The organism is Candidatus Lokiarchaeum ossiferum (assembly GCA_025839675.1).
GTDB classification, from domain to species: Archaea; Asgardarchaeota; Lokiarchaeia; order Sigyniarchaeales; family Promethearchaeaceae; genus Lokiarchaeum; species Lokiarchaeum ossiferum.
Window position 1 is genome coordinate 2,537,547 of the sequence record CP104013.1, and the last position, 57,671, is coordinate 2,595,217.

The 57,671-nt window shown below is 34.2% G+C and carries 49 protein-coding genes and 1 tRNA gene (1 of these 50 only partly in view); 20 read left to right on the plus strand and 30 right to left on the minus strand.

The features are described 5' to 3' along the window. Positions 1-121 precede the first annotated feature (121 nt). Positions 122-784 (plus strand): hypothetical protein, encoded by a 663-nt coding sequence (locus tag NEF87_RS10575; RefSeq protein ID WP_457919774.1) that lies wholly within the window; start codon positions 122-124, stop codon positions 782-784. Between the two features lie 153 nt (positions 785-937). Here NEF87_RS10575 and NEF87_RS10580 read toward each other — a convergent pair whose 3' ends face one another. The 4 genes from NEF87_RS10580 to NEF87_RS10595 all read right to left on the minus strand — a co-directional run bounded on the left by NEF87_RS10580 (position 938) and on the right by NEF87_RS10595 (position 5,543). Further along, on the minus strand, positions 938-1,957 hold the full coding sequence (locus NEF87_RS10580; protein ID WP_457919775.1) for a 2TM domain-containing protein: 1,020 nt from the start codon (positions 1,955-1,957) through the stop codon (positions 938-940). A 140-nt stretch (positions 1,958-2,097) separates the two neighbouring features. After that, positions 2,098-3,690 (minus strand): hypothetical protein, encoded by a 1,593-nt coding sequence (locus NEF87_RS10585; RefSeq protein ID WP_457919776.1) that lies wholly within the window; start codon positions 3,688-3,690, stop codon positions 2,098-2,100. A 113-nt stretch (positions 3,691-3,803) separates the two neighbouring features. After that, a complete protein-coding gene (locus tag NEF87_RS10590) occupies positions 3,804-4,637 on the minus strand; it encodes an aminoglycoside N(3)-acetyltransferase (RefSeq protein ID WP_457919777.1) in 834 nt (277 codons plus the stop codon). 63 nt (positions 4,638-4,700) lie between these two features. Beyond that, positions 4,701-5,543: an RNA methyltransferase gene (locus NEF87_RS10595; RefSeq protein WP_457919778.1), complete on the minus strand. Its 843-nt coding sequence runs from the start codon at positions 5,541-5,543 to the stop codon at positions 4,701-4,703. A 262-nt stretch (positions 5,544-5,805) separates the two neighbouring features. Here NEF87_RS10595 and NEF87_RS10600 point away from each other — a divergent pair, with 262 nt between their 5' ends. Both NEF87_RS10600 and NEF87_RS10605 read left to right on the plus strand, forming a co-directional pair. Continuing rightward, positions 5,806-7,119, plus strand: coding sequence for an MFS transporter (locus NEF87_RS10600; protein WP_457919779.1), 1,314 nt, complete (start codon positions 5,806-5,808; stop codon positions 7,117-7,119). Positions 7,120-7,239: 120 nt separating this feature from the next. After that, entirely contained in the window at positions 7,240-7,674 is a 435-nt protein-coding gene (locus NEF87_RS10605) for a hypothetical protein (protein WP_457919780.1), read from the plus strand. A 60-nt stretch (positions 7,675-7,734) separates the two neighbouring features. On the opposite strand, the gene NEF87_RS10610 is transcribed toward NEF87_RS10605, so the two are convergent. After that, entirely contained in the window at positions 7,735-8,196 is a 462-nt protein-coding gene (locus tag NEF87_RS10610; RefSeq protein ID WP_457919781.1) for a hypothetical protein, read from the minus strand. A 124-nt stretch (positions 8,197-8,320) separates the two neighbouring features. Here NEF87_RS10610 and NEF87_RS10615 point away from each other — a divergent pair, with 124 nt between their 5' ends. After that, a complete protein-coding gene (locus NEF87_RS10615) occupies positions 8,321-8,560 on the plus strand; it encodes a hypothetical protein (protein ID WP_457919782.1) in 240 nt (79 codons plus the stop codon). Between the two features lie 27 nt (positions 8,561-8,587). On the opposite strand, the gene NEF87_RS10620 is transcribed toward NEF87_RS10615, so the two are convergent. Then, a complete protein-coding gene (locus NEF87_RS10620; protein ID WP_457919783.1) occupies positions 8,588-10,681 on the minus strand; it encodes a tetratricopeptide repeat protein in 2,094 nt (697 codons plus the stop codon). Between the two features lie 265 nt (positions 10,682-10,946). On the opposite strand from NEF87_RS10620, the gene NEF87_RS10625 reads away from it, so the two are divergent. After that, positions 10,947-12,176, plus strand: a complete 1,230-nt coding sequence (locus NEF87_RS10625; protein ID WP_457919784.1) for a glycoside hydrolase family 18 protein — start codon at positions 10,947-10,949, stop codon at positions 12,174-12,176. A 37-nt stretch (positions 12,177-12,213) separates the two neighbouring features. On the opposite strand, the gene NEF87_RS10630 is transcribed toward NEF87_RS10625, so the two are convergent. Together NEF87_RS10630 and NEF87_RS10635 are read right to left on the minus strand one after the other, a co-directional pair. After that, positions 12,214-13,209 (minus strand): hypothetical protein, encoded by a 996-nt coding sequence (locus NEF87_RS10630; protein WP_457919785.1) that lies wholly within the window; start codon positions 13,207-13,209, stop codon positions 12,214-12,216. A gap of 166 nt (positions 13,210-13,375) precedes the next feature. Then, entirely contained in the window at positions 13,376-14,035 is a 660-nt protein-coding gene (locus NEF87_RS10635; protein WP_457919786.1) for a hypothetical protein, read from the minus strand. A 147-nt stretch (positions 14,036-14,182) separates the two neighbouring features. Here NEF87_RS10635 and NEF87_RS10640 point away from each other — a divergent pair, with 147 nt between their 5' ends. Then, complete coding sequence (locus NEF87_RS10640) at positions 14,183-15,451, plus strand: MFS transporter (RefSeq protein ID WP_457919787.1); 1,269 nt, start codon at positions 14,183-14,185, stop codon at positions 15,449-15,451. Positions 15,452-15,504: 53 nt separating this feature from the next. Further along, positions 15,505-16,293, plus strand: coding sequence for a flavodoxin family protein (locus tag NEF87_RS10645; protein ID WP_457919788.1), 789 nt, complete (start codon positions 15,505-15,507; stop codon positions 16,291-16,293). Positions 16,294-16,544: 251 nt separating this feature from the next. Here NEF87_RS10645 and NEF87_RS10650 read toward each other — a convergent pair whose 3' ends face one another. After that, a complete protein-coding gene (locus NEF87_RS10650) occupies positions 16,545-16,766 on the minus strand; it encodes a hypothetical protein (RefSeq protein WP_457919789.1) in 222 nt (73 codons plus the stop codon). Between the two features lie 200 nt (positions 16,767-16,966). Here NEF87_RS10650 and NEF87_RS10655 point away from each other — a divergent pair, with 200 nt between their 5' ends. Beyond that, a complete protein-coding gene (locus NEF87_RS10655) occupies positions 16,967-20,776 on the plus strand; it encodes a right-handed parallel beta-helix repeat-containing protein (RefSeq protein ID WP_457919790.1) in 3,810 nt (1,269 codons plus the stop codon). A 144-nt stretch (positions 20,777-20,920) separates the two neighbouring features. On the opposite strand, the gene NEF87_RS10660 is transcribed toward NEF87_RS10655, so the two are convergent. From NEF87_RS10660 to NEF87_RS10680, 5 genes are all read right to left on the minus strand, one after another. Beyond that, positions 20,921-24,307 carry a DNA-directed RNA polymerase subunit B gene (locus tag NEF87_RS10660; protein WP_457919791.1) on the minus strand — a complete coding sequence of 1,129 codons (3,387 nt, stop codon included), beginning with the start codon at positions 24,305-24,307 and terminating at the stop codon, positions 20,921-20,923. A 51-nt stretch (positions 24,308-24,358) separates the two neighbouring features. Then, positions 24,359-24,622 (minus strand): DNA-directed RNA polymerase subunit H, encoded by a 264-nt coding sequence (locus tag NEF87_RS10665; RefSeq protein WP_371806531.1) that lies wholly within the window; start codon positions 24,620-24,622, stop codon positions 24,359-24,361. A 204-nt stretch (positions 24,623-24,826) separates the two neighbouring features. Further along, positions 24,827-25,540: a methyltransferase gene (locus NEF87_RS10670; protein WP_457919792.1), complete on the minus strand. Its 714-nt coding sequence runs from the start codon at positions 25,538-25,540 to the stop codon at positions 24,827-24,829. A 12-nt stretch (positions 25,541-25,552) separates the two neighbouring features. Next, complete coding sequence (locus NEF87_RS10675; RefSeq protein WP_457919793.1) at positions 25,553-26,572, minus strand: RNA-guided pseudouridylation complex pseudouridine synthase subunit Cbf5; 1,020 nt, start codon at positions 26,570-26,572, stop codon at positions 25,553-25,555. Between the two features lie 66 nt (positions 26,573-26,638). Beyond that, entirely contained in the window at positions 26,639-27,637 is a 999-nt protein-coding gene (locus tag NEF87_RS10680; RefSeq protein ID WP_457919794.1) for a GTP-binding protein, read from the minus strand. A 243-nt stretch (positions 27,638-27,880) separates the two neighbouring features. On the opposite strand from NEF87_RS10680, the gene NEF87_RS10685 reads away from it, so the two are divergent. Next, the gene (locus NEF87_RS10685; protein WP_457919795.1) at positions 27,881-28,987 is read left to right on the plus strand and encodes an aminopeptidase; all 1,107 of its coding nucleotides are present in this window, start codon (positions 27,881-27,883) and stop codon (positions 28,985-28,987) included. Between the two features lie 54 nt (positions 28,988-29,041). Here the strand turns inward: NEF87_RS10685 and NEF87_RS10690 are convergent, their stop codons facing one another. Genes NEF87_RS10690 through NEF87_RS10700 form a run of 3 tightly spaced genes read right to left on the minus strand, consistent with a single transcriptional unit; the run spans position 29,042 to position 34,412 of the window. Beyond that, the gene (locus NEF87_RS10690; RefSeq protein WP_457919796.1) at positions 29,042-30,181 is read right to left on the minus strand and encodes a hypothetical protein; all 1,140 of its coding nucleotides are present in this window, start codon (positions 30,179-30,181) and stop codon (positions 29,042-29,044) included. Positions 30,182-30,236: 55 nt separating this feature from the next. Next, the gene (locus NEF87_RS10695; RefSeq protein WP_457919797.1) at positions 30,237-31,667 is read right to left on the minus strand and encodes a PDC sensor domain-containing protein; all 1,431 of its coding nucleotides are present in this window, start codon (positions 31,665-31,667) and stop codon (positions 30,237-30,239) included. 12 nt (positions 31,668-31,679) lie between these two features. Then, complete coding sequence (locus NEF87_RS10700) at positions 31,680-34,412, minus strand: cache domain-containing protein (RefSeq protein WP_457919798.1); 2,733 nt, start codon at positions 34,410-34,412, stop codon at positions 31,680-31,682. 121 nt (positions 34,413-34,533) lie between these two features. On the opposite strand from NEF87_RS10700, the gene NEF87_RS10705 reads away from it, so the two are divergent. Continuing rightward, the gene (locus tag NEF87_RS10705; RefSeq protein WP_457919799.1) at positions 34,534-35,358 is read left to right on the plus strand and encodes a hypothetical protein; all 825 of its coding nucleotides are present in this window, start codon (positions 34,534-34,536) and stop codon (positions 35,356-35,358) included. 7 nt (positions 35,359-35,365) lie between these two features. On the opposite strand, the gene NEF87_RS10710 is transcribed toward NEF87_RS10705, so the two are convergent. The 3 genes from NEF87_RS10710 to NEF87_RS10720 form a co-directional block, all read right to left on the minus strand. Next, on the minus strand, positions 35,366-35,860 hold the full coding sequence (locus NEF87_RS10710) for a hypothetical protein (RefSeq protein WP_457919800.1): 495 nt from the start codon (positions 35,858-35,860) through the stop codon (positions 35,366-35,368). Between the two features lie 68 nt (positions 35,861-35,928). Then, positions 35,929-36,501, minus strand: coding sequence for a DJ-1/PfpI family protein (locus NEF87_RS10715; protein WP_457919801.1), 573 nt, complete (start codon positions 36,499-36,501; stop codon positions 35,929-35,931). A gap of 88 nt (positions 36,502-36,589) precedes the next feature. Beyond that, positions 36,590-38,818, minus strand: coding sequence for an Ig-like domain-containing protein (locus NEF87_RS10720; RefSeq protein WP_457919802.1), 2,229 nt, complete (start codon positions 38,816-38,818; stop codon positions 36,590-36,592). Between the two features lie 286 nt (positions 38,819-39,104). Here NEF87_RS10720 and NEF87_RS10725 point away from each other — a divergent pair, with 286 nt between their 5' ends. Beyond that, positions 39,105-39,320, plus strand: a complete 216-nt coding sequence (locus tag NEF87_RS10725) for a hypothetical protein (protein WP_457919803.1) — start codon at positions 39,105-39,107, stop codon at positions 39,318-39,320. Positions 39,321-39,342: 22 nt separating this feature from the next. On the opposite strand, the gene NEF87_RS10730 is transcribed toward NEF87_RS10725, so the two are convergent. Then, on the minus strand, positions 39,343-40,452 hold the full coding sequence (locus NEF87_RS10730; RefSeq protein WP_457919804.1) for a right-handed parallel beta-helix repeat-containing protein: 1,110 nt from the start codon (positions 40,450-40,452) through the stop codon (positions 39,343-39,345). Between the two features lie 577 nt (positions 40,453-41,029). Here NEF87_RS10730 and NEF87_RS10735 point away from each other — a divergent pair. Then, a tRNA-Lys gene (locus tag NEF87_RS10735) sits at positions 41,030-41,135 on the plus strand. Between the two features lie 485 nt (positions 41,136-41,620). Beyond that, positions 41,621-41,992 (plus strand): hypothetical protein, encoded by a 372-nt coding sequence (locus tag NEF87_RS10740; protein WP_457919805.1) that lies wholly within the window; start codon positions 41,621-41,623, stop codon positions 41,990-41,992. A gap of 43 nt (positions 41,993-42,035) precedes the next feature. Here the strand turns inward: NEF87_RS10740 and NEF87_RS10745 are convergent, their stop codons facing one another. After that, a complete protein-coding gene (locus tag NEF87_RS10745; RefSeq protein ID WP_457919806.1) occupies positions 42,036-42,185 on the minus strand; it encodes a hypothetical protein in 150 nt (49 codons plus the stop codon). Between the two features lie 182 nt (positions 42,186-42,367). Here NEF87_RS10745 and NEF87_RS10750 point away from each other — a divergent pair, with 182 nt between their 5' ends. After that, positions 42,368-42,544 carry a hypothetical protein gene (locus NEF87_RS10750; RefSeq protein WP_457919807.1) on the plus strand — a complete coding sequence of 59 codons (177 nt, stop codon included), beginning with the start codon at positions 42,368-42,370 and terminating at the stop codon, positions 42,542-42,544. An 88-nt stretch (positions 42,545-42,632) separates the two neighbouring features. On the opposite strand, the gene NEF87_RS10755 is transcribed toward NEF87_RS10750, so the two are convergent. The 3 genes from NEF87_RS10755 to NEF87_RS10765 form a co-directional block, all read right to left on the minus strand. Then, entirely contained in the window at positions 42,633-43,796 is a 1,164-nt protein-coding gene (locus NEF87_RS10755; protein ID WP_457919808.1) for a Kelch repeat-containing protein, read from the minus strand. A 139-nt stretch (positions 43,797-43,935) separates the two neighbouring features. Next, complete coding sequence (locus tag NEF87_RS10760) at positions 43,936-45,201, minus strand: alanine racemase (protein ID WP_457919809.1); 1,266 nt, start codon at positions 45,199-45,201, stop codon at positions 43,936-43,938. Between the two features lie 185 nt (positions 45,202-45,386). Continuing rightward, positions 45,387-45,818, minus strand: coding sequence for a hypothetical protein (locus NEF87_RS10765; protein ID WP_457919810.1), 432 nt, complete (start codon positions 45,816-45,818; stop codon positions 45,387-45,389). A 584-nt stretch (positions 45,819-46,402) separates the two neighbouring features. On the opposite strand from NEF87_RS10765, the gene NEF87_RS10770 reads away from it, so the two are divergent. Further along, a complete protein-coding gene (locus tag NEF87_RS10770; protein WP_457919811.1) occupies positions 46,403-48,352 on the plus strand; it encodes a B12-binding domain-containing radical SAM protein in 1,950 nt (649 codons plus the stop codon). Positions 48,353-48,411: 59 nt separating this feature from the next. On the opposite strand, the gene NEF87_RS10775 is transcribed toward NEF87_RS10770, so the two are convergent. From NEF87_RS10775 to NEF87_RS10785, 3 genes are all read right to left on the minus strand, one after another. Beyond that, positions 48,412-49,683: a PAS domain-containing protein gene (locus NEF87_RS10775; RefSeq protein WP_371806547.1), complete on the minus strand. Its 1,272-nt coding sequence runs from the start codon at positions 49,681-49,683 to the stop codon at positions 48,412-48,414. Between the two features lie 151 nt (positions 49,684-49,834). Then, complete coding sequence (locus tag NEF87_RS10780; RefSeq protein WP_457919812.1) at positions 49,835-50,680, minus strand: hypothetical protein; 846 nt, start codon at positions 50,678-50,680, stop codon at positions 49,835-49,837. Positions 50,681-50,733: 53 nt separating this feature from the next. Further along, the gene (locus NEF87_RS10785) at positions 50,734-51,603 is read right to left on the minus strand and encodes a metalloregulator ArsR/SmtB family transcription factor (RefSeq protein ID WP_457919813.1); all 870 of its coding nucleotides are present in this window, start codon (positions 51,601-51,603) and stop codon (positions 50,734-50,736) included. A gap of 257 nt (positions 51,604-51,860) precedes the next feature. Here NEF87_RS10785 and NEF87_RS10790 point away from each other — a divergent pair, with 257 nt between their 5' ends. Genes NEF87_RS10790 through NEF87_RS10800 form a run of 3 tightly spaced genes read left to right on the plus strand, consistent with a single transcriptional unit; the run spans position 51,861 to position 55,375 of the window. Beyond that, complete coding sequence (locus tag NEF87_RS10790) at positions 51,861-52,658, plus strand: ABC transporter ATP-binding protein (protein ID WP_371806550.1); 798 nt, start codon at positions 51,861-51,863, stop codon at positions 52,656-52,658. 2 nt (positions 52,659-52,660) lie between these two features. Continuing rightward, entirely contained in the window at positions 52,661-53,416 is a 756-nt protein-coding gene (locus tag NEF87_RS10795; RefSeq protein ID WP_371806551.1) for an ABC transporter permease, read from the plus strand. A 21-nt stretch (positions 53,417-53,437) separates the two neighbouring features. Further along, the gene (locus tag NEF87_RS10800; RefSeq protein ID WP_457919814.1) at positions 53,438-55,375 is read left to right on the plus strand and encodes an acyltransferase family protein; all 1,938 of its coding nucleotides are present in this window, start codon (positions 53,438-53,440) and stop codon (positions 55,373-55,375) included. 72 nt (positions 55,376-55,447) lie between these two features. Here the strand turns inward: NEF87_RS10800 and NEF87_RS10805 are convergent, their stop codons facing one another. Next, complete coding sequence (locus tag NEF87_RS10805; protein WP_371806553.1) at positions 55,448-55,969, minus strand: hypothetical protein; 522 nt, start codon at positions 55,967-55,969, stop codon at positions 55,448-55,450. A 119-nt stretch (positions 55,970-56,088) separates the two neighbouring features. On the opposite strand from NEF87_RS10805, the gene NEF87_RS10810 reads away from it, so the two are divergent. Then, positions 56,089-56,763: a hypothetical protein gene (locus tag NEF87_RS10810; RefSeq protein ID WP_457919815.1), complete on the plus strand. Its 675-nt coding sequence runs from the start codon at positions 56,089-56,091 to the stop codon at positions 56,761-56,763. Positions 56,764-56,798: 35 nt separating this feature from the next. On the opposite strand, the gene NEF87_RS10815 is transcribed toward NEF87_RS10810, so the two are convergent. Beyond that, positions 56,799-57,401, minus strand: coding sequence for a hypothetical protein (locus tag NEF87_RS10815; protein WP_371806555.1), 603 nt, complete (start codon positions 57,399-57,401; stop codon positions 56,799-56,801). Between the two features lie 124 nt (positions 57,402-57,525). Here NEF87_RS10815 and NEF87_RS10820 point away from each other — a divergent pair, with 124 nt between their 5' ends. Then, positions 57,526-57,671, plus strand: partial view of an acyltransferase family protein gene (locus NEF87_RS10820; protein WP_457919816.1) — the beginning only. It continues 1,087 nt past the right edge of the window; the window shows 146 of its 1,233 coding nt (coding positions 1-146); the start codon lies at positions 57,526-57,528; the stop codon falls past the right edge of the window.

Here is a 57,671-nt window from a genome sequence, read left to right on the forward strand (position 1 = left end):
ATTGAAAAATATGGATCAGTAAGAATACAGTGGATAATCAATTATTGAGATATAAGCTTAGATAAAAATAGATGCAGAATGAAACTTATTCTGCATATCTAATCCTGTAATGTAAACTACTATGAGTAAAATCCTATGTCATTATCACACAGATCAAGAAGCAGAAATCACTTGCGCAAAATGTAATAAGCCAATTTGTCCAGAGTGCAATCATAGCGGAAATTGTACAATTTGTCATTTGACTACATCTTCTTATGTCAAGACAACAATCGGTTTTATAGGCTCCACACTTTTTTTCTTACCCTTTTTTGGAGGCGCTGCTATGTTAATCGCCGCCATTATAAATTCTGGTTTTTTCTGGTTCCTTATTTTGTTTTCCATAGCTTGGATTGGAGGAGTTGCAGTTGGTTATGTTAGTATTCTCGCTTCATTCTTCAACAGTATTTTATCAATTCGAAAGGAGCGCCAAGCTCGTAAACATTTTGCGAATCAAGTGGGGGTCGATAAAAAGGGAAATCGTATTCATCCCTACTATCGATCTGCTCCTACAAGTGCAATTCCTAGCGAAATATGTTTTGAAAATTTTACAGAAAATCAGCAAAAATGCACCAATCTTACTATTAATTCAACAAGATCTGCGTCAATCGAGCCCCTTAAATCAATTTCACTGATTTTATCCAATGGGCAAGTCTTCTGTTACAAATGTGGAAAAATATTACCAAGTGATGCCCAATATTGTCTTCAATGTGGCGTTCCTTTGAATTATTCCCGGTTACTCAATTAATTTTTCTGGAATAATCTTTTTTTAACAAATTATTGTGTATAGCTGCATATAATTAAAAAAAGATGAGCTCATGTTTTTCAATCATTATCTTTTGACGTTTTTTTTCAATGAGGGCAAATCTATTTGATTTTTTGGTAAAAAATAGAAAAAATTTTAATTAATTTGAAATCCACAAAATTCACAAAATTTGTGACCCCTTTTTGTAGGTTTCCCACATTTAGCACAAAATTTACGTATAACCACATTCTGAACTTGAACACGGATTGGTTGTTGGTATTGATAACCAGGTTGCGATTTTTGTGTGGGTGTTATCACTTTTTGATTATTGTCTTTCATTTTTTTCTCTGATCGCCCTCTAACAATTAAAAGGGAAATCAATGCGATAGGAATCACAGCCCACCAGAACCAATTGAAGCGCCCATCGGAAAATCCATCGACAAAGACTAAATATAATGAAATTGAAGCGGGATACGCTAAAAAGATTTTAATAGACATCTTTTGTCCAAACGCTTTCTTTTTAGAAGCGAAATAGAAGATCGCATGGAAGAAAATATTAACACCCCATGACATAGCAGGCCACAGAAACCATGCATAATCCAATCCATTCAAAATATTGAGAATAAAGAGGAAGGAATTAACTGCGATGTAAATAATAACATGATTAACGAAGACTAATCGATTGAGCACAATTTTACGCGCAATTCGATTGGGTTCTTTTACTTCAGGGTCAATATTTTCCATTTCACGAAGAACCATGTGATTAAATCGGCTATCACTATTACCAAATTGAGGTTTCACAATTTTATTTATTCCATAATGATTAAGCCAAATTAAAGCGAGTGGTATAACTGCAAAAATGAACCATTGAATCTTTCTATCTTCAAACCAATCATTCCAAATCAAATAAGCAGATGTAATAATAGTTATGGAAGCATGAATTGCCAAACTTCTATCATACGTATTGTCAAAAATATTAATTAATATAATAATCGCTGCATGTAAAACAATTGCGATACCCCAAGACATCAGAGGCCACATGTGCCAGCGAACAGAATATCCAGTTAAAAAATTGATAATAAAAAGTAATATATTAACGCTAATATAGACGATAAAATGGATTTTTAAACCCAATAATCGTTTGTCATGTTCTTGATCTTTTTCATTTTCACTCAATTAATTCACCAAAATTTCCTATGATGCTATATTGGATTTAACAAAATAACATTGATTAATTAAATTAATGCCAATCCTTAGCAAATAAATTAAGTGAAAATAAGAGCAAAACAAAAAAGAACGAAAAAAAAATATCTTGTTTATGATTTCTTTGGTGTCGATTTCTTTGGTGTCGATTTTTTTATGGTTTTTTTTGATGATTTCTTGGAAGATTTTTTCGTTGGTTTCGCAGCGGCTGGTTTAGGGGCAGATTCAGTCTTTTTCACAGGTTTTTCTTCTGTTTTCTTAGGGGCAGGTGTTTTTTTCACAGGAGCAGGAACCTTCTTCTCAGGTTTAACAGTTTTTTCAACCGGTTTTGATCGCAAATCTACAGAATTAAATTCCTTTTTAATTTCAATGTCTTTGGCCAAAATTTCGGTATTTGCAATAATATTGAATGCTTGATCATGGAATTTCAAGTTTCGTTCTAATATCGAAGTGAGACTATTTTTACACGCTTCAATTTTGGAGACGGTGAATAAATGCGTATTCTGGGTCAAAATATTATGTTCATGATTCGTTATTTTATCTAACCGAGCAACATTTTCTTTGGCTTCTTCCAATTCTCCAGGTTTTAAATTGTTAGCTTCTTTTCCTCGGATTTTTTGCAGGATTCCTTCCCATTTTTTATGATCCTTATAGTTTTCCAGTGTTTTTTCAAGTTGCTCCAATAATGTTTCTTTTTCTTTGATTGTGTTATCAATTGGTTGAATAAATTCAAACCGCATTTGCTTAACAAATGCTTCTCGATTAGATTCGATAGTTTCCAGACCCTCAGCAAAGTTTTCAATTGCATTCTGAATTCCAGGAGTTTCTTCTTTCGCGAATTCCTTAAATAAAGTTATCGCTTTACGTGTTTCAACTTGTAGAAGCAGATGAGCATCCAACAATTGCACATTTTCTTTTCTCACTTTCTCCAATCTTGATCCAACATTTTTGACGGTATTTCGTAGAATTTTCATTCCCTCAACATAATCTTCGGTGTTTAAACGTGGAATAGGATACAAAATGGCAGAAGTAGACTCTTTCTGGATATTTATTTTATCTACAAAATCTTTTGTATCAGTTAGTGAATTAATTCCGATCGAGTGTAATTTCTTGTATTCTTGGACGAGTAAAGTCAATGTACGCTTCATATTTTCGAGTTTGTTCTTTGCAAGTTTTATTTTCAGCATAGACTCATTTTTCTTTCGTGTACTCAACAATTCTTCGGATTCTTTTACACCATCTTCGGCATTTTTTATGGATAAATCGAGTTTTTCTAATTTTGCTTCTTCTAACCCATCACGAGGTTTTTCTTTTTTTGCCTTGAGTTTTTCTTGACTCTTTTCCAAAGCGGTTTGAGCCGTACCAGTCAAAGTTTCTGCTTTATAAACTTCTCTTTGTAAATGAGCAAGTTCTTTAATAGGATCTACGAAAGATGTTTCAAGCATTGTCACCATAGCAGTTCGTGAAACTTCTATACTCTTTAAGGCATCTGACAAATTGATAAAAGCTTGTTTCAATCCAGGAGATTCATGTTCCCCAAAAATTTTGAGAGCAATGATTCCCTCATTACTTTCCTTGCATAATTTAAGATGGCTTTTTAGCATTTGATTATTGGCATCAACAATATCCTCTAATTTGAGATGGACATTAGAAAAACGGTCTTTGATGACTAAGAATTGTTCTTGTATTTTCTGTAGTATGTTCATTGATATGTTCCCCATTACATGTTTGATCGATGTTGAATAAAAAGGTTCCATTTAAACCAAAAATATAATAAAGCTTAGAGAGAAAAACGGGGAAAAAAAAACTTATTTAATATTTAATTCAGAAGATAGGATCGATGGGTTTTCATCCACTCTACAGCAAAATCGACTAGATCAACTTGCGAGAGCAAAATTGCTTCCGCATTTACAATTTTGTTTCGAATATACCCAATAGATTCTTCAAAAGCTTTCCCTATTTCAGGGAAGTCTTCATCTTCGTAAGAAAAATCATCCCATTCAACCCACTTTCTCTGTCCATTCTCAAGTACAGCTGCTCCTTGAGATTCCATAGGATTATTAGGAATATTGGCTTTAGATTCTGCAAGATGTAAAGATGAATTATTACTATGACCAACACCCAAAAGGAGAATTTTCCCTCCCATTTCATAAATCCGCCCAAGGGGAGAATTTTCTCCAAACGATGGAAAATAAGGCTGATTAGCAGTAATTATGGGGGCATTCTTTCCCCAAGCAGTGAATGAATTTTGAGGATGATTACTCCGTATCACTCCCGGGTATGTTCTAAATAGATCTGCAATCTTACCCATCATTCGATTAGGAGTAACGTCTGGTCTAAAAGGAGGAAGATTATCACGAATTGTAGGCCACCACATCTCTGGGACAGATGGATGTTGCCAAACACTTGGTTCAGAATTTCCACCAGAATGGGCAGGCATAATCAAAGTTCCTTCTTTTGTGACAACTTCCATCAAGGCTTCCACAACATCGATGGCACCACCCACAACCCAACCAATTTTGCTAAGGGAACTGTGCACAACCAATATATCACCTTTTTGGATTCCAATTTTCCTAAATTCTGTGATAAGAATATCTTTGGTGATTGGACGAGTAGTTTGGTCTATTATATTTTTTTCTCTTTGTTCGGCCATTTAAGAAATGAAAATTATTCTCAGCAAAAAAGTTTAAGAAAATCCAATGTGATTATTCAAAAACTATTCATTTTCTTTAGTGTTATTACTTAACTCCTTCAATATGTCGGGATTTTTAACAAGCACATCAGTTTTGTGGAAAAAGTTAAAAATGTAATTGAGTTCCTTTCTGGATGCGAAAGAACGCCCAATAATATTTTTGAACGCATGTAATGTTCGTTCGTAGCGATAGGATTGAAGAGGGATTTTCTTAAGAACTTTTTCCATTATCATAATTAGCCGATCCTTATCTTTTTTATTACCCGGAATGACTTGTGCATGTCTAACTTCATGCATGGATTGGTAAAGGAAATAAAGAACCACAGCTACAGCATGTGATAAATTTAAAGTAGGATATTCAGGATTCGCACCGATTTTTATTAGAAAATCAGTTTGTAAGATTTGTTCATTGGACAATCCAGTAGATTCGCGCCCAAATACAATGGCTACTTTTGAAGTGGCATGTAAGATTGAAAGATCCAAATCTTCCAAAAAAATTGGAATTCGTTTAATATTTTGATAAGAATACCCCTTTGCACTGGAACCGATAACTACATCAAATCGTTGAAATAGCACCTTCAGTTCAGTAAATTCATCATCTTTCTCACACGAAATCACTTCAGCATCATTTAGCACATCTTGAGCTTTCATTGCAAAGCCATGAGCATAAGTTTGAAAAGGATCATCTTGAGGATTGAATAAGATGAGTTTGAAAAATCCAAAATTCTTCATCACACGAGCCACAGAACCGATATTACCACTAGATTCCGTATTTATTAGAATAATAGTAATATCAACCGATTCAAATTCTTCCAAAAGGGGATTTTGTTGTTGAGAAGGCGGAGATGTGGCATCGATATTCTTCATTAAGTTTAGAAATGCAGAATAAAAAAATAAATTTTGGTTGAATAATTTTGAATTAAATTTTTAACCCTTAGAAAAACGATTTTGGATAATGAAGCTTAGATTACTTATCAGAAATAAAGATAGGTTTCCACAAGCATTGTATTCACAAAAAAGAAGAAAAAATTGTTTAGCAATTATAAAAATCTTTTAGAAAATCAGACAGCAAAATACGTGCATCCGTTGAAATCCGAGCCCTTATCTTGAAACCAAGCTTCAATTAATTATGAACGAGTTATCAAATCAACCTTCTGCCCAAACAGAACGAAACTTTATAATATTTTGGATAGGACAAATCTTTTCGATCCTTGGATCTTGGGTGGTTAATTTCACCGTAAATTGGTGGGTAGTTAGCACTTTTCAAGATGCCACGAAGATATCAATCTATTCTGCCTTAACCTACCTTCCTTTTGTCATTACAGTACCTTTTGCAGGAGTGTGGGTCGATCGTTGGAATAAAAAAAAAACAATATTAATCTTTGATACGATCATAGCTTTATCGACACTAACCTATTTAATTGCCTTTCAAGCTAATTTCACCCAAATCTGGTTTTTTATACTCATAGGAGCAATAAATACATCTTGCTCAGCATTTCATGAATCTGCAGTTGCAGCTATGGTACCTTTAATGGTGCGACGGGAAAATTTAAGTAGAATTAATGGTCTTCGAACATTTAGTGGTAGCGGGATAAGGATCATTGGCCCTATTATAACGGGTATTTTATTGCGATTTATGCCTTTAGAAAAATCCTTGTGGATAGATTTCATCACATTTGGAATCGCAGTATGTGCATTATTTTCAATGAAACTACCCGAACCACCTAAAAATCAAGAAAAATCTGAAATAAACTCTGATCATCCTGTTCAAGCCTACTTTACAGAATTCAAAGAAGGATTTAATGCAATAAAAAATACACCTGTGGTGAAATATTTAGTTATTCTTACACTTATCGCCAATTTTTTACACACACCATACAATACGCTCTATACTTTCTTCATTCAAACCACGCATGATGGAACAACAATAGATTATTCATATTTAGTCATGTTTAGCCAAATTGGTATCTTGGTAGGATCTTTTCTTATGACTTTGAAAATCAAGTGGAAAGATTTTACCCAATTGGTCATTTTAGGCAATATTGGACTCGGAATTTTTTCAATTATTTCAGCGATAACGCCTTATCGCGTGTTTTGGATAATGTATATATGTAACGCAGGCTCAGGAATAATGTTAGGGATAATTTTGGCTTCCTACTATAGCGTTCTCCAAACTAATGTTGCACCAGAACTTCAAGGACGAATCTATGCCTTTGATGCTTTCTTATCAGTTTCTATCATGCCAATAGCCATGAGTTTATCGGGATTGATGGCAGAAGCAATGGGAGTACAATTTTTATTTGTTATTTGTGATGGGATTTCCATTGTATTTAGTTGCTTGATGTTTCCAGTATATTTAAGAATTAAAAAAGAAACAAATCGGAACCTTGATGGCTTGGGAGATAAAAAATTGCACAATTACATGCCTAAAGTCCAAGATTAGACCCATTTTTTTTCATTTTTTAGAATTAGAGCATTTTTAAATATTTTTCAAAAACGAAATATCTATTTCACCGAACAAAATAAACAAATCTTTTTATAACTCTCCATATTTAAGCAAATCATGAGTCTTCTTACGATCATAACAATATTTTTTCTTGTAATGGAATTCACAAATGTGGGAGCACTATACTTCTTCCCCGGAACGAAATATGCAAACGCAGTTGGTGTGTTCAATGCTTGGGAGAAATCTAAACAAGATCCGGAAGTTCATCGTTTAGTAAAATACTTAACTTCTTGGGTTGCTGGAACAAAACTAATCTTTATCGGATTGTTAATTGTAATCCTCCTCACTGCAGATGCCACAACCCAATGGTGGGCTGCGGTTGTAATGGTTCTTTCAATTGCGAGCTTTTTCTGGAAACTGTTCCCTTTAATTCGAAAAATGGATAACGATGATCAGATTTCCCCGAAAAAATATTCACTCGCTCTGGGAATCATGATTGCGGTCTTTATTTCAATGTTTATTATCGCCGTAATCTTTGCATGGCCGTTTTAATCTATTCTTTGAGAAGATTAACTCATTTTAGGACAATTGTGATAAAAAAAAAATTTTTTATCATTTCAGATTTTTTTCAATGACTTTCTTTATAACATCTTTTGACCCATCAGTGGCGATTTTCTTGCCTTTTTGAATGAATGGAGAGACAACTGTTTCAACTTTTTCAACCACTTCTTCAAATTTCGCTTCGATTTTTTTTCCGCCTTTTTCATCAATCTTGTTTTCCAATTTTTCTACTGCAGTTTCAATGCGATCCCCGACGACACGATCCAAACCAGATTGGAGTTTATTAACAGCATTTTCAATATCTCCTTCGTGATCTTCTAACTTTCTTTGAACGGAATCCATTACATCATGCACTTTCTGACCCGCTTCTGGTGCTATTTCATCGAGAATTTTAATTCCAGTACCAATCCCTTTTTTGACTAAAGTCACGGATTTGGTGGCATTTTTTAGAGTTTTTGTCCCTGATTTAACTGTATCAAATGTATCTTTTATTTTTTTTTTTGTATCGCCCATTAGAGATCCCTTTTAAGAGAATTTTTTATAAAAATCAACTACCTTATGAAGATCACATAAAGTTCCATCTCTATAAATTTTGTGATAAAATAAATACATGAAGTGAATAAATATATTGAGAAAAATGGAAATTAACAAATCAGCTTCTCACTATCGGAACAATCATTCTTTTGCATACATTGCCACAGCAATTTCACTACTAATTATTATCACATCTTTATTCCAGATTTTACCAGAATCTCTAACAATTTTTGCAGTTCCAATTATTTTGGTGATAATTACACTGTACATTGGTTTAATAGCATATCAATTTCAAAAATTGCAGGAAAAAAGGTTCATATCAGAACTTGTTTCAGAAAATTGAAGAGCAATTGAATCATGGACCACTCATTTATTGATTTTGTTTATAATCATCCATCAAATCGTCGATAATATTATTGGAAATCTGTTGGAGCAGGTCTTCTGTAATCTCATTAATGAAATGTACTTTATCCAAGTATGAATTGAAAATTTCTTCAACTCGAGACAGATTGTAAAACAGTGGGCTGATCTGTTGTTTAAATATAAGACATAGAAGAACAAATACAGATCCCTGATTTCGTTTTTGAATCTGACTTGTATCAAACACTACATGACTATAAACTAATGACCGAAGGTTACCTTCTCCAAAGGGAAAAGGCCCAAAAAGCCCTTTATGATAACTTTGACCTTGCCCCAAAGCAGAAGAATATAACGCCCCACTTAAGATAATTTGTTTGAAGTATTTTGGATCATCTTCATCAATATTCAACACTTTATGAATTATTGGTCCCATAACTTCATCCACTTTGTATGTTAGCATAAAAGTTTGATTCAAATCAACATCGGTCACGTTTAAATCTACTTTAGGAGAGAGGGTTCGTTTAATATCTTCGATAATTAAATTGATCGAAAAAGGAACATTTCCAGATTCTTCAAGAGGGTTGATTTGTTGAAAAGTGAGATTATTTAATTTTTCCCGAATTTTTTCAATAAAATGTGAGATTTCACAGTTTTCTGCCATTTTTAAGGCAGTGGAAAGACTTTCAGAGGCTTTTTGATTATCCGAAAGTGAATAAATCGATCCTTGAACGATTAAAGCTTGAATATATTTAATAATCAAGTTTTTTTCTTTTGCAAGGGAAACTGCTTGATCTATGAAACTTTGGGCAAGCTGAAGATATTCTTTATTTTCTCGATAATTAGAGCTTCGAATTAAATAAATCTCAGCAAGAAGAAGAAGAATGGAAAAATGAAGATGAACACTACTGATTTGCTTTGCTAAACGTTGTGCATCTAATAGAATTAATTCCGATTCACCTAAATTTAAATTTGATATATTCAATCGAGCACGTAAAATCAAAGATTTTATCTGACCTGATTTTGATTTAAACCGATAAGACAATTCTTCAGCTCGTTTTAACAATTCATAAGATTTTTCGATTTTTTCGAGATAAAAATAAGATTCCGCCAGATTAACAAGTAACTCAATTTCAGGTTCTTCAATTTTGCTTGTATGGGCTAATTTCAAACCTTTTTCAAATTCTACAATGCTTTTTGTAAATTTCCCTTCCATGAAAAAAATTTGCCCTAAAGATGTATATGCTGTGATTTTTCCATAAGTATTAAGCAAATTCATATTTTCATAACATCTATCAATATAATGGTGAGCAGCATGAAGCTTCCCAAGTTGAACTTGCATCAAGGAATAAGAAATATAAAGTGATGATAGTATCCTAGCTTGATGATGATCTTGTGCAATTTGTATACCATCTTGATAAATAAGTTCTGCTTCTTTGAATTGACCCATCTCTACTAAACATTCAGCCACATTATTTTGTGATAAGCAATAATTATTAAAATCGCTCTGGTTCTTAGCGAGTTTGGCAGCCTTTTTGAAAAAAGTCAAGGCGTTTATTATTTTTCCTTTCTCTTTATAAATAATCCCCATCATACTGTAAGCATTCTTGGGATCAAAATCAGGGTTTTTATGAGAATAGGCAATAATTTCTTGATAAATTTCGAGGGCTAGGTCAAAATCCCCTTTTAAATAGAAAATCATCCCATAATTCATTTTAATTGTATAGGCTCTCAGTAAATTCTTTAATTGAGAATACAAATCAATTGCTTTTTTGTATAAGTTTTCAGCTTCCTCCAATCTTCCTTGATCCATGACAGTCCGGGCTAACCCCCCATATATTTCTGCTAAAAATTCAGGAAAATCATCGATATCCGGATGGTTTTTTAGGAGAAGAAACGATTTTTCGGCTTCTTCCAGCAATCCAATACCCTTTTGCGCAAAAGCAATTTCTATATATAAAGCCAAATTTTCAAAAGATGATAGTTCAGAAGATGCCAAAGCCGTTAACTCCTCCAGTTTTTCTTGAGGAGAATATTCTTTCTTGGCCAGAATATCTTGGAGCAGACCATATATTTTTGAAGATTGTTTTTTACGCTCAAAATCCATTTATTTCATTCCTTTTTATTTAAGGATACATTTTGTGATAAGATCTATTTGAATATTGAACCTTAAATTGTATCGCATCACCAAATAGAATTATACTTCAAGTTAAAAATATTGGAAAAATTTGAAAACATTATTTATTCGTTCAAAAATTACAAGTATAAGAATACAAACTTAAAAGAATTGAATTTCTTGACAAAAGATTTAAATTTGCAAAATTCGGAGATATCTTTAATTTGAATTAAAATTGTGCATGTTTTGACGTTATATGAAGAAATCCAGCAAAAAATTTAGTGTGGTTTTAATAGTTATTATTATATTTGGGTCAGGAGGATATTTATTATCTCATTATCTAATAAAGAACCCATCACAAACTGAAGAAGATCTGTGGGTAGCAGTTTATCACCCTTGTTATCAATGGAATGCAATCGAAGGAGAAATTCCATGGGATCAGATAAGTCACTTAATTTTAGGATATTTACATTTAAATGAAACTTCTGAAACAGAGTTTTCCCTCACAATTCCGAATGGTTTTTATGGTGGATCTCAATTATGGTTTGAACAAGCAGCAGCATTTATTGAAGACGGACATGAAAATGATGTTAAAGTAACCTGCATGTTAGGAGGTGCAGGATCAAATCCCGATTTAATCTGGAATGAGGCAACTTCACCAAATAACATACAGAAATTTGCTGAAAATATCCAATCAGTATTAAAACCTCTTGGATTTGATGGAATTGATTTAGATTGGGAGAATGAGGTGGTTCATACCCAATTAGTAGATTTAGCAAAAGAACTTCGTAATAATTGGCCAGAAGCCATAATTACCATTCCTACAGGGCCTACAGGACAAGAGGCAGAAGAATTAGAACCCGCTCAAAACTATATCGATGCATTTATGCCGATGACCTATATGGGAATCCAACAATGGGGAGGATGGGTCATTCCGGTTCCATTAACACCCTTGTATGGAGGACAACGCCCTGAAACAACACCTAATCCATATTCAGTAAACCTCACTTTACAGAAATGGCAAGAAGCAGGAGTACCATCTTCGAAAATAGTGATGGGAGTTGGAGGATTCGGTTTAGTTTGGGGAGATTCAAATGGAGATGGACAAGGACCTATCAAACCCTATTCAAATGAAAATCTAAATGGGGGATCAGCGGGAGAAACGAGTTATATTGCTTCAGATAATGTAGTTACTTGGAGTTGGGTGAAAAATACAGTAGAACATAATTCAAAATTCATTGAAGCATGGGACGCAGTAAGTAAATGCACATATTGGCACGCTCCTGCCACGGACGATTTGATTCAGGTCAAGAATGTATATGGAACAGATATTTCTGTAAGTATTATATTTTACGAGACATCACGATCAATAACAGAAAAAGTGAGTTATTGTAGACAAAAAGGAATGAAGGGTATGATGTTTTGGACACTATCTCAAATGATGGATGGAGCGTCATGTCCAATTCTAGATGCTATCAAATTTTAATAGCCTTAGATAGTCATTTATATTTATATTTTCCAAATTAAACTTGCAAGAAGAGTTCGAGGAATGATTGAACTAAATTAAATTGTGATAAATAACTCCATTGAGAAAATAAGTAAGGTTTAATTTCGCGATTGAATATATCCAACCAAGCTAATCTCCCTAAGCGATCGGATATGACGTTTTTATAGATTTCAAATACATTTTTGAATACTAATATGAGATTTTCTTGATCCAGTCCCACTAAATCTTTACTGAAAATATTAGTTGCCTTCATTTTATCAAACTGGATAGAATTTTCTTCAATTGAGATTTTAGGAAGGTATAACTCCGATATTTGTAAATAAATTTGATCATCTTGGGAATGCAACCAGTTATTCAATTCCAAGGAATAATGAGATAATTTAATCAATATTTGGCTATAAGATTTCTGGGAAAACTGTGTTTTAATGATTCGAATAAATATAATAAAGATTTGTTGAAAAATGCCTAATATGTCAAAAATATCCCCCAAATCCATCATTTGATTTGCTTGGATCCATTGAGCTTTTAATAAGTCGAGTACATCAACAAAATTTTTGAACGGATTTATATTCGAAGACCAAGATTTCCAAAAATCGGGGGTAATTTGATAGGTTTTTATAAACATCCGTTTGATAACATCTAATCGGGAGAGCATTAATTTTGCATTTCCCGTTTTTGGTCCTGCACCCACCACCATTAAATTACATGGGAGAGAGTATGAATAGACCCATCGAAGTCCGCCCATATCGATATTTTCTATGCCTTGTTCTTCAAGTTCAAATTCAGAAAAGTGATTTAAAGCCGAGAGAAGTCCAGAAATTAACACCCCATCAAGTTGGAGATCTTTATTACAATGATGATAGAAAATGAGTTTAGAAGTCTGCTTCTCAATAATCCATAGATATTGAATTAAATCATCTCCATTATCCTCACACATTTCTCGCCCATACGCTGATCGCGAGGGTTTGTATTTTATATCTTGAGAATTTTGGATTTCTAAACTGTTTTCCATTCTACATGGTAACAAGTAAGGTAAGTTCTTATTAGATAAGAATTGGAAACTTTCGAATATTTTTTGGAAGGGGAGGTTAAATATAATAGAAATTAGTCATTTGATAACTTCTTCAGAAAAAAGCATCCTACAAATAATTTCCAGAATTAAAAAACACTGAACTTTATCATGTCTCTAAGAAATTTTTCATTGACATCTTATGCAGAGGTAAAATGGAAAAGAAGACATTAAATAAATGATCTCCTTTTCTTTGCTGTTTACTGCCATAAATCTCAAGTTTTTGAATAAATTCAGTAATTATTGCTTGGATGTCCTTCCAATTTTCGTTAGTCACATCCAATTCAATAAGTGAAGCTTGTGCTTTAAGTAAAATTTGAGAATTCTTTGCATCCTCAAGAGGATTGAGTTGATATAGATCGAATAAACCTTGATTTAATGCAGAAAGAGACTGAAATCCATTTGCAAAATTCCTCATTACATCTTTTGGGTCAATTTTGAGTTCTCGTTCAAAATTTTCTTTAGCCTCTTCAATCAATTGATCCTTTTGATTATAAACAGCCTCAATCATTGCTGTGACTCTATAATATTTCCCCGATTTTTCCGCTGTTTTAACTGGATCTATCTCAATCCATTTTTTTTTTAATAACACAGAGATTTTACGATAAAGAGTAGCTTTGGAGATTAAAGGGGGGGACCCAAATAAATTAAGGATATTAGAAGAACTAAGAGAATCAAAGTGACGGAGATAGGTTAAAATTAGAAATTCTTTATCATCCTGACATAAGTCATATATGAATTTGGGTTTTTTAGTGGGCTCATCAACCATTGATAAACAGAAAGAAAAAGACTAATTTAAATATAGCTCATATTGAGACATATTCTCATATTAAGAAAAGTTTAAATAAATTAATAATTAAATATCTCATAATGATAAAATGTCTCATGTTGAGACTATCAAAAGAGATTGATAAAAATGAACTCTACTGAAAATGTATCTATTGAATCCACTTTGGAATCCAAACTAGGCAGATATTGGTTATTTTGGAGTGGTCAGAAAATTTCTTTATTAGGATCGGAAATTGTCCAATTTGCCTTAACTTGGGTTCTAACTGTGATCTATAAAGACCCGATAATCCTATCAATATCAATGTTTTTAATTTTTATCCCCCGCTTAATATTTGGTCCATTATCTGGTGTGATCGCAGATAAGTATGATTATAAAAAGATGATTGTCTTATTTGATGGATTACAAGCGGTAGCAACATTTCTTCTTATAATACTTATCCAAGTAGGTTTGGAAAACTTGGGACTTTATTTAGGTTTTATTTTTATAAGATCAACCTTCCAAACATTACATGGTCCAATAGTAACTGCCTTATCAAGAGCCACAATCCCCAAATCAATGGTCAATCGATATCAAGGTGTTAATCAGCTATTTTCTAATATAATAATGATGATGGCACCCCTTTTAGGCGCTTTATTATTAAGTTTTGCAGATATCCAACAAGCTCTCTGGGTTGATATCATTACTTTTTCAATTGCTTTTGGATTATTAATTATTTCCCCACTCAAGAAAAATGTTAATAACAAAATTTCTTCAGATTTTAGTGAAGAAGAGAAGAAAAAGGGAATAATCAAACAATTCAGTGAAGGAACATCAATTCTCAAGGAGATTCCAGGATTAACAGAAATAATTGCGATTTCAATAGTTTCAAATTTCTTATTGAGCCCATTTAACACATTACTACCATATCTGATTAATGTAGTCCATAATGGGACAGAATTTGACATGGCTGCAATCAGCATTACCATGGAAGCTGCAATGATTTCTGGTTCCATCATAATGGCTTTAAAAAAGAAATGGAAACGGAAATCACTTATAATGGTTGGAACCACAATACTTCTCTTCATTGGCATCGCAGTAATAGCGTTAGCCCCAAAAGGAGATATAGTATTTTTGAGCGTGGTTAGTTTTCTTGCTTTATTTTTTATACCGATCAAATCTACAATTTTAGTGACTATTTTACAAAAATCTATCCCCGTGGAAAAGATGGGAAGGGTTTATGCACTCCTAAATATGTTGATGAGTGTTGCGACACCATTAGGATTTATTTTGTCAGGACCACTGGCAGATTTAATCGGAGCAGTCAACTTGCTGGTAGGTAGTTCAATATTAGGTATCATATCCGCTCTTGTTATTGGATATTGTGGAAAAATTAGTAAAATAGATTCATTGAAGTAAGGGGGATAATTTTTTATCAATCAAAATCCTATTTCAAAATAGGGATTAAAAGATTGAAAAAACAAGTAATTGCACTTTTGGGTGGAAAAAGAAATGGAAATACACACAATCTTCTAAACCATTTTCAAGCACGTCTTAATCAAAATGGGATTGATTTAAAGATTATTCATCTGAATGAAATGGATTTACAGGATTGTCAAGGATGTGAAAATTGCGTATTTGGAAATGGTTGTGCTATTAAGGATGATATGCCAGAAATAACAAACTTAGTAGAAGGAGCAGAAGGAATTATTGTCGCATCTCCCGTGTATAATAATAATGTCAGTGGAAAAATGAAGATGTTTATCGATAAAACCGTCAAATGGGCGCACAGTCCTACATTAACAGGTAAACCATACATAGGACTCTCTACAACCTCGAGTTCAGGGCTTGATATGACATTAAAATATCTCACAATTGTTGGAGTTAATTGGGGTGCCCATCCTATCGGCAATATTTGGGCGAGTAAACGAACAACGAATATGAAGAGAAATATGAAGGTGCTGTCACGCTTCATCTCAGCGATCCATCAAGATCCCAAATATCATCGACCGACTTTGAATCAAGTCATTCAATTCCAAAAGAAAAAAGTTCTTGCCAAAACGGTTTTCCCGAATGATTTAGCACATTGGGAAAAAAATCATTGGTTAGATAAAGCGTATTATTATGAAGCCAAAATTACTCCTTTTAACCGGGTAATGGGGAGCTTTTTCCATTGGATGCTTCTTAAAATTCTTACAAAGGCTATGAAAAATTATACGACCGAAGTCGGCAGCAAAGACTATGGTAAGTTAGTTTATTAATGACGGACCTAATTTCGTGCAAAATTAACCAGTAAGTGTGAGAACAATTTTCAAGGTCGCAGAATTTCTTTTCATCCATTGCAATCTTTCGTGGGATATCTCTTTTTATTTGTGGTTTTGATCATAACAATTATATTATTCAAGCCCCAATTTTGTAATGATAGAACTCTACAAAATAGTCACAGAAGGAGGTCATTTCAATTTCAATTTTCTCTTACGAATGGGTTTAAAAAACTAATTATAAACACTAACTAGCTTAGAGCTAAAAAGATAAGAATCGCGGCAAAAATAGCTCCTAAAATCAGGTAGGTAATTTTCCGATCATATTTTTCTAAAAAGGATTTTTTGGACATTTGTTTTTTTCGAAGGTCTGTATCATCCAAAGGACGTTCTGATCGTTTATAATCTTCATGACGATATCTATATTGATCCGTTTGTTCTCGCATAATTCTTGAAGTGTCTCTACTGAACATTTTCTGTTTTCCCTTATTTTTTTAAACTTATTAGATTATTGGTAGATAAGAGTCATATTCTTTCCCCTATGGAATCATATGGTTCCAATTGGTTCAACGAATATTTTTTTTATTCATCGCAATCTTTCGTAGTATGTATCTTTTTTTTTGTAGAACTGATCATAACAATTATATAACTCAAGTCCCAATTTTGTATTGATATGAACTCTACAAAATCGTCACAAAAGATGCTGTTTATAATGATTTGTTTTTTACTGGCTGGAAATGTGTGTAACTCTAATAATAATCTCAATCACACTAAAGGAAAAATACATGCAGCCCCAGAAACCTATGATTTTAATACAACCTCTAATTCTAATAGTTTAGAAATTCTAAATGAAACAGATCTTGCACTTATTGCTACCTCAGGAAATGGAACTTTTGAATCACCATATATTTTAGAAAACCTTATAATTAATGCAGAAATGAAGGAAAACGGGTTACGGATTGAAAATACTCGGTCAACTCTCAAAATTCAGAATTCTAGCTTTTATTTTTCTGAATTAAGTTCTTCTTTCGCTGGTATTTTTTTGAAAAATTGTTCAAATATCATCTTTGAGAACATATTGTGCGTTGCAAATTACCACGGCATTTATATAGAAAATTCCACCAATATTTCCGGTTCTTTATTGCAAATCTGGAATAATGAATATTCAGGATTTCGAATTAAGGATTCTTCCAACATAATTTTTCATTCAACTTCAATTTCTAAGGGGCAGTATGGACAATATATAACTGACTCACATAATATTACACTTTTTGATTCGGAAATTCACTTTTCATCTGCAGGAATAGACGTGAGTGATTCTACGACCCTGAACTTCAGCTATATTCTGTTTGATGAAACAGCTCGTCGAGGGATAGATATGGAATCGTGCTCGGATATTGAAATTTATTCAAATGATCTGGCTAATTGTGATAATAGCAAGTATGGATCAGGACTCGGAATTTATACTTATCAAAATCAAAATATAACTTTGCGAAACAACACTTTGACTGATTGTTATTTGGGAACAAGTTTCAATAACGCTCCCTCACTATTGGATATGCAACACGATATTGATGATTCTAATCTCATCAACGGTCTTCCAATTGGCTATATCCACGATGGAGTAAATTTAGATTCAACTATATTCGAAAACAAATCCCAACTAATTGTCGTTAATGTGAATCACACCATTATTGAGGATCTAAATTATTCCAATATTCCATACCCTATCAGTTTTTATTACTGCAATAATTTAACCTTTGAAAGTTCTGTTATTACAAATGCCATTTATCCATTATATTTTTGTGAATCTACCAATTGCTCAGTTCAAAATAATGATATAACTGATTGTGACCAATATATGGGGTATTTTCTGGAATGTACAGACTTTCTTGTATCGAATAACAATTTTGAAAACACGAACAATGATGCAATTTACTTAAGAAATACAGAATACTTTAATATTCATCAAAATACAATTACTTTTTCCACTGCTGCGATTAAATCCTACCATTCGCAACACACTATTATTCAGAATAATATTCTAACCAACAATATTTATGGTTTTTCCAATAATTGGTTTGACAACTTGACCATTTATAACAACCAAATTAATAGTAGTTCCTATGATCTTAATTTCTACCAGACATCAGCTTCCAATTTGAATATTTCAAAAAATGACATGCATGGGAAAGGAATCCTGTTTTCAGAACAATTAGGTAACTCAGTGTTTGCATCCTATACTATTGAAGGAAATCTGGTGCATGATAAACCGATTTATTGCTATTATTCAGAATCTGGATTAAACCCGAGCGATTTTCTCAATGCAGGTCAAATTTTTGTAGTGGATTGTAGTGATGTCCACATAGAAAATTTGGCCATGGCTGATGTGGCAGAGGGTATTTATCTTCTATATTCAACTGATAGTTTCATCTCAAATATAAGCTTAGATAATATTGCTCGATTTGGAATCATTGTCAGTAATGGGCAAAACGCGATTATTGATGGTGGCAACATCACCAACTCCGATACCGCAATCATTTGTCGTGGGGATAATATGAACTCGGTGGAAAATTTTACTGTGGGTAATACTAACATCAGAAAGGCCGAAGAAGGAATTCGGTTTGATTATGTCAATATCTTGAATATCTCGAATAATTATATCCAAGAGATTTTTGAAAGTGGGATTATTATTCGAAACTGGGGTTTTGGAGATATTGGTCATAATATTATTGAAGTTGAAGAAGGTACTGCCATTGAACTAATTCGGTGTGAAGAAATGAATTTTACTGATAATGCCATGATTGGTTCGGGATTTGAATTTGAACAATTAGGTGGATCGAGTTTTGAGTATCATGACTCCCATTTAATCCCAATTACGAATACTGTAAATGGAAAACCAGTTTATTATTATTGCCATGAAACAGGATTAGTTCCGCAAGACTTTGCCAATGCCGGTCAGGTCATACTAATTGATTGTGCGGATTCAGAAATAGCAGATCTCGATCTATCATATAACTACTATGGGTTATTCGCATCATCTTGCGAAAACCTTGACTTATGGAATATTTCTGTCTCAAATTGTAAAAAAATGGGATTATATTTCGCAGAATCACAATTCTGCACTCTTTCTCAAATAACTGCAACATATAATTATGGAGGAATTGAATTCAAAGGAGGTTCCAGCATAAAACATCCCAATAATACAATTTCAGATAGCATTATTAGCCATAATGAAGGGATTGGATGTTATATTTCCTATTCTTATAATTTTACTATTCGCGATTCCTTGATAAATAATAACACAGATGGATTCTACCCTAGCAGTTCTCAGTACACCCACTTCATAAACAACACATTTACAAGTAACAACTTTGCCATTAAGGATTATTATTCTCATAATTTGACGATTTCAAAATGTTTCTTTACCAATAACGTCGAAGGGGCACTAAAATATCAGTCCAAAGATCTTAAATTTTCAAATAATACCATGGTAAATGGGGGGATAGTTTTAAACCATTATGACTTTGAAGATATTGACACCTTTGAGATTTCCAACGATAATTGGATTAATGGCAAAAAATTGTATTTCTACAAAAATATGGCCAGTTTGCAACCTGCAAATTTCTCAAATGCAGGTCAAATCATACTTTTTAATGTGGATAATGTGTCAATTAGTAGCGTGAATCTTTCAAATGCCTCGTGCGGAATCTATATCATCGAATCAAGTAATATCTCAATTGAGAGCGTAGAAAGCACAAATAATATAATAATGGGCGGCTTTTTCCTAGATTCTCAAGAAATTCAGATTGATCAAAGTGATTTTTCATCAAATGGTGATGGGATGTTTTTTGATAATTGTTTGTCGATAACATTAAATAATCTCCAAATAAACCACAACCAAAATTATGGCCTTTATACCAACTATCTCATCAATTCTATAATCTCGAATTCCATTTTTGAAGGAAATGATCAAACAGGGATATATCTTAGATATTCCAGCAATAATTCATTTTCATCCAACTATATTGTTGATAATTTTGAAGCAGTAATGCTTAGTAATACTGAATGCAATGAAAATCGATTCTGGAATAATTCCTTCATTGGAGATAACCTATTGGTCACAGATTATGGTCTTCTGAATAGGTACAATGTGAATTCGATTGGAAATTATTGGGGAAATTATGAAATTCGATACCCAAGTGCAACCAAACTAGCTTATTATTGGAGCACAAGTTACAGATTAGAGGGAACGTACTGTATTTATGATAGATTCCCATTAATTGTAGATCCGTTCAATCCCTCCAATCCAGAAATTCCCGATGACCCTGATGATACCACAACTTCCGATACTTCCACCACAGATCCTAGTAATTTTTCTCGTCCCTTAGCAGAAATATTAGTGTACTCCATTACAGGAGGAATCTTGGGCGTTGGATTAATCGGAGTTATAATCTATCGCATTAAATTACTAAAAAAATAAACCCCTTATAATAATTTTTTTAAATATTCTTTAGAAATGAATTTCTACAAAAATCAGTTTTCTAAATTTACATGGAAGATTAGCAGATGTAAAGTAATCAGAAAATGAAGAAAAAAAAGTAATGACCTGTCAACTTCAACCAGATTAGGCTCGATCGCGTAATAACAACCGAGGCGCTAACCCCAACGACATCATTTCTTGCAAGAGTAATTTGAAGGCATACGAACACGTAACGGTCGAAATTAAGGATTTTTCGCCACACACCGGACAATAACTGCGGTCGCGATTGCGATCATAGGTGCCTAACAACCCACATTTTTCGCAGATGAGAATCGTAGTCCTATCTGATTCATCTAAGAGCCGTTCCTTCAAGAGCACGGAAGATCCGTGTCCTACCAAACAATCCCGCTCCATTTCCCCGAATCTCAGACCCCCTTCTCTGGCCCTTCCTTCGGTAGGTTGGCGTGTGAGAATTTGGACAGGTCCACGGGCCCGTGCGTGAATCTTATCGGCCACTAAGTGGTGCAGTTTTTGGTAATAGACACATGCGAAATAGATGGCGACATCATATTTCACTCCAGTGACTCCATTGTAGAGTGTTTCTCGGCCCCCGTAATCGAAATTGTTGTCCACGAGTTGCTGTTGCAAGATATCCATATCTTCCATTTCAAAAGGTGTTGCATTGCCAATGGTGCCAGTAGCGGCAGCGACTTTTCCAAGACACCCTTCAAACATTTGTCCGAGCGTCATCCGCGAAGGCATCGCATGAGGATTAATTACCAAATCAGGGACAATTCCTTCAGCAGAGAAGGGCATATCTTCTTGAGGGCAAATTAAACCAAGCACACCTTTTTGACCGTGGCGAGAAGCAAATTTGTCACCAAGTTCGGGAATCCGGAGATCACGCACTTTGATTTTAATAAGTTTGTTCCCATCAAGGGTTTCAGTAATGATTACAGTATCAACAGTTCCATTTTCACTGTGACGCATATTGATAGAAGTTTCCCGACGTTGAGGTTGGGATAGATCATCGAAATCATCATAAGGATGAGTGAAACGGGGAGGGGAAGTTCGTCCAATGAGAACATCACCGCCTTTACAGATAGTTTCTGGTTCGACAATACCATCATGGGCTAAATGGCGGTAAGCTTCTGAGGCTCGATAACCGCGCACTTCCTTTTCCGGTACTTCAAATTTATCTAATTGACCACCTGGATATTTCCGTTCTTCTCCTTCATAGGTACGGAAGAAAGTGCTCCGTGCCAAACCTCGTTCAACGGAGGCTTTGTTCATAATAAGTGCATCTTCTATATTGAAGGCTTGGAAGGACATAATGCCTAACACGAAGTTTTGACCCGCCGGGCGAGTTGCAAAACCAACAATATCCATCGCACGAGTGGTGGTGAGCGGTTGTTGGGGATAGTGAAGTAAATGACCTCGAGTATCTAACCGTAAGTGGAAGTTGGCGGCAAAGATTCCAAGGGCTTGTTTTGCCATCCCCGCTTCGTATGTATTTCGAGGACTTTGGTTATGGTCAGGGAAGGGAATCAAAGAAGCAGTAATCCCTAAAATAGCAGCAGGAGCCACTTCTAAATGAGTATGTTCCATGGTGATATATTCTTCTTTCATGGCGATGAAAGCATTCTCTTCTTCTTCAGCATCGAAGTATTCAATCAATCCCCGAGCAATTAAATCATTCCAGGTTTCTTCACCCCGTTCAACCCGAGTGATGTCATCCTTGGTCATCATTAACTTACCGTTTTTCACAACCAAAAGAGGGCGGCGTGCACGACCGGCATCACAATTGATTTGCACTTCATTAGAATCTTCATAGAAGGCAATGTTAACATTAGAACTTAAATCACCGCGTCGTCGTTTCATCCGAATGGTTTCGACTAAAGGTTTATAATTTGGATGGATTCCGAGTAATTTTCCGTTCAAATAGATTTTAGCCTTACCACTCACTTCTTCAACTTCTTCCAGCGGGATAACGCCTAAATCATAAAGATCGGTTTCAATTTTCTTTTCATTGGTTCCAACGGAGATTAATGCGGTTAGTGCCAGGTTTTTGACCAACCCGCAGTTGGGGCCTTCAGGAGTTTCAGCAGGACAAATTTTCCCCCATTGGGTAGGATGTAAATCTCGGGCTTCAAAATGAGGTTGAGACCGACTTAAGGGAGAAATAATACGTCGTAAATGACTGAGAGTAGAGATATAATTGGTTCGATCTAATAATTGAGAAACTCCTGCCTTCCCACCAACCCAATTACCGGTGGCTAAAGCATGTCGAATTCGTTCAGTAATAACATCAGCCCGAACAGCAGTTTTTATATTGGGTTTTCGACCCCGCACAGCGGTTCGTTCTAATTGGTATTTTATATCTCGCGATAAGTTTAAGAAAGACACACGAAATAGAGAAGTAAACAAATCTCCAGCTAATTTCAAACGTTTATTTGAATAATGGTCTTTATCATCAGGGCGACGGATATCTAAGGACAATTCCAGAACTTTTTGAGTCATTTGCCCAAGGAAATAGGCTTTTTTAATTCGATCTTCTCGCTCATATCCAATATGAGGTAAAAGATACCGATCTAAGATTTGTTGAGCCCGTTTAATACGATACTCACGAGTTTGTCCAACAGCCACACGTTTCCCAACATAGTCAAGAGCATTCATTTGGGATTTTTCTGGATCCGAAGAAACTTCAATGGCAGCAGCAACATCCACAATCGGAATTAATTCTTTTTGAATTTCGGGGTTATCACTGATAGCTTCAAAAATCTTCTTATCGGAACCAAGGCCGAGAGCACGCATTAAAATAGCGATGGGAATTTTACCTGGAACGGAAGGAAGCGAGACGCGAATATTGCCATCCTTACGTCGTTCAATGGTGACTGGAGCACGGAAACCATGAGTTGTAGAAAAGACTTTTGCAATATGAGTCGCTGAAGAACTTCGGCTGGCTTCTTCAATTAAAATACGATTTGGGGCTAAATCTTCTTGAGTAACTAAAGCCCGTTCGGTTCCATTGATGATGAAATAACCACCAGGATCTAACGGATCTTCTCCAATTTGAATTAATTCTTCAGCAGTATGCATTTGGGAAAGTGGACATTTAGAAGACTTTAACATAATGGGCAATTTGCCAATATAAGTATTGATGGTTTCGTTATAATGAGGACGTTGAGTTCGTTCATCAATAGTCACAGGAGTCATTTCCAAATAGATTTTGGAAGCGTAAGTCAATTCTCGAATCCGGGCTTCTAGAGGAGTTACACTCTTTGTGGCTCCATCAGCTTCACGAACTTGAGGTTCTTCAACAGTGATTCTTCCAAAAATAATGTAAAAATCGGGAATATCAGGGATAATTTTTTTGGTTTCATCGCAAATTTGTTGAAGAGTTTCTTCTAAAAAGACATTAAATGAATCTAAATGCTGGCGAACCAATCCGATTTCTTTGAAATAAGCATTTAATAAATGCCATTTATCTTCGGGACTGATTCCGCTTAAATGGGTGTTTGTTATGGACATAGTCATTTTTTTTCTTCCTTTATACTTTAAATTGTGAAATATGAATGTAAATTAAGTTCGCCGAACTACCACGAATCGGTAGGTATCAATACGATCTACCATGGTAGTTGATTTCCGAACGATTTTGACCACGGAACCTTCTTTGGCACCTAATGCAAGGGCTGCAGGATCATCTTCAAAAATACGGGGGAGGTTCACTAATCGAATACTATAATCTTTCAACAACTGATCTGTTTCGGCTTTGGTTAATATGGTGTGGCTAGGGACCAACTCATGGGCCAAAACATCTAATTTTTTACTTTTTGCGGTTACCAATGATAAATTCAACCCTCTATAGGAATTCTAAATAATAAGAAAATAACTAGTAACTTCATAGAAGTGACGAGCGCTCAAAGGTTATGAATATAGCAAAGATAAAAAATTTTATGGAAGGGGGAGGAGATTTTTAAATTTTATGCAAGGAAAACCAAAAACCAAAAAAACCAATTCAAGAAAGTAACGATTCAAGGGAGTAATAGATTAAAAATAACCACCATAATCTTCTTTCTCGAATTCTCGTTCAATCGGGGAAATTAAGATTACTTGAAATCCACCTTTCTTTTTTAAAATATAGAAATACCATTCGGGTTTGAGATCTTGGAGTTTTTGTAAGAAACCTGGCGCACCTAATTTTTTTAGATGAACGTATTGAATGTAACCATCTGGGGAAAGCAAATCCATAGCCCCTTGGAATAACTCAAGCATTACTTCATGACCAGTTTTTAATGGTGGGTTGGTGAAAATTGCTTTGAAGGTAATCCCGTGAGCTTTTAATTCATCAATTTGATCACGAAAATCACCTTTAAGAACAATGACATCCTTGCAATTATTTGCAAGGAGATTTCGATTAAGTAACCAAACTGCCCGATCATTAACTTCCGATGCATAAATTTGGGGAAGGGGGGGATTGCCCGAGATAGAGTGGTGGCGTAAATTGTATTCTTTATGCAGCCAAATTGTCAGAGGTCCATAACCTGCCCCTATTTCTAAAAGGTTCATATTTTCTTGTGAATCAGGAATAATCATATTCTCAATCAGCACGCGCGTCCCTTTATCTATAGCATCGGGGGAAAACACTCCTGAAGAGGTTTGCAGAGACATGGAATGGGCTCGAACACTCTCAAATAACTTTCGCATTCGTTGAGCGGAGGTGGGATGTTGCGAAAAATAATGATTATCTTTAGGATCAGGCATTAATATCACGGATTAAGGGGTAATTACTTTCGCTTCTTTATTCCAATGAGGATATAAACCTCGTTTCATGAAGACTCGAGTGGGTTTTGCACAAATACCATGATCATTTTTCAAGATGGCACTAGTAGAAAGCAGTGATTCCCCGAAAGCAACCAATTCACCTTTCTGAGTCATTATCGCAACAGATTCATGGCGCTCGATCGATTTTTCCAAATAGAGTACCCCCGCAACAGCAAGACCCGCCCCATGAGCAATAGCATCTACTGCTGAATCTCGAATGTAGATCTTCTTCCAATGTTGGACTGCTTTTTCCATAGGTGATATGAGCTTACGTAAATAGGAAGCATCTTTTTCTTCCCGATAAATCTTTATTGCATCGTTTAGATCTTGGAGAGTACAAAGAGTATCATCTTCCCGAAATTCGGCGGTTCGAGATCTTCGCAATTCTGCCATATGGGCTCCACATAATAAAGCTTCCCCAATGTCAAAACAGAGTTTTCGTATATAGGTTCCAGCTTCACATCCAACACGAAAAAGTGCAAATTGGTTCTTCACTTCAAGTAATTGAGTATAATAAATAGTCCGCATCCGCAATCTACGAGCAACGGATGATTTAAGAGGAGGACGTTGATACAATTGTGCAGTAAAAATATTTAAAACATTTCTAATTTTTTCTTCAGGAATTTCCTCATGAAGATACATTAAGCAAATATATTCTTTTCCTGCGCTCAACAGTGCTTTCACAACTTTAGTTGCTGGCCCCAAAGCCACTGGAAGGATCCCAGTAACATGAGGATCCAGAGTCCCACCATGACCTGTTTTTTCGAGACCAAGAACTTTTTTAACCCAAGAAGCGACTTCATGGGAAGTGGGACCCGAAGGTTTATCTAAATTTACCATACCACAGTCTATGTAATACGCCAAAGGCCGTTTCAATGGTTCAAAGCCATACTGCGGATCCGTGGGCTCTTCACTTTTTACCACGTATTTGTGAGGAACTGATTCATAGGGGAGAAGATACTCAAAAGACACATTATCTATTTAACTACCATTCCCTTTCAAAATTACGATTTTTATTTAGAAAGAATTAAAAAACAATTAACTTAGTGGTTGACCGATTTTTTCTTTATGAATGAAAAGAAATGCGATGGTTCTAAAAGCTTCATCAACAATATCTTTGTTTAAAGCGCTGGTCTCATAATAGGCAATACCTAACTTTTCAGCTAAGGCTTTGCCTGCTTCTTGAGTAACTTGCCGATTTTCAAGAAGATCAATTTTATTCGCCACAAGCATCAATAAAATATCAGGTTCAGCACGCTTCGCTTCATTATACCAATCTTCTATACTTGCAAAGGTTTCAGGACGAGTTACGTCATAAATAATAAAACCTGCTTTAGCCCCAGCAAAATAAGTTTGACGTACTCGTTTAAATTGTTGTTGGCCCGCTAAATCATACAATGTTAGCCGCACTTCCACCTCCCATTCGGGAAAATTAATGGCTTTCTTCATTATAGAAACGCCAATGGTGCTTTTGTAATCATTTTCAAAAGTGGAATCGACAAATTGGTGAACTAAAGTTGTTTTCCCAACCCCACCGTCGCCTCCTAAGATCGTTTTCATTACAAAAGATCCTTTTTCAATAACAATTTGTTGAAGACTTTTCCCCCCCTCAAGGGAATGAATTTGATTTTTAAAATCAGGGATCACGGGTGACACAGGGCGTCCATCAAAAATTCGGATCACCTTTTCTGCACACAGATAGGCGTATGGAAAAAGAGAATCGAGACTTGCCATCATATCTGCCACTAAAACTAAGATTGCATCGGGTCCTGCTTCACAAAAGATCATACGATTTTTATCGGTATCAAAACTACCGGTTCCAAAATTTCCCGATTGGAATTCTGCTGCGATCCGCTTTAAAACAGGTTCTACAAGGGCAGCAATCCCTCCCAGAAGATCTTCATCCATCCCTTCTTTAAGGTGACTTGCCATTACCAACCCATCTCGGTTCACTATTACCATAGCATGAAGATCTTCCCCGATGGTTTGAAACATCCACTTTAGCAAGGCATCCAATTTTGCTCTATCGATGGCCATATATAAATATACTTCGTCTAATAAACTAATAAATTTGATTGTTGTTTTGATAAAATATCCACTTTCAATTGATGGACATTAATTTCGTCAACAAGACTACTTTCCTATACCATGATGAGGTTAAACTTATAAATTAATAATCTATTATTCTTCCATATTAGCATGAATTCCATATTGATGGATATAACCAAAAATGTAAATCATGATAATATGACTAAAATAAAAATAAATAAGTGAAAAATAATGACCCAATTCAATGACCGTCTAGCAAAATTAGTTGTCAATTATTCTTTAGGTGTAAAAGTTGGAGATCGTGTAGCAATTCAAAGCCCAGCTATAGCAGAGGATTTATGTTCTGCATTGTATAAAGAAATTATCATCGCTGGTGGATATGTTACTCTTCAAATTGGTCTTCCAGGAATTCAGGAAATCCTTTTTGAATATGGAAATGATAACCAATTGAAACATATCTCCGAACTTACTAAATTTGTTTATGAAAAATTTGAGCACATAATCACAATTGATGCCACCTATAACTCCAGATCTCTTGAACTTATAGACCCGAAGAAGAAGCAATTGCGGAATTCAACCCCCGAAAATGCTGCACTAATGCAAACATTCATGAAACGTTTAGAATCCAAAGAACTCCATTGGATAGGGATCCCTTATCCATGTTTTTCAAAAGCTCAAGATGCTGGGATGGGCATCCATGCATACAAGAAATTCATTTCCAAAGCTCTAAATATTGATAAAGAAGATCCTATTGCATATTGGAGGCAAGTTCAAAAAGACCAAAATAGATTAATTCAAATTCTAGATGAGACAAATAAAATTAAAGTATTTGGTGAAGATACAGAACTATCTTTATCTGTTAAAGGTAGAAAGTGGATCAATTGCAGTGGACAAAATAATTTACCTGATGGAGAGGTATTTACTGGTCCAATTGAAGATTCAATTAATGGACATATTCGGTTTACCTATCCGGGGATCTTCCAAGGTCAAGAAATTGAAAATATTTATCTCGAATTCAAGGATGGAAAGGTGATCAAAGCGACAGCCGAAAAAGGTCAAAAATTACTTGATTCTATCTTAGAAATTGATGGAGCAAATGGAATTGGAGAATTTGCCATTGGAACCAACTATAATATCACAAAATTCACCAAAAATATGCTCTTTGATGAGAAAATTGGGGGTACAATGCACATGGCATTGGGTATGGGTATCCCAGAATCTGGTAGTCTTTCAAAATCAGCAATTCATTGGGATATATTGAAAGATATGAATTCAGAAGACTCACGCATTGAGGCAGATGGAAAAATAATTTATCAAGCAGGACAATGGAAAATTTAATTATTGATTTCGTCTTTTTTTCATATTTAATGAAATAGAAAAAATTAAAATTTTTTAAAAATTAAAGTCGGATCTTTTTAAATCTTTACCACATTCTTCACAATAGGCATCTTTATTGGAAAGAATGCGAGCAATTAATGTTTTCGCTAAGTAATCTCCACATTCTGGACAACGAAGATTTAGAGCAGAAGAGTGAATACTTGATTTTTCAACTTCAAATTTTGATTCACTCTTTCCTCGCGATTGAATTGAAGGTGTTTTTTGATATAAATCAGTATTCAAATCCAATTTCGCGCTTTGTTTTTCTATTGGAAAAGCAGAGGCAGCAACCACCGGCTTTTTATCAGCTTCGATATATGCTTTGGGATCTTTTACTTCAATATTAATTATTTCCATATGATTATTCTCAGTTAAAACCACTAAAGCATCAATATCGGGAGAAAATAAAGGTCCAGCAGATAAACTCTGAATTGGAGCTCGGCAGCGATATGTTTCAAAGGTATTTCCTTTTTTATCCAAAATGTGAATTGTGTTGGAATTATCACCAACAGCTAATAGTGTCTGATCATATAAAGAAAGAGTAGTAAAGCCTGTGATCACCGGAATATCCACAGGAATTTTTTGCACGGATGCTTCAATGTCCAACACATTTACCGAATTATTTTGATCAACAAATACAATCACCTTTTTCTGAGTTGAATTAATTTTCCCAATATCAACAAATAGGATATCTGTAGGATGTTGGTACTTTGCCATAACTTGTCCTTGGTTATTTAGAACAAAAATTCGGTGATCTTCTAAGAGAACTACTATTTCCAATCCGGGATCATAATCTAAATTTCCAACGATTCCATTAACAATACCAGAAGGAAGGGTTTTCTTCCAGATTTCGCCTCCATCTTTAGAAAAGACCCGAATTTCTCCAGAATATGAGAAAGAAACAAACACATTGTCACCTTTATCATAGATATCCTTTAAAAATAAGGCAGAAACATCAGAAGAGAAAGGAAATTTAGAAAGGGATTTACCTTCGGAATTAAAGATGGATAATTTTTCATCATAACTCAAAAGTAATATTTCTGGTGTTGAATTTTGGGTAAAATGACCAAGGGAACAGAAATAGAATGCAGATTGGCTAAAGATTGATCCTTTTTTAACAAAATTCAACGATTTACTAAATTTTTTCCAGCTCATTGTTATTTTCTCAAGTTCTTATTTAATTATCATGTAATGCAAAAAAAAAGGGAAATTATTTATTTTTGCTATCTTCTTTAATTGCCGATAGCATACCCTTAAATGCGCGGGTTAAATCACCAATTTCATCATCTTGGGCTTCAAGAGTTTCATCAATCACAATATCTTCCCCTGATGTTAGCATCGAAGATACAGAATCTTGACTGGTCAATTTTTGAATAGATTCGGTTAGGATTTTTACAGGTTTTGTAATTTGTCCCGCTATCATAGTCCCTAAAAAGACAGAAACTCCCGCTGCGATCAAAATAATAATAATTAGTGTGATCTGCACAGCTCGAATTGCTTTCGAGACTTCACCTTGCAATACTGCTACAGAAGCTAACGCATCATCTTCAGAAACCACATTAACTAGGATAAAATCGGTACCAGCAATAGCACTATATGCATAGTAAAAGTCTTCATCAGCAGTTTTTTCATAGGTCCCCACACCAGAACTATAAGTTGTCATTTCTGTAATTGTGGAAGTTGAAAAAGGTTCAACATCAGCAATATTAACAGTAACGTCATCCCCATCTTCAGGATCATCAACATCTGGGTGAACAACAGCTAACCCAGTATTATCGATCAGAAATGCATAACCTTTCCCATCCAGAAAACTTATATCCAAAATATTTTCTTTAATCGTATCAATTGTTAAATCCACGGCAATTATTCCAATTAATGAATCATCAGTCTCATTGAAGACACCTTGGGCAATAGTGATCATCAGCCCTAATCCATTGGCATCCATATATGGAGAAGTAATCAGTAAGTCGGAAGATTCTTCAAGACTTGATGTATCATACCACGATCTTGTTCGCGGGTCATAATCTTCATCAAATTCTGACCATGGATAACATCGGAAAATTCCGAGATCAAAACCCATATAAATCCAGCCTAAATCGGGATTTGCGGTTTTAGTATATCTAAATATGTGATCCAAATTAGCAGAAATATTCACCATTTTTTGAACTGTTTCGTTGGCATCAGAATATGTCGAAGTATATGTGTTCGGAGCCAAATGATACATCGAATAATTGAAGCTGACAAAACCATCACCATAATTACTATCCAATTTGAATTCAATATCAGGGTTACCCTGATGATCATCAAGAATATCCGTAAAGGACGGATATGGCCCATAATCATCCGGATTGTTGAATAGATTTGTGGCAAAGTAAGCCATTGATTTAACATCATTTATGGATGATTTTATCTTTTCACCAATCGTGTGGGCATTTTCTTGTGCACTTAAAATCATATTGGCTTGAATTTGATCTGTTAAAGCCTCTTCACTTTCGTTCGTTGTAGTTAATTTCATCGTTCCAAAGAAGCCTAAAATAATGGCACTTACACCAATTAAAGCGATTATTGAAAATACAGTAAATGCGAGCAAAATTTTAGTTCGGATTCCGTACTTAATAGATTTTTTAGTAGTTGTTGTCATAATGGTTCACCTTTAATTAGATTCTATGAAATCCTCCACGTTTATTTGAGCCATCAAATTAGAAACTTCTTGGAAAGCATTTTGAATCGCTTTTTTCGCATTCTGAGAATCATGCACAGGGATATATCTTCCTTGAACACTTCTTTCGCAGATTTTTCGCAAATCGCCTTCAATAGGGATTAACTCATTACCGATTCCAATAATAAGAAGGTTCATGGAGATTAAGTTTTCCTCAATATATTCTCCAAGACCAACCCGTTTATCAGAATTCATAAATTTCCAAAAACCTTTATATTGTCGATCTTGTAAATTGAATTGGTTGCTTTGGTTATCCATTCCATCAGTTAGAGCGATAACCCATTTATGTTCATCAGAAATTCTTTGATTTATAAGGTTGAAAGAATCACCAATTGCATCAAACATTGCCGTCTGATAGCGTGTAGCACGTATTCGAGAGATAATTCCCCGAATATGTTCTTCATTTCCTCCTTTTAGGGTTGGTGGTAAAATCACTTCTGAAATAGAGTGGAATAAGACAATTGCAATTTCATCTTGAGGATTAATTTGGGTATCATAAATTTCTAATGCCCCACTAACAGCAGCATGGATTCGATTTCCAACCATTGATCCTGATACATCAATAACCATTACAACAAATTTCTTCTGGATCAAACTCACACGTAATTTCTCATATTCCACACGCATTCGATGGGCTTGAGGACGTTTTCGAGTATTTTGATACACAGTTTCCATTTCTTTATATATATTCATTTGTAATCGAATATCTTGCGCTTTTTTAGCGCCAGTCAATGCTTCTTCGAGAATACTGATTGCTTCAGGATCATTCTCAATAGTAGCAATTTTCCCAAGATAAAATTGGTTGTAGGCAGTACCAAGATCATCTTGATTATTGAAATCTATATCAAGGGCAGAGCGAATTAAGGCTTTTCCATCCTCCACTTGACCATGTTGTGCTTTAAACAAGCCAAAATTTCTAAAGATTAAAGCGAGATCGGCTTTTAAATTATTGCTATTGCATACATTTACCGCTTTTTCAAAATAATCACGAGCGAGGTTTACATTTTCTGAATCAGCATATAATTGAGCGAGGTTATTATATCTTTTAGGTAGGACAGTGTTATCTTTCATCTCAAGAGCGATACTGATTGCAAGTTTGTAAGAAGTTTCCGCGTCAGCAACATTACTCCGAATCCGATAGATATTTCCAAGATTATTCGCGCAAACAGCCATACCTTTCTGATTGCCAGAAATTTTGAAAATTTCTAATGCTTTATTATAGTTTTTAGCAGCTAAATCTAAGTTTCCTCGATAATAATCCGAATTTCCTAAACGAAGCATGGTGATTAAATTTTGGAAGGATGAGGTTAAAACTGCAATTTCATCATTCGCACTTTTTGATTCCATCGGGATTTCCCGAGAAATCGAGCCTTGCGATATAAAATTCATCATTTTTGTCAAATTGGTGATTGGATTCACGATGCGTTTACTTACATAACTGCTGGTAAATCCAATGAGCACAACTGAACCGATAAGGACAACCAAGAGAATTACTAATTGTTGTCGTGTCAAAGCAAGGATTTTACCACGAATTGTCGAGGCAGGAGCCACAATCTCTTCAAGAGGAACAACAACAGCAAACTTATACTCAGTAGAAGGAATTGTTTGGTAAGTAATATACCAGCTATCCCCATCTTTTGTAAAAGTACCATTACCCATAGAATGTTGATTCATCTGAGTTAAAATCGAAGAAAAACCGGATCCTTCTAAGGAGGAATCATCAATAGGTTTATTAATTTCAGCTTCTGCTGAGGCAATAGTACTTAAATCCAAACCAGGATGTGAAACAGTAGCTCCTGAATCACTGATTAAAAATGCATAACCAGAATCCAAGATTTCAGTTTGTAAAATAGAATCTTGCAATGATTGGATAGTTAAATCTACTGCGATTACACCAATTAATGTCCCATTCGCATAATGTACGGGTTTAGCTATAGAAATCATTAATCCCAAACCATTCGCATCAATGTAAGGTTCAGTAACAATAGTCTTGTCTTCCAATTTTGCTTGTTTATACCACCCACGTTGTCTTGGATCATAACCTGTATTATCAGTATCCCATTCAGTGAATGGGAAACATCGGAACAACCCTTGTTCTTCAAAACCCATGTAAATCCACCCATATTCGGGTGAAGTTGTTTTTAATTGTTTAAAGAAAACATCAAAATGCGCTGATAAATCGATTGTATTGTTCATAGATGCACTTTGAATTGTGGGATCATTACCAACAATACTCGTCGGAGGAAAATAAATAAATGATGCATCAAAGGATAAAGTGATTCCACCATATTCTGATGGACTCTCATAATCGAGACTAGTGGGAATTTCAGTATGATAGTAGGACGGAATTTTATTCACGGCAATTTTTCCATTGAAAATATCTTCGGCATATTGAGCGAAAGATTCAACATCACTAACTTTTTTTGTGAATTGATCGTCGATATACGTCCCCAACGTATTGGTAACTTCATCCATAGAACGATACTGTTCATTTTCCAACGCCCCACCGCTTATATTTGCAACATCATTCCCCAACCCATTCATATTACCAAGTGATACTGACACTATGACAATTATAGGAACAATTAGAAACAGAATAAACGCGAGCGTAATTTTATTTTTAATTCCGAGCAGACGTTGTTGCTTGGAACTATGATTTTCTGCCATGGTTAATGAATGTAATAGATTTTTTCAAAAATAAATCTATTTCATACGGTTTCAATCTTCCCAAGTACTTCATATTTTCCATATGGTAGAGTTTTAAACCTTATGCAAATTCTAAAATAATGTGGGAAAACCAAAACGAAAACTAAAACGAGGATATCCTCTTGCATTACTTATTGGGTTTGAACCCATGCGCACTATCTATTGGAATATTTTTAGCGAACGCGCAGAACTTCGTAAGATACAGAAGTTACCCCGCAAAAATGATAATATGGACAAAGCTCAACTATATCAATTTCATGAGAATCTTGTGGATGAATTACGACCCATTCTCAAAGATGGGATGAAAAGTGTTATTTTGGTTACAGCTCCGAAAAAAAAATATTCTACCCTTTTTCTGGACCATGTGTCCCGTCATCACCAATGGATGATGAGTGATAAACATCCCAATTCTGCATCCTTTAAATTACTCACGGGTAAAATTTCAGATCTCGAAGAAACGACTAATTTGATTCAATCTTCTGAATTTAAAGCAGCCTTGGGAAAAGTCACAGAAGAAGAAGCGGACCGAATCCTAGAAATTTTGGAAAAACGACTCAACGATGAAGATGACGGTTTTGTGCTTCATACATTGAAAGAGATCGAAGATCTTCTCTATGCAGGTGGGAAACGAAAAAAAAATTTTAAAAATTTACCTCTATTACCAGAATACGTAGTACTGACTAATGAATACTTGGAAAACCATCCAAATAAGAACCGGTTACAACGGTTGTTACAGATAGCAAAAAATCGCAAAATTAAAACAAAAGTTGTCGATTTTGAGACATCTGCCGGTATTCGCATAGCTCAACTTGGAGGCATTGTATGTTTCTTGGAGATTACTTCAAAATATGAGAAACAGAAAGGTGAAGAATTTTTCGAAAAACAACACCAAAAAAAAAGGAAATAAAATGGCACTAGGATTTCTCAAAAGAATTACGAACATTTCTTTCCCAGTCAGCAAAGTTGGAATCTAATTGGGAAATTAAATCAAATGTATCAGATTTCTTGATAAAAACCGCGTTTTCAGCATCATATTCAACAGGAAAAGTTATCTCTTTTGCCGTATAAAATAAAATAGCTTTTAATACCCCATACACGTTCTCTTTTACGAATATTATCCTTTTATTCAGCTTCTCTTTCAAGGGCCTCTCATCAATCAGATCCCACAGAGGTACATAGGAATCGACCGGTTTCTGTGTAAGACGATAAAAAATTCGTTTCATTTCATCCAAAACACTCATTTTCGAACTCCAAAAAAAGTGCATTTCAATAGAACTGATTCTAAATTTGATTAGATCCTCCTTATTTCTTTTCCTAAACAGCATTCCTTGATAAGCATCCGAAACAATATACCTATCAACAATTTTCCAAATTGTATTCACAAAATCATGATTAAATGCCTTTTCCATAAATTATTCATGAAAATCGGCTTTTTATTTTTTTTGGCTGAATATTTAGAAGGAAAAAAAGGAAATTTTCATATAGAAATGTTGAGTTCATCTATCCATTGTTTCTTTTCATCCTCTGAAACAATAATCTTAAGATAACTCCAAATTTTCAAGGCAAAATCATTGTAAGCATATCCTTTGGCAGTAATGATGGTTCCATCTTGAACACATCTTTGTTCTTGATAATTTTCCCATGGAAATGGATCTGTTTGTTCTAATTCAATGTATCGTTCATGTGTCCGAGTAGTAGTATATTTATGCCTATCTAATAAACCGCAGGCGGCAAGATATTGGGGACCAGCACAAATCGCAGCGAGCAAACACTTTTGCTGATAACAAAACATGATGAGATGTTTCAAGTCATCTCGTAAATCTAAAATGCTTCCTCCTGGAATGATTATTCCAGCAATATTCTGAGACAATTCAATTTCAGAAACTAGTTTATGGGGTAAAAATTGAAACCCAGAAGAAGAAACGATGGGATCTAAAGTGTAAGCAATGGTAGTAAATTTATATCCATTATCAGCATTTAATTCCATAGAAACAGGAGTTATTTCAAATTCTGCAAATCCTTCATATAAAAAAACTAAAACGGTCTTCATATTTGAAATGAAGAGGGAATCCAAGATAAATTTTCCAATCAGAAAAAAAAAAAAAAAAAAAAGAGGGGTTTGATTATGAGCTTTTTACTCACGCCAAGGTATAATATCCAATATTGAGAGAATAGGCTGTTGTTTTTGCGTTTCGAGAGACCATACGGACTGCAATGTAGTAAGTTCCAGCGGAAGGAATATTAACCGAACAACTTTCTGGATTAGTACCTGCATTGCCAATTGCAATAGAATCGGTATAATCGGCGGAATTACAAATATATACATCAAGATTATAATTATTACTCCAAGATAGAATTGCTTCCATCATTCCAGGTTGAGCAGTGATAGCAAAGTAATCCACTTCGAATTTTGCAATACTACCGGTCAAAGTTTCTTCAACATAAACGACATCACCAGATACTTCGTTATCAACAGTAACAGAAATGCTATCTTCACCATAATTTCCTGCGGCATCGTAAGCCCGAACGCTGATAATATGATTTCCATTGACTACTGTTGTTGAATCCCAAACCCATGTATAAGGAGCAGACGAATCGGAAATCCAACTTCCACCATCAATTGAATATTGAACATAACTCACACCAATATTATCTGAGGCACTTGCTTCAATGGAAATAAAATCACTAACAATTGCAGCATCTGCAGGAGACGTAATACTCACTTCAGGATCTACCGTATCAGAAGGTGTACTGCCTTGTTCAATTGAGAATGAATAATCAACTAAACCAACATCAGCACTCGCTATCATTAAAACATATCCATCATCGACAAATCCACCTAAAGCGAATGGATTAATTGTAGTTTCGGTAGAATCATCTAAAATCAAGGTTTCTACAGCAGTATAAGTGGGAACCCCACCAACAAGTTCTACCGAAATTAAGGATACTAAGAAATCAGTTTCAGTAGTTCTCCTTCCTCCTGCAGGAGCACCATCGTCTCCGTTAAATGAAAACATAGGATTATATTCAGAAGAAATTTGATTAAACCGGACATAATCGGATCCATAGGATCCCAATTCATATACGCCTGTTGCATCTCCTAAATAACTGAGAGTTTCTCCAAAGCTTGAGCCTAAAACATTCGTTACGAACATATCATCTATATCATAAATTCGTGTCTGGGTTGGTTCCAATTCATCTAAATCGAAAGTTGTATAGTCATATTTTCCTCCACCAATTTCTGTTGTATGGATTAAATTGGCAATTCGCCAGTCATGATAAACATCTTCGAAAGTTTCTGTGTAACCAAAGTAACTTAAGGCTTGATTAATTCCAGTCACACCAGCAACTCCTGCTTGGACAAAATGACTTATAAGTTCAGCCCCACCATAGTGATCCGATAAATAGACGGTCCACATTAACGCTGAACCATAATCTGCTAAAATATTGATTCCACCTTGATCTTCCCAAACTGTTAAAGAATTGTCAGGAGTCGCAAGATAAGCTTCGATATCACCCCATGCCACACCATACCCACATAATGGTTCAGCATACATTGAGCATCCTTCATTCATGAAGGTATCATCATTGGAATTGTAATCATCATGAATCAGATGTTGATATTCATGCGCTACAACACCTTCATATAAGTTTGGGCGTAAAACATCATCCCCGATTCGATTTTCCCAATCCATACAATCAATTGAGATAATATTACGATCAAAGGCTTGTTCAAAAACACCCCAATAAAAACCAACGATATAATAAGGATAACTTGCATCATAATACATATCATCACGAATATTGGAAACTAACATAACTGATCTTCCTGATTCTTCATAATATGCATCACCTTGTTGAGCTGAACTTCCATCATGGAAATCTGGGCTACCAAAATATGTTGTATCTATTGGATAAATGTTATTATCAAATTCATCAATCATGTAAGCGACTTGTTCATCGGTAATTACCGGTACTTCACGATCATCAGGGAAACTTAAATCTAAAGCAACCCAAATTTCAATATTGTTTCCAACCCCTCGAAGTTCGAAGGGGAGAGTTATGGTTCCATCATTCATATCATAACCATACCAATCCACAATATCACCGTCAGCGTAATAGCTTAAAGCTTCCACACTAGAAACAGTAGTATCTTCAGAAGAAGAAATCTGTCGATCTGGAGTAGAAACAGCAGGTAAATTCTCCATTGTCCTTCCACGTATTTCAGGACCTAAATCAATAGGTTCATAAGCAGCATAATTATATTGTTTTTTTTGGTTTTGCTGCATTGCTGCACCTAATGTAAGGATATTTGAACATACGATGACAAAAACTAATGAGAAAATCATAGATTTATTGTATTTCATAATTCAACCACATTTATGTCAACCAATTAATCATTTTTTCAAACGATTATATACCTTTTGTTCAGAATATTTATAAATATTTTGGACATGTGTTCTATATAAAAATCAATTAAATTTATTCAATAAATTTTTCTTTAATTAAATTAGAGTTATCTAAGATCATAGAGAAAATGGCCAGAAAATATGAATTAACTCTAATTCTGGTGGCACATTAGCTTTTAATAACATTTATTCTAAAGAAATAGATTTTATCGAGGTTTATTAGGACATTATGAAAAAAAACAATATGAGCGTCCTTCTAAATTCCCGAAATGTATTACATCCTCAATCAGTACACCAGACTTATCTGATGACCTATCAGCGACGAACAGCCATTAGTTGTCTACTCCTCGCATTGTTTTCAGAAGCAATTTTCATATTACTCATGTTCAAAAAGATAATTATCATCACCCTGAAAAAACAAAAATTTTTCCAAGGTAAAAGAAAGAAGAAAAAACGATAGAAAATGATATGAAATGAAAAAATTAGTTGATTTTTCTTTTGACGAGCAGAAAAACAGATACTGCAACACAATATAGAATCATTATTGGTATGTTAAATCCGGGAATTCCAGTACTGACTTCCGCATTATAGCTCAAATTCAAAGTAGGGACTTCTACAAGAGGGAAGTTATCATCGTTTCTTGACCCAGAGATGTGATACTTTATATCCCACATTCCATTTTCTGAATTGGCGGATGGATACCGGGTAGAATAATCCCCCCAAAAATTTCCGTGAGTGCCATTATCCCAATCGTTTATTCCCGACCCATCATCATATCCTTGATTACCTACATTTTTACTAAATATGTTGTAATAGATTTTGTTAAAACTTGAAGTTTCTTTTACTTGAATTCCATGTCCGTTGTACATAACTTTATTCTGAGTTATAGTGGTGTTTTTGGTATCATAGACCTCCAAACCATTGCTCGTACTGTTAATTATATAGTTATTGGAAAATTTATGCTCTAATCCTTCAAATAATACCGTTCCTTTAAAGTTAAATTCGATATGGTTTCCTTGGAATGTATCCCCGACAGAAAAATGAGAATATAAGCCCATTTGTTCACTTCCACAGATATAATTTCCTGAATATATCCCATTTTTGCTAACATAAGGATAAAGCCCAATTCGAGAATTATTAATAAAATCGCAATTTAAGACTTGATTAAACTCACCATAAGCAGAATAGATTCCTTTATAATTCTCAATAAAAGTGCAATTACGAATGATCACATTGTCACACCGCATTAAAGTAATTCCCGCATCTTGTGCTAAATAACCGGAGTTTGTAATCGTGCAATTTTCGATTAAAACATATTTTTCAGAATTTTCTATTCTGATTCCAGAACCAGATTCATCAGCATCGATAATCAGATTCTGTAGTTTATACGGATTGGATTTAGCCCCGCTACCAGTGACATAGGGACAATCTTTCCAAGACATATCATCTTGAGTGGGATCGATAAAAATGGTATCATGAAGGCCTACAATGGGGTCTGCAGATACATCAACCATACCAAAATTAATGGTAGAGCCGATTATTATGCTTAAAAATAGGCTTGAAAGAAAAATTATTTTCTGATTTGTTTTCATATTCAGATCAAAATACTTAAGAAAGGGCTAGCATAAAAAATTTTTGAAAAATGAATTATGAGTAAAATCAATTAGAACTACTTTTCATGAATTATAATTAATTAAATTAGATTAATAGAAAAAAAATAATTTCAAAATATTTTAAGATTTTTGATTTAATTCAATTTAATCTTTTACTTGAAATGTGATTGACACAAACTTCTACAAAAGAAACACCTGGATTTTTTTTTTTAAATTCCGCTTTAAAAAAGTGCATTCTGATTCATTTCACACATATTTTTAGCTTATTAATACAAGCTCACTTTTTAATTTCTGAAATCATCCCATTTATCAAATATTTGGTCGAGTTGAGAAATAAAAAAGAGAGTAGTATGGTGGTAATAAAAATGGAAGAATGCCCATAAATAAGGGATTAATCTAAGATGGCAGCCCCGATGCAGAACCTCTAATAAAGTTTTTCATCGCCCGAGCAAAAAATTTTTATTGAGTGCGCCACTGAGTAATCATGTTCTCATCTGTTTGATAGTCAAATGAAAATTATTTTAATTGATGAATCATATATGATAACAATTACCTTGGGCCATTGACGCAGCCAGGTAGCGTGTCGGGCTTTTAATTGATGAGCATTTCGCTCAAAAAAAGCCACCCGCAAGCCGGGGGTTCGAATCCCTCATGGCCCGCCATTATTTCTTTTCTATTTAGTAACCCACTAAGTAAATTTTAGACATCCCATATTAGCCCAATTTCCTGGTTAAAAATTATCTTAATAGAAGGAAACTTCTACAAATTTTAAGAGTGAATATTTGCACCAAAAATTATTGAGAAGTAAAAAAAAAAAAAAAAAATTAAGAAAACTCATCGGCAATGGAATTACCACACTTGCCACAAAAGGAACTAAGGTTATCTAACACAGCCCTGCATTGATTACAGGAAGGAGAATAGCATAATTCTAAGATGTTTGGTACAAATCGATTTTCCACACTTTTCGCAAATCAGATTCGTCGGAAATTGACAGATATAGCAATTTGGGGGAATTTTTTTCAACAGATTTGTTATTTTTCTTTTGGGTGTTGGGAAAATAAGCTTCTACCAGATGAAGCAAATATAAAAGAATAAAATTTAAGGGCAAGTCGATTATTATGACAATTATGGATTTAAAGGTGATAAAATGAGCGATGTATTAGTTCAAGGGCCAAAGGATTACTCCTTTCCGATCATTCGCGCTGATACTGAGGAAGACGATGAGTTTCCCAATCCACCAGACCGACCTATCGAACCAATTCATGCCCTGCAATTATTTTTCCTGCCCTTTTTGTTGGGATATCTCTTATTATCCTTATTTGCTGCAATAATGTTTCAGAGTTATATATTGTTGGGAATAAGCGGATTTTCCATCATTGTTCTGATTGTGGGGAGAATGTTGGAGAAAATATGCCTAAATAACTTCATCAAACGTAGAACTATTGCTATTCGAGTATTAGGGGTTGAAATTGTGCTTTTCTTTATATGGCAAAGCACTTGCGTCTACCTATATTATTAGATTTATTGCCAACCAAATAAATAATATTGAATATTTTCGCCAATTATTCGATTCCCATTTTTTTCAGAACATATGTCAAAGTCCCAACAAGGTAAGAAGTTGAAAATTGCTGGATCATCAATTTCTTTATAATCTGCGTTTTTATCTCAATTTTCACCCGCGAGATTTCTATAATCGAGTCTGGGTGAATCACTCTAACTTCCCCGATCATAAGGATTACTTCAAACTTCCAGTAAAAATCATGATAATCATTAAATCGTAGAAGAAAAATCTCGAAAGAAGAAGGAGAATAAGATAGGGAAAAAGAAAAGTAACCTATTTTCTAACAAAGAGAAAATATCTCAATTTGAAAAATTATTTCTAATATCCAATCGTGTGAAGATTTTAGATATTTGTGCTAATCTTGATCTTTCTCGAAAAAAAATTATTACCTTATTGATTGAATGGGAAGGGGAAGTTTCCGGATACAAACTTGAAGGGGATGAAATAATTATGGATAATACGAAGAGTAAACAAGATTTTCTTATTCTTATTGATGACCAATTTTTCTAATTGGAATCAAAAAGTAGAACTAAGTGTTGGAAAAAAAGAGTAATAAAGTGGGAGTTGATCTTGCTTTATGATGAAATTTTTTTTTGTTTTATAGTTTAGGCATTTTATTTTGAGTTTTTGTTTTTTTTCTGAGGAAGAGAATTATGGAAAGAAGGGAGATCCCTAAAAAGATGAAACCAAACGATATTGTTCCATTTTCATCACTTTCAGAACTAAAATCAGTAGAAAGAGGTTCCCATTTAGAGTCTGTAGAATCATAGGACCATAAATCCCCATAGTTCACACTATAGTCTTCTCCAAGCCCTCCAAATAGGTAAGTTTTATTGGTTGACGAAGCAAAAGCCATGGCATGTCCGGTTCGGGGGGATGGAGTGCTATCGGGAGAGAATTCAGTCCAAGTTGAAGAGGAAGATCCATTGAAACACCATGTATCCCCCAAAGCTCGAATAGGGGATTCTTCATTATCACCTCCAAACAGGAGGCTTTGACCCAAATGAGAATCAAATACCATAGAAAACCAATATCGGCTTAAAGGAGTTGTATTAGGAGACTTTTTTTGCCAAGTACCTTCTGTAAGATTCAAACTCCATGTTTCACTAGACAGACCAGAGACACGCCCTCCAAAAAGTATTCCTAATTTAGCATTGGTATCGTATACCATAGCATGGCCATAACGAGCTTGGGGTGGAGTATTTGTGGTTAATTGCACCCAATTTTCAGTCTGTGGATTAAAAATCCATGTTGCATCCTTAAGAACAAAATTGGGATCAACGTGACCTCCATAAATAACAATTTTTTGTTCGTTTTCATCATAATGCATAGAGAAATCAGCCAAATTTGGTGGAGAATTTTCGGGTGATAATTTTGTCCAAGCGTTAGAAGAAGGATCAAAAGCCCATGTTTCACCTCCACCAAAATAAATGACCCGATTTGTGGATGGATCGTAGACCATTCCAGAATTTTCTTGAATTCTTGGAACGATTGGAGTATTTATAGGAGTCCAAGTATTATTGGATAGATGATAAAGCCACGTAGAATAATCTGGAGAACTACTTGCCATAGTTCGACTTCCGAAAAGAATTAGTTGATTTTGAATAGGATCGAAGACCATGGAATGGGCATACAGAAGAGAAGGTCCATCATTAGAAGATGAGGAATAACCAAGCGAAGGAAAACTTATCAAACCGAAAATGAAAATAAAAAAAGCAAATTTAAGTTTGAAGTCGCGGTGAACTTTTAATTTTGACGACATAAACTGATTAATACCAAACTATAATATAAACCAAGGGAACTGAATTTTTAGATTATTCAGATGATTTAGAACCCCTAAAAAAAAAGATATTTTACAAATCAATGAATGAAAAATGGATTTAATCCTTTTTCTAAATACGCTATTCATACGTTTTTATTAATTTTTCAATATCTTTAACAACTCTCTCAGAAGAAACTGGATTAAAATCATGATCTAGCGCATTATTAGCATGATCAAAAAGATAATGGAGTTTTAATTCTCGATCTCCAGATAAACCTGATATCGGAAGTATATAGGATCTAGTCATCTGCATTTGTGTACGGTAGGCTAAAATAACACTGTCTCCAATTTTGCAAGTTTGATTCAAGTCTGGATTTGGTATAAATTGCATATGATAATCAATATCTTGTACTACATCGAAATTATATCTAATTTTATTTTTCCGAGCTTCATCCCATGTTGAGCCAATTAAAGCATTAATTTGGTCACTATAATTCGTGTGATAAACTCCTCCTCCATAAGCGTAAGCTCGCTCTTTATAGAAATGAGAAATTTCTGTAAGATATATAAAAGCCGTCTTTTCAGCACAATCATTTCGAAATGCGTTTGAGGGAGTTGTGCCTAATAATGCGTTACCAGGTTCTACATGAGTCGCACCTAATTTTCTTAATTCAGGCATTAGTTCAGAATTCGTATTTCCAGGTGTATTGATTTGAGTGATAGAAAAGCCCATTTGGTTTAGATTAGCAGCAGCACGAAGTATTGTTTCGAGATTTTGCGTAGATTTAATTTGATCATCTTTAGTTTCGTTGTACCTAACACAGGGAAACGAAGTGACTCCAATCAGTTCTATATTAGATAATTTTTTGACTTGATGTGCAAATATGTCAAGTTCCCGTTCTTCAATTCCCCCTTCTTGCCCGTCAAATAAGACATCCCCATCTGTAATTACACGAACCATGATATTTTGAATTTTTTCTTGCAATTTTGCTTCTTCATTTATCCATCGTGCCTGATTGATGCTGTAAACCGTGATTACTTCCGGATTTAGCTTTAAAATATATGGAATAAAAATCCGTGGAATCTGTTCTAAATGGCCAACATGACCAACTGGAATGTTATATCGGCCACATTGGAGAGCACCTTGTACATCAACTGCAACTATTTTGTGAAGTCCTTGAGATATGGCAACACTGTTAATATAGGGGTTTCGATTATGTTGCTTCGACATCAAATAGGTTATCAATTTATTCTGAGATGCTGTTCCACCCAATATTTTAGCGTTAGCTGCGATTTGATCAAGATCAATAACCCATGTATTTGGAGGAATTTTGTTTTTTTGATGTAATTCAATTGTTTGTTTGATAAGTTGAGAATTACTTTCCATAACATGTTCTAAATACATTAAGAAATGGTATTATGAAATCTATTAAAAAATTTAATGAATAAAATATTCCTCCAAAGCATATTGAAGTTGGAATTGCGAATGCAAGAATAGTGTATTAAATCTCCAAAGGAAGTAAAAAATTGGTTATCAAAATTAAAGAAAGCACTGTTAAATCCTATCCCCCCTGCTTTATCACAAATTCTTCAAAAAAGCGAAGAAATAAACTGAAAAGGTGCAAATAACTTCGCCTCAACATGGAGAGATTTTTTCAAAAAATCAAGTAAACTTTCTGAAAAATTGATGAAATAAGTCACTTCAGATATATTTTGAAATCTTCCCTCTGATCTCTGATAGAAATAGGTTAATTGAGTGATTAAATGCTTGTTATTAAGATCTAATTGGTGAGCAATGTTCAGTATTCGCGAATCCGAGTGAGATAGTAATTTGGGATAAGTTATTTTTTCTTTCCAGCTAATGTAAAAAAGAACATGCAAATTGAAGTCGGCAAATTGAGACTTTAACTGATTTTTATTTCCAAAAAAAGAAATTCTTTTATAAATAGATTCAATTTGCTTAATTTTTTGAAGGATTTGGGTTCGCTTCTCTTCCAATAAAATAATATTCTCTAAGTTCAAGACCGCTGACCTCACTATCAATTAAAAATCAAGAGATGTATTTACTCAAGTTGAAACTTGCATTGATTTTTAATTTGAAATAATTATAAAATTTCACAAATTAATAAGTTAGCATTTTCTACTGATTAATTTAAAACATCAAAACTTGACGTTTCTACATCACACGACCTCTTAACAATTCATTTGAATTCTCAATTCCCACGATATCATTTCCTTGGCATCAAATCGCTTGATTCATTTATCTTAACCATTTGATGCAAGTTTATCAGCAAATTAAGAACATCTAATTTTTACTATTAACTAACTAAAATATATGTAGAATAGACTTATCCTATGAAATTGAAGATGAAGTATATGTAGCATTAACTTTTTTTCCAATATTTATGAAAAAAGGTTGTATAAAGACAAAGAAATGTATTAAAAAATTTCAATTGAATTCAGAACACTATGTTTCCGAATAGGAGTATGCGGTTCTAAGTTTAAATATTGTCATGTCTACATTGTATACTTGACAATTACTCAAATAATTGTTTATACAAAAAAATTTCTCGAAAAATATTGAAAAATTAAAGACTTGAACCCTCATGAATCCAAAATTACTTTTAACAGCGGTTTTCGGCCCATATGGTGTGAAAAATGCTTATGCTGAAGGCATAGGAATGCAGATGGAATTATTAAACAATCAAATCACACGTCAACAGGGAATTCACTCCCCACGGCAAAATTACTGGACTTTTGCACTATATTTATTAGCTGAAAATATCTCGACACCGACCACAGTCTTAGATTTTCCTAAATGGAAAGATTTTACACACGAGTTAAATACTAACCATTATACACATGTAGGAATAAATTTTATAGTCCCCAATGTTCTAAAAGCCAAGCGGATGACCGAATATATTCGGAAGCATCATCCTAAGATCAAGATTATCTTGGGAGGATACGGTACTACCATACCAAACTTAGAAAAAATGGTGCCCCACGATGAATTATGCATCGGTGAAGGAGTACGCTGGATGCAAAAATATTTTGGAGAAGAGGATCGACTAACCCAACCTGTTATCCATCCTGTTATTCAAAATCCCATATCGCAAAGAGTCTACGGTTATAGATCCGTCCCGAGAGCAGCAGTATTATTACCTGGATTGGGATGTGAAAATGGATGCGAATTCTGTGCAACATCTCATATGTTTAATAAGAAATATGAACCCTTACTTGCAAATGGACAGGAATGTTTTGAAGCTTGTCTCAAGGCAGAAACTAAAATGAAAGCATCAGGTTTTTCAATCATGGATGAAAATTTTCTAAAACAACCCAATACAGCTCGAGATTTGTTGAAGGCTATGGAAAGTAATATGAAGAATTATGCTTTTGAGATTTTTTCATCGGCAGAAACAATTACAAGCCTAGGAATCGATTTTTTGGTTCGTCTTGGAGTCAAAATGGTATGGATTGGAGTGGAATCCAAAAAATGGGCACATAACAAAGTAAAAAATGTTGATTTTACCGAATTGTTTGCGAAATTACAAAATAACGGTATTACAGTCAATTCTTCAGCCATTCTTTTCCTCGAACATCATGATGAGAAATCATTACAAGAAGATATTGACTGGGTAATTAGTTTGGGGGCGGATCTCACCCAATTTATGAACTATACCCCACTTCCCAACACAACTCTCTACAAACGTTTGAAGGAAACTTCAAAGCTTAAAAGTCAAGAAGAAGTTCCGTATGCACAATACCATGGCGCGGCCGAATTAAATTGGATTCATCCCCATATTAATGATCCTAAGAAGCATTTTGAATATTTGAGACAGGCGTTTCGTAAAAAATATCTGACTAATGGGTCTGGCATTTTAAATATGACCATCACATCTCTTTTAGGATTGAAATCAGCACGAAAAGATTTTGCATATCGTGAAGAAAATGGAATCAATTGGAATCCAATAACCCTAAAATATGAAAAATCTGACTCACCTCACCATGATGCTTACTTTAAATATCGGTTACGGAAGATTGAACGCGTAGCCATGATTAGTCGTCCTATGTTGCTTCCTTTATATTTACTTGCACCCAATAAATCTATTCGGAACAAAACAAAAGCCGCCTTGAGATTAGCACGAGAGACTTTAGGTAAACCAACGATTCAGGAGAGAATAAAATCCTTTGCTCTTGTGATTTTTGCTCTAATTGAAGGTATTAAATTCACATTCATGAAAATTCGAGGGAAGGAATCCATCATCTATCAACCGAAAGCGCGAAAAGTTGATTATAATATGGAATCTCATACCGTGCTCGCAATTGTTAAGCATCAAATTAAAAAGTGGGTGAGATTAGATAAGCCTTACCACTGGGTGCAGGATCAATTGAGAACAATTCCAAGCAAAGCAGAATTGTTGAGAAAAATCCAAAATTATTCCAAATTCAAAAAAACAAACCTTTCATTATCAAAAATGCAAGAATGTTGGGTTCAAATGATTTCTAAACAGGATTATATTCAAAATTATTGGATAAACGAAGGAGGCAAAGTTTAGTTAATTTCCTTGGTTTTTTTGCCTCATTAACCAATTAAGGAAAAAAAAAGATTAGAGGCTTAAAACATCTGATCCTTCAAAGTTTTAACCGCTTTTTGCTGGATTAATTTTTTTTCAGCTTTCTTTTGCTCAGTAATATCTTCCCCAGAACTTAAAATGCCTCTGAATTCTCCTTGTTCGTTGATAATAGGTGCGTTATGCCAGAAAATCAACTTTTTCTTACCACGTTTATCGAGAATATAATTTTTATTGAATTCATTTTTCCCTTGGCGCACTTTTTCAAGTTCCTTTCTAATAGACGAACGATCTTTTTCTTGAATAAAATTTTCGCACCAATCCAACCCTACTACTTCAGTTTCATCATAACCAAGAAGTTGAATCCCTTTACGATTGATTTTTGATAATTTCAAATTTTCATCTAGAACAATAAGCATAACTCCAGCAATATCAAAATACATTTGGGCGATGGCTTTTTCCGAAGCAAGTTTCTGTTCAGTTTTTTTTAAAGAGGTGATATCCATCCCAACAGAGAGAATCTCGACAATTTTTCCATTTTTATCGTAAATGGGTTTATTTGTCCAAGCGACCCACTTTGATGTATTATCTTTCAGAATACTTCTCACTTCCCGGAATTCAAAATTCTCAGGGTTTTCCAAGAAGAGTTTCAATCGATCAGCACTAAAAATACCATCTTCCTCCGTTCTAGGTAGGATGGTTCCAACAATACTCTTGCCCAATATCTCGTCAGATGCATATCCAAAAAATTTCTCAGCAAAGGGGTTTAAAAAGGTCAAGTTTCCATTAAGATCAATTTTAATGATAGAATTATTTGCAGTAAGGATCTCATTTGCATTATTTAAAGCGACTTCTGTTCGCAAACGTTCTTCTTCAAATTCCGTGACATATTTTAAGGTTTTTAATCGTTCTTCCCATTTCGAACAAAACTGCGAAGCAAATTCGGTGATATCTATTCCATTACTCATTTTAATTTCATCGATGAAATCATTTCGTATGCGCATCAATAAATCGGTTCTAATTTTCCCAATATCCTTATTCAGCTTAAAAATTAAAGAATATTTATCAAAATTGCCTCGAACTTGAGGATTTTGAATTAAAAAGTTGGTTGCTTGATAAAAAGAATTTCTTTCTTCAAAAAAGAGATTTTTTTTATTTAAACTTAGGGCATCAATAATAATTTTTGAGGATATATGGTTGCAAGTGTCTTCGCAAAAAGTACAACCTTCACTATCTTGTACATTCAAACAGATTGGACCTTTGTAGTCATCAAACTTACCTAGGGTTATTAATATATTAGAGTGATCAAATTGCAATATAACATCATTTAACTCGAAAAAAATAAAAATTTATTCAAATTCTTAGATAATCTAGCAAATAATTATGATTAAGACAAAGTTTTGAATAAAGTCGGGAAATTATCGTTCCATTGTTAGAAAATGTGATGATTTCGAGAATTTAAAGGTCTCAGTTTTCTTCTACAGTAATAGATGTTTTTTTTACTTTTCCAAATCCATAAAAGATGAAAACTGGAGAGATTATCCAAAATAAATGCCCTAGGATATAATAAAAAAGGGTAGGTAAAACTAAAATCATCGGGGAGATAAGAGTTATCACACCTAAAATTACCCAATATATATGACCAATCCCAAGGAAAATGATTCCCCACATGAAAAAGGTAATTCGCTTTTTAAAATCTTTGGAAGGATCTTCTATTGCGATGTCTTTTAGGGTTAGATAAAGCATTAATGCACTGATTAAATAAATAATTACATTTAAAGCAATGGAAAACCCCGCAAATCCATTGAAGATCCCACTTACATCGATGCCAATGGATGAGATCAAGATTTGAATGATGTCTCCTGCGGAGATTATGATTGTTATTGCCCCCATTAAAATAATAACAATTGCATTATTCGTAAAAACTGCTTTTACTCTTTCTTCATCATATCGAAGTGCGAATGCTGCAATTAGGAAATTCCAATTCATTACAGTGCTAGCCCCAAAAGCAATGTCTCTAAGAATATTCACCCAAAATAGAGATTGATAATTGAAATCATATCCTTGATAAATGCCCATTGGAGTTGTTTCATCCATGGATAACCCTGCACATGTATAAATAACCATATCCAGTGTAATATAAAGGACCCATGCAAACATCCCTATTAATAGAGATTTGTGAAATTGTGATCTATCTTTCCAAGCCGTTTGTTTATTTTTCTTGTTAATTAAGTAAATATTCATAATAAATAGAGCGGCTTCAATGGATTTAGGAATAATTAAGGTAAGTTCTAAATTTGAAATTAAGGGCACAATTATCACATGATTATTTTATTGAAAAAACTTTAGCTTACAGCATTACACTTTTATGCTTGATACGTTTGCATCATTAATGATTTTCTAAAAACAGTATAAATCGTTGATCTATAGATAGTATTTTTAAATCCCACAGGCATTAGCTGTTTGATGGGGCCAATAATTTTCTCATTGATGGTTTGCTGGGAAAATTTCCCTTCCTTATCGATATTAGGATCAAATTTGTGAAGAAATATATCCATTTCAAAGGTTTGTGAAAATTGGTCCAAACTTCCAATGATCTCGCTCAAATAAGAAATAGATTCAGCATATCGTTTATCATTTTGGACATCGATGACATAGATTATTTTATCAAAGCCTCTGATAACAGAAATAGGATCTTTTTTAAATTCTTCACGAAAGACTACTTGACCGCCATATTCAAAGTATATTGAATCAGGTTGGATTTTTGTCTCCAAATTCATATCAGAGAGAATTTCGGACATATGTTTCTTCCCATTTGTTGCTTTGAGATTTTGGTTCATATAAGCCATCAAATTTTTGTTTCCTAAGAAGCTAAGGAGAATTGAAGTTTTTCCACTACTATCAAGTCCCATGAGTAGTACTTTTTTTCCTTTCATGCCTTTTTTTGCAGAAACAACATCAGATGTAGAAAGATAAGAACTTACGGACTCTAACATATCAAAAATCTGTCGATCTCGGATTTTATAAAATTTTTGCGTACCTTCTTTTCGATATGTTACCAAGTTGGAGTTAGATAAACTTTTTAATTGCTGCGATGTAGTGGAATGGCTTTTTCCAGTAATTTTTTCAATATCACTGACAGTCAGCGGACCAGATCGAAGAGATTGAAGAATTGCCATTCTAGTATCATCGGCAATTGCCTTCAAGACATTCATATATGTGAATTTATTTTCCATTTTAGTACTCTCAACGGGTAATTTTTCTTTCTTATATATGTTTAAAAGAAGCTCAAACATTTAAACACTTTGACATTTAGGTATTGATCCAGTTAAAATCACAAAAAAACTAATTTAATTTGATGATCTAAAAGTCACTTAGTTTGAATGTCCAAATATCCAAACATTTAAATATATATAATTATTAAATAATATTATCCCGAAATTGTTATCACATCAATTCTTCAAAAATGGAAGAAAGGAAAGGGTAAAAAAAAATGACTGAAAATCAAAATAAAACCGTTGCAAGTGAAAACGCATATGCAATAGAAGTTGAAAACTTAAAAAAGCACTTCACTAGTAAATCCGAAGCTAACATTGTGAAAGCTGTTGACGATATATCCTTCAAAGTTAAGGAAGGCGAATTCTTTGGACTTTTAGGGCCAAATGGCGCTGGGAAAACCACCACCATAAAAATGTTGACAGGTCTTAGCACCCCATCTGAAGGAACCGCACGCATTGGAGGATATGATCTTAAATCACAAATGATGAAGATTAAAGAATCTATTAGTGTATGCCCTCAGGAACCAGCCTTGTTTAAATTTCTCTCGGGAATTGAGAACATTGAATTTTTTGCAAATCTACACTTGATGTCAAAAACCGAAATCAAAGCTCAAGCAGAGAAATTCTTAAATCTCTTGGGACTATACGATGTCCGTAAAAGAAAAGTAAAAGGTTATAGTGGTGGAATGTTGCGACAGCTTAGTTTAATTGTATCATTGATCCATGATCCAGAAACAATATTTTTAGATGAACCAACTGTAGGTATGGATCCACGTGCTCGACGTAAAGTGTGGGATTTTCTTGGAACTATCAAAAAACAAAAGAAAACAATCATCTTAACCACCCATTATATAGAGGAAGCCGAAGCCCTTTGTGATAGAGTGGCAATCATTGATTATGGAAAGTTAGTTGCCTTAGGAGCACCCCAAGATCTTATTGCCCAATATGAAGTTAAAAATTTAGAAGAAGTCTTTATGAAAATAACTGGCAGAAGCATTTTGGAGGGGTTATAAAAATGGAATTTCAAAGAATACGAGCCATTGTTAAAATGGAAATTAAACGTCAGCTACGAGATCCCCTAACTCTATTCATAACCACCCTAATGGTACCAGCACTGATCGTAGTAATGGGTTTATCGTTAGATTCCGTGTATTCATGGTCTCCAGACTATAGTGTATTTGAAATAATGTTTCCTGGATTTCTGGCTTATGGATGTTTGCTGACAATTTTTGATGTTGCAGGATCCGTGGCAACGGAAAAGGAATTAGGAGTTCAAATTCGGCTGATAACTAGTCCTCTGTCATCTTCTGAATATATATTTGCTCAATTAATCGCTTATACAATTAAACCTTTGGTTCAAGCAATTATAGGAATTCCACTTGGATATTTAGTTGGATACCGCCCTGATATTTCCGTAATGGGATACATCTTAATAGTAGTATTTCTGATAATTCTAACCTTTTGCTCAGTCGGATTTGGACTTATTACAGCAAGTTTAGTAAAGAATGCCGGAGCAGCACAAGGTTTAGCTTTCGCATTCATAGTCCCCCAACAAATCTTTGGATCTTTTATCCCAGCCGCTTTCTTCGGATTAGAAAAATTTGCATGGGTCCTTCCCAGTTTTTATGCGACAGATGGAATTGGACTCATCTTTGCAGGAACAAATCTCTTAGATTCCCAAATTTGGCTTCGAATGTTATTGCTTTGCACCATAAGTTTAGTAATTTATGTAATCGGAACTTTTCTTTTTGAGAAAAATAAAAAATCATAAAAATATTGGAGAGTAAAAACTATGCAGAAAATAACACACAAAAGCAAATTGAACTCAAATCGTGAAGTATGGGTAGATTATCTACGGATATTTGCCGTTTTTTTAGTTATTCCTTACCATATAATAATCTCCTATGTTGAGAGTGTGTTTGGTGAAGGGACACACTTCACAATTTGGAACGAATATTTCCCAAAAGGAGCTCACCAGATTTGGAATTTCTTCAATCCTTGGCATATGCAATTACTTTTTGTTCTGGCGGGTTTTAGTTTGGTCCTTTCATTAAAAAAACGTTCATTCAAGATTTTTACTCAAGAACGTCTTATCCGAATTGGAATCCCAATCATTTTTGGAATTATCTTGTTAAACGCCATAATGAGTTGGTTTAGCACCATGTTTTATTACAATTTACACCCAGAAGTTAATCCAATATACCCAAACCTTCCAGATTTTTGGACATTTTTTGTCTATTGGTGGTGGATAGGAAAATCTTTCAATTCAGGTCATTTATGGTTCTTAGTTGTATTGCTTGTGTTAAGCCTCGGGATGGGATTGATCATTTCACTTATACAAAAAAAGAAAGCCGATTCCACTCACAATCAGAATAGGTCAACAAAATTTCTTAAATTTCTAACACATCCAGCCACAATGTTATTATGGGGTCTAATAGCAACACCTTTAAGCTATATTAAACCAGCCTACACAAATCCAACTCTATCTGCCATATTTGGAGTCTTTCAATACAATCAAGTTCTATTCTTTCTTTTTGGGATCATTCTTGCATGTAATCGACAAAATATAGACAGAATCAATCAACATTGGAAATGGACACTACCTCTTGGATTCAGTATGTTAATCACTTGGATTATATTTCAAAAAGATTATCTTCTGGTCTTAAAAAATGTTGGAGCATGGTTCTTTGTATATGGACTGATTTGTTTAGCAAGTGTGAAACTCACAAAATCCTCAAAAACCCTCCAATATCTATCAAAAGCCAGTATGCCAGTTTACATTCTTCATTTACCTTTGGAAATTATTGTTGGCTACTTTATAATTCAACTTCCAATTTATCCGATATTGGAAATCTTTCTACTTGTGATCATCAATTTAATCTTATGTTTTCTTTTATATGATGGAATACATAGATTAAATCGAGTAATTCCAGGGATAGGGTTAGTAGTTGGTATTAAAGAGAAGAATATGATGCAAAAAATTCGCCGAATGTTAACAATTGTGAAATTAGAAATGAAAAGACTATTTCGGGAACCAATGACAGTTATCTTTACATTATTCCTTGTTCCAATTCTAATCATAATTCTTGGGCTAGCCATGGGTTCAAATTACGGTTGGCATCCGGATTACTCAATATTTGATATAATGATGCCAGGATTATTAGCCTATAATGCATTACTTTCCACATATGATGTGGCCGCATCTGTTGCAAGCGAAAAAGAGTTAGGAATTCAAATAAGGATTAACACAACACCACTAACATCTGCAGAATATATTGGGAGTCATTTAATATCCTATTCCATTAAGCCAATTATTCAATTGTTGCTAAGTTTACTCACAGCCTATGCTGTTGGATATCGCCCCGTAGCTTCAGTGGTTGGTTATATCGTTGTAATTGCATTCATGATTTTTTTAACCTTATGTTCTGTCGGTTTTGGGCTGATTACAGCAAATTTCGCAAAAAGTTCCAGTTCCGCGGGAAGTTTAGCTTTTGCGTTTATCGTACCACAGCAAATTTTCGCATCCATAATCCCTCCTGCGTTTTTGGGAATGGAAAAATTGGCCATGTTCATGCCAAGCTTTTATGCAACTGAAGGTATGGGTCTTCTTTTAGCAGGTGCATCTTTAACAACACCAGATATTTGGGCCAAAATGGGGATATTGGGGATTTTCACATTAGTATTTGTGATTATTGGAACAATTCTTTATGAAAAAGGACGAAAGGAGTAGATTCATTTTAACCTTCAATTTTTTTTTTTTGATTTTTTTCCTAGGTAAAAGGATTGCTACACATTAATTTTTTTAGCATTCTACAAGATTTGATGGAACATCATAATAAGTCTGGCAAAAATAATAAATTTTCACTGCTTCTTCTTTAACTTTCCATTTAAAATCAGTAATAAAATTTCTAAAATCAATATCATCCATAGATCCTTCTTGAGATTCTACGAAAACATTCAAGAACCATTTATTTCTACTGGTCTCATCCCCATCATATATTTTTTTACTAATCTGAACTGTAATATTTCGTATCTGTTCAATATTTAGTATCTTACTTCGCTTTGAATGAATTCGTGATATCAATCGAATTTCATTTTGCTTGAAGATTATTTTTCTATAAGGGGTTCTAATGATATTAAAAACCATATAAACACCAAAAAGAACGAGAAAAAGATATAAAAAATCAATGGTTCCACCAGTATTCGTAATAAGTATAGTGATTAGTAAAAAAGGCAGGCTTTTTATCACAGTATAAAAAAATTTTTTTTTATATACCATTACTGGCTCATTGTTAAGAGCCAGTTCTTCAACATTATATACCATAAGTTTTTCTCAGCAACATGTTAACATTGTTTTTGGACCTAAAGAACAAGTTCCATAATGAACATTGTGACCCATATGGAAAAATTTATAGGAATAAAATCGAATAAGAGGACATTCAAATGAGTTTTGCACAATACGAGAACGCGGCCCCTCATACACTCCAAGCATTGGAAAATATGCGGAATTGGGAAATGTTGGAATGGTATGCAATACCAATGCTCGGAATAATGTTTTACATCTATGCGAAAGAAATTCAAAAAGCAAGAACAACCAAAAATTGGGATCCTCTCTTTTGTGCGGTCACGGTGATGGGGGTCGTGTTCTTCAATGAAACTTGGAATAGTTGGGTTGCATGGTTTACAGGAAAATCAGCTATTTGGACAACACCAGGGGATACGGCATTTTTAATCATGTTTGGAATCAATTTTGAAATTTTGTGCCTCTTTCTAATAAATGGATTTACCTACGCAAATCTCATCGATCCAGATGAAAAAAAGAAATTTTTAGGAATTCCAAATTGGTGGTTTTATGGAATCTTAGTATCTGGTTTTTCAGTTTTGGTTGAACATATGCTCAACAGTGCAAATCTACTAGTCTGGTATTTTTCCTTTTGGGATCGGGATTTTTGGGGATTTTGGATAATTTTATGGATTGGATACTTTCTATTCTACTTAGCCTGTATCCTCGTTCTACGACTAAAATCTACTAAAAAAAGGTTAATTGCGGTGGGATCAATATATGCAGTACCAATCATAATGAATATCATTGCTGCTATTCTGGGGATGGTATATTAGTAAAAGTGATCATAAATACTCTAATGAAAAAAATATTAATTTTGATTGAGATTTTTGATAAAACCAAGCAATTTTTGAATTCTTTCATCCTCAAGATCCACACCCAGATACTGAATCCAATCTTTAACTTCCCGATAATTAGTGGGATCAATTTGAAAACCTAAGAAATCATTTTTCCGCATATAGAAAAACAAAAATCCATCCTCAATTTCTTCAATGGAAAAAGCAACCCCAAATAATTTCACTATGTTCCCAGCAAATTGATAACTTTCCCTCATTGGTTTTTTAAGATTCGTCCGGTATTTTAAAACGAGATAATTTTTACCTAAAGTAGAATCATATTGGGATTTTTTTGCATTCATAGCTTCAATGAAAATAGTATTTGGCAAACTCTTCGAAGAATTTAACTCTTCAGCTAACTGATTAAACAAATCATGTCCCATTTTATAACATTCAAGAAAACGAGATTCTGATGGGTATATTAATTCAAACAACAAACCACAATCTTCTGTTTCGATCCATCTAGCGGGAACCTTATGAGTTCGTTCAAATCGTTTTTTGATCAAAGAAAGGATATGTTTATGTGACCACTCCTTTTCAAGAGTTGAAATAACGGAGATCTGAAGAAAGGGTTTCATTTCGAAGACATTATTGTAATAGTTTTTATAAAATATGAAGTTATTCAAATACCAGAAAAATATTGAAATTTCACAAATATTTTAGAGTACTAAGAATATTTCTATCAAATATTGAGGATTAAAAATGGATACTGAATACGATCAAACTGCAACTCTCGAAGAATTACAAGTGGAATCATCGCAAAGGAAGAGATATTTTCAAGTGGATGCCATGAAGGCAATCATGATTGGATTGGTAATTATGGATCATACCTTTACTCACAGTTTTTT

Coding starts and splice junctions, on each gene's coding strand:
- NEF87_RS10575 (WP_457919774.1), top strand. CDS start 122: ATGAGTAAAATCCTATGTCATTATCACACAGATCAAGAAGCAGAAATC.
- NEF87_RS10585 (WP_457919776.1), bottom strand. CDS start 3,690: ATGAACATACTACAGAAAATACAAGAACAATTCTTAGTCATCAAAGAC.
- NEF87_RS10590 (WP_457919777.1), bottom strand. CDS start 4,637: ATGGCCGAACAAAGAGAAAAAAATATAATAGACCAAACTACTCGTCCA.
- NEF87_RS10595 (WP_457919778.1), bottom strand. CDS start 5,543: ATGAAGAATATCGATGCCACATCTCCGCCTTCTCAACAACAAAATCCC.
- NEF87_RS10600 (WP_457919779.1), top strand. CDS start 5,806: ATGAACGAGTTATCAAATCAACCTTCTGCCCAAACAGAACGAAACTTT.
- NEF87_RS10605 (WP_457919780.1), top strand. CDS start 7,240: ATGAGTCTTCTTACGATCATAACAATATTTTTTCTTGTAATGGAATTC.
- NEF87_RS10610 (WP_457919781.1), bottom strand. CDS start 8,196: ATGGGCGATACAAAAAAAAAAATAAAAGATACATTTGATACAGTTAAA.
- NEF87_RS10615 (WP_457919782.1), top strand. CDS start 8,321: ATGGAAATTAACAAATCAGCTTCTCACTATCGGAACAATCATTCTTTT.
- NEF87_RS10620 (WP_457919783.1), bottom strand. CDS start 10,681: ATGGATTTTGAGCGTAAAAAACAATCTTCAAAAATATATGGTCTGCTC.
- NEF87_RS10625 (WP_457919784.1), top strand. CDS start 10,947: ATGAAGAAATCCAGCAAAAAATTTAGTGTGGTTTTAATAGTTATTATT.
- NEF87_RS10630 (WP_457919785.1), bottom strand. CDS start 13,209: ATGGAAAACAGTTTAGAAATCCAAAATTCTCAAGATATAAAATACAAA.
- NEF87_RS10635 (WP_457919786.1), bottom strand. CDS start 14,035: ATGGTTGATGAGCCCACTAAAAAACCCAAATTCATATATGACTTATGT.
- NEF87_RS10640 (WP_457919787.1), top strand. CDS start 14,183: ATGAACTCTACTGAAAATGTATCTATTGAATCCACTTTGGAATCCAAA.
- NEF87_RS10650 (WP_457919789.1), bottom strand. CDS start 16,766: ATGTTCAGTAGAGACACTTCAAGAATTATGCGAGAACAAACGGATCAA.
- NEF87_RS10655 (WP_457919790.1), top strand. CDS start 16,967: ATGAACTCTACAAAATCGTCACAAAAGATGCTGTTTATAATGATTTGT.
- NEF87_RS10660 (WP_457919791.1), bottom strand. CDS start 24,307: ATGTCCATAACAAACACCCATTTAAGCGGAATCAGTCCCGAAGATAAA.
- NEF87_RS10670 (WP_457919792.1), bottom strand. CDS start 25,540: ATGCCTGATCCTAAAGATAATCATTATTTTTCGCAACATCCCACCTCC.
- NEF87_RS10680 (WP_457919794.1), bottom strand. CDS start 27,637: ATGGCCATCGATAGAGCAAAATTGGATGCCTTGCTAAAGTGGATGTTT.
- NEF87_RS10685 (WP_457919795.1), top strand. CDS start 27,881: ATGACCCAATTCAATGACCGTCTAGCAAAATTAGTTGTCAATTATTCT.
- NEF87_RS10690 (WP_457919796.1), bottom strand. CDS start 30,181: ATGAGCTGGAAAAAATTTAGTAAATCGTTGAATTTTGTTAAAAAAGGA.
- NEF87_RS10695 (WP_457919797.1), bottom strand. CDS start 31,667: ATGACAACAACTACTAAAAAATCTATTAAGTACGGAATCCGAACTAAA.
- NEF87_RS10700 (WP_457919798.1), bottom strand. CDS start 34,412: ATGGCAGAAAATCATAGTTCCAAGCAACAACGTCTGCTCGGAATTAAA.
- NEF87_RS10710 (WP_457919800.1), bottom strand. CDS start 35,860: ATGGAAAAGGCATTTAATCATGATTTTGTGAATACAATTTGGAAAATT.
- NEF87_RS10715 (WP_457919801.1), bottom strand. CDS start 36,501: ATGAAGACCGTTTTAGTTTTTTTATATGAAGGATTTGCAGAATTTGAA.
- NEF87_RS10720 (WP_457919802.1), bottom strand. CDS start 38,818: ATGAAATACAATAAATCTATGATTTTCTCATTAGTTTTTGTCATCGTA.
- NEF87_RS10725 (WP_457919803.1), top strand. CDS start 39,105: ATGAGCGTCCTTCTAAATTCCCGAAATGTATTACATCCTCAATCAGTA.
- NEF87_RS10730 (WP_457919804.1), bottom strand. CDS start 40,452: ATGAAAACAAATCAGAAAATAATTTTTCTTTCAAGCCTATTTTTAAGC.
- NEF87_RS10740 (WP_457919805.1), top strand. CDS start 41,621: ATGAGCGATGTATTAGTTCAAGGGCCAAAGGATTACTCCTTTCCGATC.
- NEF87_RS10755 (WP_457919808.1), bottom strand. CDS start 43,796: ATGTCGTCAAAATTAAAAGTTCACCGCGACTTCAAACTTAAATTTGCT.
- NEF87_RS10760 (WP_457919809.1), bottom strand. CDS start 45,201: ATGTATTTAGAACATGTTATGGAAAGTAATTCTCAACTTATCAAACAA.
- NEF87_RS10770 (WP_457919811.1), top strand. CDS start 46,403: ATGAATCCAAAATTACTTTTAACAGCGGTTTTCGGCCCATATGGTGTG.
- NEF87_RS10785 (WP_457919813.1), bottom strand. CDS start 51,603: ATGGAAAATAAATTCACATATATGAATGTCTTGAAGGCAATTGCCGAT.
- NEF87_RS10790 (WP_371806550.1), top strand. CDS start 51,861: ATGACTGAAAATCAAAATAAAACCGTTGCAAGTGAAAACGCATATGCA.
- NEF87_RS10795 (WP_371806551.1), top strand. CDS start 52,661: ATGGAATTTCAAAGAATACGAGCCATTGTTAAAATGGAAATTAAACGT.
- NEF87_RS10800 (WP_457919814.1), top strand. CDS start 53,438: ATGCAGAAAATAACACACAAAAGCAAATTGAACTCAAATCGTGAAGTA.
- NEF87_RS10805 (WP_371806553.1), bottom strand. CDS start 55,969: ATGGTATATAATGTTGAAGAACTGGCTCTTAACAATGAGCCAGTAATG.
- NEF87_RS10810 (WP_457919815.1), top strand. CDS start 56,089: ATGAGTTTTGCACAATACGAGAACGCGGCCCCTCATACACTCCAAGCA.
- NEF87_RS10815 (WP_371806555.1), bottom strand. CDS start 57,401: ATGAAACCCTTTCTTCAGATCTCCGTTATTTCAACTCTTGAAAAGGAG.